Source organism: Nocardia sp. NPDC102475 (assembly GCF_055584605.1).
The window spans coordinates 1-55,749 of the sequence record NZ_JBVJLS010000023.1 but is presented as its reverse complement, the minus strand read 5'-3'; the positions used below and the strand labels follow the sequence as shown (position 1 = coordinate 55,749).

The 55,749-nt window shown below is 65.4% G+C and carries 56 protein-coding genes and 3 tRNA genes (1 of these 59 only partly in view); 25 read left to right on the top strand and 34 right to left on the bottom strand.

The annotated features are described in order from the left end of the window. Window positions 1–268, bottom strand: the 5' portion of a protein-coding gene (locus tag ACZ60G_RS33535) for an FAD-binding oxidoreductase (RefSeq protein ID WP_465815270.1). It extends 1,187 nt beyond the left edge of the window; the window shows 268 of its 1,455 coding nt (coding positions 1–268); the start codon lies at window positions 266–268; its stop codon lies beyond the left edge, outside the window. Between the two features lie 152 nt (window positions 269–420). Here ACZ60G_RS33535 and ACZ60G_RS33530 point away from each other — a divergent pair, with 152 nt between their 5' ends. Next, on the top strand, window positions 421–879 hold the full coding sequence (locus ACZ60G_RS33530) for a GtrA family protein (protein WP_465815269.1): 459 nt from the start codon (window positions 421–423) through the stop codon (window positions 877–879). A gap of 66 nt (window positions 880–945) precedes the next feature. On the opposite strand, the gene ACZ60G_RS33525 is transcribed toward ACZ60G_RS33530, so the two are convergent. The 3 genes from ACZ60G_RS33525 to ACZ60G_RS33515 form a co-directional block, all read right to left on the bottom strand. After that, window positions 946–1,563: a pyridoxamine 5'-phosphate oxidase family protein gene (locus ACZ60G_RS33525; RefSeq protein WP_465815268.1), complete on the bottom strand. Its 618-nt coding sequence runs from the start codon at window positions 1,561–1,563 to the stop codon at window positions 946–948. Between the two features lie 215 nt (window positions 1,564–1,778). After that, entirely contained in the window at window positions 1,779–4,028 is a 2,250-nt protein-coding gene (locus ACZ60G_RS33520) for a molybdopterin-dependent oxidoreductase (RefSeq protein ID WP_465815267.1), read from the bottom strand. 172 nt (window positions 4,029–4,200) lie between these two features. Next, on the bottom strand, window positions 4,201–4,680 hold the full coding sequence (locus ACZ60G_RS33515; RefSeq protein ID WP_465815266.1) for a hypothetical protein: 480 nt from the start codon (window positions 4,678–4,680) through the stop codon (window positions 4,201–4,203). 289 nt (window positions 4,681–4,969) lie between these two features. Here ACZ60G_RS33515 and ACZ60G_RS33510 point away from each other — a divergent pair, with 289 nt between their 5' ends. Continuing rightward, window positions 4,970–5,524, top strand: coding sequence for a DUF4282 domain-containing protein (locus ACZ60G_RS33510; protein WP_465815265.1), 555 nt, complete (start codon window positions 4,970–4,972; stop codon window positions 5,522–5,524). A 138-nt stretch (window positions 5,525–5,662) separates the two neighbouring features. After that, window positions 5,663–6,538: a helix-turn-helix domain-containing protein gene (locus ACZ60G_RS33505; protein WP_465815264.1), complete on the top strand. Its 876-nt coding sequence runs from the start codon at window positions 5,663–5,665 to the stop codon at window positions 6,536–6,538. 280 nt (window positions 6,539–6,818) lie between these two features. On the opposite strand, the gene ACZ60G_RS33500 is transcribed toward ACZ60G_RS33505, so the two are convergent. After that, complete coding sequence (locus ACZ60G_RS33500; protein ID WP_465815263.1) at window positions 6,819–7,241, bottom strand: MarR family winged helix-turn-helix transcriptional regulator; 423 nt, start codon at window positions 7,239–7,241, stop codon at window positions 6,819–6,821. Window positions 7,242–7,326: 85 nt separating this feature from the next. Between ACZ60G_RS33500 and ACZ60G_RS33495 the strand changes: the two genes are divergently transcribed. Then, entirely contained in the window at window positions 7,327–8,784 is a 1,458-nt protein-coding gene (locus ACZ60G_RS33495; protein ID WP_465815262.1) for an MFS transporter, read from the top strand. A gap of 68 nt (window positions 8,785–8,852) precedes the next feature. Here ACZ60G_RS33495 and ACZ60G_RS33490 read toward each other — a convergent pair whose 3' ends face one another. Beyond that, on the bottom strand, window positions 8,853–9,401 hold the full coding sequence (locus ACZ60G_RS33490) for a dTDP-4-dehydrorhamnose 3,5-epimerase family protein (protein ID WP_465815261.1): 549 nt from the start codon (window positions 9,399–9,401) through the stop codon (window positions 8,853–8,855). Window positions 9,402–9,404: 3 nt separating this feature from the next. After that, window positions 9,405–10,277 carry a glucose-1-phosphate thymidylyltransferase RfbA gene (gene rfbA, locus ACZ60G_RS33485; RefSeq protein ID WP_387295794.1) on the bottom strand — a complete coding sequence of 291 codons (873 nt, stop codon included), beginning with the start codon at window positions 10,275–10,277 and terminating at the stop codon, window positions 9,405–9,407. 221 nt (window positions 10,278–10,498) lie between these two features. Here rfbA and ACZ60G_RS33480 point away from each other — a divergent pair, with 221 nt between their 5' ends. Then, the gene (locus ACZ60G_RS33480; protein ID WP_465815260.1) at window positions 10,499–11,506 is read left to right on the top strand and encodes an alpha/beta hydrolase; all 1,008 of its coding nucleotides are present in this window, start codon (window positions 10,499–10,501) and stop codon (window positions 11,504–11,506) included. Window positions 11,507–11,795: 289 nt separating this feature from the next. Here ACZ60G_RS33480 and ACZ60G_RS33475 read toward each other — a convergent pair whose 3' ends face one another. Next, a complete protein-coding gene (locus ACZ60G_RS33475) occupies window positions 11,796–12,512 on the bottom strand; it encodes a DUF8020 domain-containing protein (protein WP_465815259.1) in 717 nt (238 codons plus the stop codon). A 305-nt stretch (window positions 12,513–12,817) separates the two neighbouring features. Here ACZ60G_RS33475 and rfbB point away from each other — a divergent pair, with 305 nt between their 5' ends. Beyond that, window positions 12,818–13,825, top strand: coding sequence for a dTDP-glucose 4,6-dehydratase (rfbB, locus tag ACZ60G_RS33470; protein WP_465815258.1), 1,008 nt, complete (start codon window positions 12,818–12,820; stop codon window positions 13,823–13,825). A 1-nt stretch (window position 13,826) separates the two neighbouring features. On the opposite strand, the gene ACZ60G_RS33465 is transcribed toward rfbB, so the two are convergent. Together ACZ60G_RS33465 and ACZ60G_RS33460 are read right to left on the bottom strand one after the other, a co-directional pair. Then, entirely contained in the window at window positions 13,827–15,413 is a 1,587-nt protein-coding gene (locus tag ACZ60G_RS33465; RefSeq protein ID WP_465815257.1) for a DUF2142 domain-containing protein, read from the bottom strand. Next, on the bottom strand, window positions 15,410–16,390 hold the full coding sequence (locus ACZ60G_RS33460; protein ID WP_465815256.1) for a glycosyltransferase: 981 nt from the start codon (window positions 16,388–16,390) through the stop codon (window positions 15,410–15,412). The genes ACZ60G_RS33465 and ACZ60G_RS33460 overlap by 4 nt, the downstream gene beginning before the upstream one ends. A gap of 108 nt (window positions 16,391–16,498) precedes the next feature. Here ACZ60G_RS33460 and ACZ60G_RS33455 point away from each other — a divergent pair, with 108 nt between their 5' ends. Together ACZ60G_RS33455 and ACZ60G_RS33450 are read left to right on the top strand one after the other, a co-directional pair. Continuing rightward, complete coding sequence (locus tag ACZ60G_RS33455) at window positions 16,499–17,035, top strand: GtrA family protein (protein WP_245720867.1); 537 nt, start codon at window positions 16,499–16,501, stop codon at window positions 17,033–17,035. Window positions 17,036–17,159: 124 nt separating this feature from the next. Next, window positions 17,160–19,055, top strand: coding sequence for a glycosyltransferase (locus tag ACZ60G_RS33450; protein WP_465815255.1), 1,896 nt, complete (start codon window positions 17,160–17,162; stop codon window positions 19,053–19,055). Between the two features lie 63 nt (window positions 19,056–19,118). Here ACZ60G_RS33450 and ACZ60G_RS33445 read toward each other — a convergent pair whose 3' ends face one another. The 8 genes from ACZ60G_RS33445 to ACZ60G_RS33410 form a co-directional block, all read right to left on the bottom strand. Further along, window positions 19,119–19,646, bottom strand: a complete 528-nt coding sequence (locus tag ACZ60G_RS33445) for an O-acetyl-ADP-ribose deacetylase (protein WP_465815254.1) — start codon at window positions 19,644–19,646, stop codon at window positions 19,119–19,121. Between the two features lie 61 nt (window positions 19,647–19,707). Continuing rightward, complete coding sequence (locus ACZ60G_RS33440) at window positions 19,708–20,559, bottom strand: SDR family oxidoreductase (RefSeq protein WP_465815253.1); 852 nt, start codon at window positions 20,557–20,559, stop codon at window positions 19,708–19,710. A 184-nt stretch (window positions 20,560–20,743) separates the two neighbouring features. After that, on the bottom strand, window positions 20,744–21,448 hold the full coding sequence (locus tag ACZ60G_RS33435; RefSeq protein WP_465815252.1) for a hypothetical protein: 705 nt from the start codon (window positions 21,446–21,448) through the stop codon (window positions 20,744–20,746). 55 nt (window positions 21,449–21,503) lie between these two features. Further along, window positions 21,504–22,625: a ribosome small subunit-dependent GTPase A gene (gene rsgA / locus ACZ60G_RS33430; RefSeq protein ID WP_465815251.1), complete on the bottom strand. Its 1,122-nt coding sequence runs from the start codon at window positions 22,623–22,625 to the stop codon at window positions 21,504–21,506. A gap of 202 nt (window positions 22,626–22,827) precedes the next feature. Further along, on the bottom strand, window positions 22,828–23,778 hold the full coding sequence (gene glfT1 / locus ACZ60G_RS33425; RefSeq protein WP_465815330.1) for a galactofuranosyltransferase GlfT1: 951 nt from the start codon (window positions 23,776–23,778) through the stop codon (window positions 22,828–22,830). 344 nt (window positions 23,779–24,122) lie between these two features. Continuing rightward, a complete protein-coding gene (gene wzt, locus ACZ60G_RS33420) occupies window positions 24,123–24,962 on the bottom strand; it encodes a galactan export ABC transporter ATP-binding subunit Wzt/RfbE (RefSeq protein WP_063039778.1) in 840 nt (279 codons plus the stop codon). A 13-nt stretch (window positions 24,963–24,975) separates the two neighbouring features. Next, entirely contained in the window at window positions 24,976–25,842 is an 867-nt protein-coding gene (gene wzm / locus ACZ60G_RS33415) for a galactan export ABC transporter permease subunit Wzm/RfbD (protein WP_465815329.1), read from the bottom strand. 320 nt (window positions 25,843–26,162) lie between these two features. Then, a complete protein-coding gene (locus ACZ60G_RS33410; RefSeq protein ID WP_465815250.1) occupies window positions 26,163–26,771 on the bottom strand; it encodes a bacterial proteasome activator family protein in 609 nt (202 codons plus the stop codon). Between the two features lie 229 nt (window positions 26,772–27,000). Here ACZ60G_RS33410 and ACZ60G_RS33405 point away from each other — a divergent pair, with 229 nt between their 5' ends. Then, window positions 27,001–28,203, top strand: coding sequence for a cysteine desulfurase-like protein (locus ACZ60G_RS33405; protein ID WP_063039776.1), 1,203 nt, complete (start codon window positions 27,001–27,003; stop codon window positions 28,201–28,203). Between the two features lie 19 nt (window positions 28,204–28,222). Here the strand turns inward: ACZ60G_RS33405 and ACZ60G_RS33400 are convergent, their stop codons facing one another. Further along, window positions 28,223–28,573, bottom strand: coding sequence for a hypothetical protein (locus ACZ60G_RS33400; RefSeq protein ID WP_465815249.1), 351 nt, complete (start codon window positions 28,571–28,573; stop codon window positions 28,223–28,225). Between the two features lie 354 nt (window positions 28,574–28,927). Here ACZ60G_RS33400 and ACZ60G_RS33395 point away from each other — a divergent pair, with 354 nt between their 5' ends. Beyond that, entirely contained in the window at window positions 28,928–29,980 is a 1,053-nt protein-coding gene (locus ACZ60G_RS33395; RefSeq protein WP_465815248.1) for a hypothetical protein, read from the top strand. A 41-nt stretch (window positions 29,981–30,021) separates the two neighbouring features. On the opposite strand, the gene ACZ60G_RS33390 is transcribed toward ACZ60G_RS33395, so the two are convergent. The 3 genes from ACZ60G_RS33390 to ACZ60G_RS33380 all read right to left on the bottom strand — a co-directional run bounded on the left by ACZ60G_RS33390 (window position 30,022) and on the right by ACZ60G_RS33380 (window position 31,929). Continuing rightward, window positions 30,022–30,106, bottom strand: a tRNA-Ser gene (locus ACZ60G_RS33390). Window positions 30,107–30,150: 44 nt separating this feature from the next. Further along, window positions 30,151–30,558 carry a MarR family winged helix-turn-helix transcriptional regulator gene (locus ACZ60G_RS33385; RefSeq protein ID WP_306306451.1) on the bottom strand — a complete coding sequence of 136 codons (408 nt, stop codon included), beginning with the start codon at window positions 30,556–30,558 and terminating at the stop codon, window positions 30,151–30,153. A gap of 195 nt (window positions 30,559–30,753) precedes the next feature. Beyond that, complete coding sequence (locus ACZ60G_RS33380; RefSeq protein WP_465815247.1) at window positions 30,754–31,929, bottom strand: lactate 2-monooxygenase; 1,176 nt, start codon at window positions 31,927–31,929, stop codon at window positions 30,754–30,756. Window positions 31,930–32,315: 386 nt separating this feature from the next. Between ACZ60G_RS33380 and ACZ60G_RS33375 the strand changes: the two genes are divergently transcribed. Next, entirely contained in the window at window positions 32,316–33,317 is a 1,002-nt protein-coding gene (locus ACZ60G_RS33375; protein WP_465815246.1) for an NAD(P)H-quinone oxidoreductase, read from the top strand. A 230-nt stretch (window positions 33,318–33,547) separates the two neighbouring features. Here ACZ60G_RS33375 and ACZ60G_RS33370 read toward each other — a convergent pair whose 3' ends face one another. Next, complete coding sequence (locus ACZ60G_RS33370; RefSeq protein ID WP_397043608.1) at window positions 33,548–33,766, bottom strand: hypothetical protein; 219 nt, start codon at window positions 33,764–33,766, stop codon at window positions 33,548–33,550. Continuing rightward, window positions 33,763–34,011: a hypothetical protein gene (locus tag ACZ60G_RS33365; RefSeq protein ID WP_465815245.1), complete on the bottom strand. Its 249-nt coding sequence runs from the start codon at window positions 34,009–34,011 to the stop codon at window positions 33,763–33,765. Before ACZ60G_RS33365 ends, ACZ60G_RS33370 begins: the two co-directional genes overlap by 4 nt. Window positions 34,012–34,968: 957 nt before the next feature. Here ACZ60G_RS33365 and ACZ60G_RS33360 point away from each other — a divergent pair. The 3 genes from ACZ60G_RS33360 to ACZ60G_RS33350 all read left to right on the top strand — a co-directional run bounded on the left by ACZ60G_RS33360 (window position 34,969) and on the right by ACZ60G_RS33350 (window position 37,086). Next, window positions 34,969–35,862, top strand: a complete 894-nt coding sequence (locus ACZ60G_RS33360) for a helix-turn-helix domain-containing protein (RefSeq protein WP_465815244.1) — start codon at window positions 34,969–34,971, stop codon at window positions 35,860–35,862. Next, window positions 35,859–36,065 (top strand): DUF397 domain-containing protein, encoded by a 207-nt coding sequence (locus ACZ60G_RS33355; RefSeq protein ID WP_465815243.1) that lies wholly within the window; start codon window positions 35,859–35,861, stop codon window positions 36,063–36,065. Before ACZ60G_RS33360 ends, ACZ60G_RS33355 begins: the two co-directional genes overlap by 4 nt. Window positions 36,066–36,249: 184 nt before the next feature. Next, complete coding sequence (locus ACZ60G_RS33350; protein WP_465815242.1) at window positions 36,250–37,086, top strand: hypothetical protein; 837 nt, start codon at window positions 36,250–36,252, stop codon at window positions 37,084–37,086. A 185-nt stretch (window positions 37,087–37,271) separates the two neighbouring features. Here the strand turns inward: ACZ60G_RS33350 and ACZ60G_RS33345 are convergent, their stop codons facing one another. After that, window positions 37,272–38,099 (bottom strand): alpha/beta fold hydrolase, encoded by an 828-nt coding sequence (locus ACZ60G_RS33345; protein ID WP_465815241.1) that lies wholly within the window; start codon window positions 38,097–38,099, stop codon window positions 37,272–37,274. 191 nt (window positions 38,100–38,290) lie between these two features. Between ACZ60G_RS33345 and ACZ60G_RS33340 the strand changes: the two genes are divergently transcribed. Then, the gene (locus ACZ60G_RS33340; protein ID WP_397043622.1) at window positions 38,291–39,247 is read left to right on the top strand and encodes a helix-turn-helix domain-containing protein; all 957 of its coding nucleotides are present in this window, start codon (window positions 38,291–38,293) and stop codon (window positions 39,245–39,247) included. Window positions 39,248–39,614: 367 nt separating this feature from the next. Here ACZ60G_RS33340 and ACZ60G_RS33335 read toward each other — a convergent pair. The 3 genes from ACZ60G_RS33335 to ACZ60G_RS33325 all read right to left on the bottom strand — a co-directional run bounded on the left by ACZ60G_RS33335 (window position 39,615) and on the right by ACZ60G_RS33325 (window position 40,649). Next, a tRNA-Arg gene (locus ACZ60G_RS33335) sits at window positions 39,615–39,687 on the bottom strand. 40 nt (window positions 39,688–39,727) lie between these two features. After that, a tRNA-Ser gene (locus ACZ60G_RS33330) sits at window positions 39,728–39,817 on the bottom strand. Window positions 39,818–39,908: 91 nt separating this feature from the next. Beyond that, entirely contained in the window at window positions 39,909–40,649 is a 741-nt protein-coding gene (locus ACZ60G_RS33325; RefSeq protein ID WP_465815240.1) for a dienelactone hydrolase family protein, read from the bottom strand. Between the two features lie 96 nt (window positions 40,650–40,745). Between ACZ60G_RS33325 and hisC the strand changes: the two genes are divergently transcribed. After that, window positions 40,746–41,828 carry a histidinol-phosphate transaminase gene (hisC, locus tag ACZ60G_RS33320; RefSeq protein WP_465815239.1) on the top strand — a complete coding sequence of 361 codons (1,083 nt, stop codon included), beginning with the start codon at window positions 40,746–40,748 and terminating at the stop codon, window positions 41,826–41,828. Here hisC and ACZ60G_RS33315 read toward each other — a convergent pair. Together ACZ60G_RS33315 and nicT are read right to left on the bottom strand one after the other, a co-directional pair. Further along, entirely contained in the window at window positions 41,825–42,889 is a 1,065-nt protein-coding gene (locus ACZ60G_RS33315) for an alpha/beta hydrolase (protein WP_465815238.1), read from the bottom strand. The genes hisC and ACZ60G_RS33315 overlap by 4 nt on opposite strands. Window positions 42,890–42,974: 85 nt before the next feature. Continuing rightward, on the bottom strand, window positions 42,975–44,081 hold the full coding sequence (gene nicT / locus ACZ60G_RS33310; RefSeq protein ID WP_465815237.1) for a Nickel transporter NicT: 1,107 nt from the start codon (window positions 44,079–44,081) through the stop codon (window positions 42,975–42,977). A 411-nt stretch (window positions 44,082–44,492) separates the two neighbouring features. On the opposite strand from nicT, the gene ACZ60G_RS33305 reads away from it, so the two are divergent. The 4 genes from ACZ60G_RS33305 (at window position 44,493) to ACZ60G_RS33290 (ending at window position 48,051) form a co-directional block, all read left to right on the top strand. Continuing rightward, a complete protein-coding gene (locus ACZ60G_RS33305; RefSeq protein WP_465815236.1) occupies window positions 44,493–45,623 on the top strand; it encodes a nitric oxide synthase oxygenase in 1,131 nt (376 codons plus the stop codon). Between the two features lie 46 nt (window positions 45,624–45,669). After that, window positions 45,670–45,993 carry a hypothetical protein gene (locus tag ACZ60G_RS33300; RefSeq protein ID WP_387295719.1) on the top strand — a complete coding sequence of 108 codons (324 nt, stop codon included), beginning with the start codon at window positions 45,670–45,672 and terminating at the stop codon, window positions 45,991–45,993. A gap of 2 nt (window positions 45,994–45,995) precedes the next feature. After that, entirely contained in the window at window positions 45,996–46,613 is a 618-nt protein-coding gene (locus ACZ60G_RS33295) for a carboxymuconolactone decarboxylase family protein (RefSeq protein WP_465815235.1), read from the top strand. Between the two features lie 385 nt (window positions 46,614–46,998). Beyond that, window positions 46,999–48,051 carry an NAD-dependent epimerase/dehydratase family protein gene (locus tag ACZ60G_RS33290; protein ID WP_465815328.1) on the top strand — a complete coding sequence of 351 codons (1,053 nt, stop codon included), beginning with the start codon at window positions 46,999–47,001 and terminating at the stop codon, window positions 48,049–48,051. Window position 48,052: 1 nt separating this feature from the next. Here the strand turns inward: ACZ60G_RS33290 and ACZ60G_RS33285 are convergent, their stop codons facing one another. The 3 genes from ACZ60G_RS33285 to ACZ60G_RS33275 are packed head-to-tail and all read right to left on the bottom strand — an operon-like array spanning window position 48,053 to window position 51,092. After that, the gene (locus tag ACZ60G_RS33285) at window positions 48,053–49,078 is read right to left on the bottom strand and encodes a sensor histidine kinase (protein ID WP_465815234.1); all 1,026 of its coding nucleotides are present in this window, start codon (window positions 49,076–49,078) and stop codon (window positions 48,053–48,055) included. Next, the gene (locus ACZ60G_RS33280) at window positions 49,071–49,766 is read right to left on the bottom strand and encodes a response regulator transcription factor (protein ID WP_465815233.1); all 696 of its coding nucleotides are present in this window, start codon (window positions 49,764–49,766) and stop codon (window positions 49,071–49,073) included. The genes ACZ60G_RS33285 and ACZ60G_RS33280 overlap by 8 nt, the downstream gene beginning before the upstream one ends. Before the next feature lie 3 nt (window positions 49,767–49,769). Next, window positions 49,770–51,092 carry a hypothetical protein gene (locus tag ACZ60G_RS33275; protein WP_465815232.1) on the bottom strand — a complete coding sequence of 441 codons (1,323 nt, stop codon included), beginning with the start codon at window positions 51,090–51,092 and terminating at the stop codon, window positions 49,770–49,772. Between the two features lie 124 nt (window positions 51,093–51,216). Between ACZ60G_RS33275 and ACZ60G_RS33270 the strand changes: the two genes are divergently transcribed. The 5 genes from ACZ60G_RS33270 to ACZ60G_RS33250 are packed head-to-tail and all read left to right on the top strand — an operon-like array spanning window position 51,217 to window position 54,863. Next, window positions 51,217–51,888, top strand: a complete 672-nt coding sequence (locus ACZ60G_RS33270; protein WP_465815231.1) for a glycosyltransferase family 2 protein — start codon at window positions 51,217–51,219, stop codon at window positions 51,886–51,888. Further along, the gene (locus ACZ60G_RS33265; RefSeq protein WP_465815230.1) at window positions 51,885–52,580 is read left to right on the top strand and encodes a TIGR04282 family arsenosugar biosynthesis glycosyltransferase; all 696 of its coding nucleotides are present in this window, start codon (window positions 51,885–51,887) and stop codon (window positions 52,578–52,580) included. Before ACZ60G_RS33270 ends, ACZ60G_RS33265 begins: the two co-directional genes overlap by 4 nt. Beyond that, a complete protein-coding gene (locus ACZ60G_RS33260) occupies window positions 52,577–53,233 on the top strand; it encodes a methyltransferase domain-containing protein (RefSeq protein ID WP_465815229.1) in 657 nt (218 codons plus the stop codon). Before ACZ60G_RS33265 ends, ACZ60G_RS33260 begins: the two co-directional genes overlap by 4 nt. Window positions 53,234–53,274: 41 nt before the next feature. Then, on the top strand, window positions 53,275–54,423 hold the full coding sequence (locus ACZ60G_RS33255; RefSeq protein ID WP_465815228.1) for a molybdopterin-dependent oxidoreductase: 1,149 nt from the start codon (window positions 53,275–53,277) through the stop codon (window positions 54,421–54,423). Then, window positions 54,420–54,863, top strand: coding sequence for a hypothetical protein (locus tag ACZ60G_RS33250; RefSeq protein WP_465815227.1), 444 nt, complete (start codon window positions 54,420–54,422; stop codon window positions 54,861–54,863). Before ACZ60G_RS33255 ends, ACZ60G_RS33250 begins: the two co-directional genes overlap by 4 nt. A gap of 54 nt (window positions 54,864–54,917) precedes the next feature. Here the strand turns inward: ACZ60G_RS33250 and ACZ60G_RS33245 are convergent, their stop codons facing one another. Further along, on the bottom strand, window positions 54,918–55,646 hold the full coding sequence (locus ACZ60G_RS33245) for a maleylpyruvate isomerase family mycothiol-dependent enzyme (RefSeq protein ID WP_465815226.1): 729 nt from the start codon (window positions 55,644–55,646) through the stop codon (window positions 54,918–54,920). Between the last annotated feature and the right edge of the window lie 103 nt (window positions 55,647–55,749).

Here is a 55,749-nt window from a genome sequence, read left to right as displayed (position 1 = left end):
TCTGCGCGTGATCGCCATAGGAGCGGCCGAGCCCGCGCGCGATGATGCCGCGACGCAGGTGAGCCGGCTTGGAGTCGTTGTCCTCGGCGACCATGGCGACGGCCTTGGCGATCAGTTCGGGATCGCTCGTCGAGAGCACTTCGGAAGATGTTGGTGCGGTGCGACCCCACCCGGTCAATGCCTTGGTCCGCGTCGGCAGCGCATAGGTGCCGTCGGCGACATTGCCGGTGTTACCGGTTGTGGTGGCGGTCGGAGCTTTCGTGGACATCGGCATAGAGGCTACATGCATGAGCCGATATGCGGTCGGCGTCGCCATACTCCCCAGTATGTGAGGTCCGACATCGGTTCCGTCGCGCCGGACAAGTGTCCAATCGGTGCTCGGTCCGCGTGCCGCGGGTCAGCGGCGTTACGCTCGTCGGCGTGCAAGCAGAACCCCAGCTGCCGCTCCCGGCCGAACTGCCGTTGGTCGACGAGCCGGGCGGAACCGATGTCGACCTCAAGACCCAGATCATCCGCTTCACCCTCACCGGTGGTCTATCGGCCATCGTCGACTACGGGATCTACAGCTTCCTGCTGAACCTGATCGGCCTTCCGGTCAGTGTCGCCAAATCGATCAGCTTCATCGCGGGCACCACCACCGCCTACCTGATCAATCGCCGCTGGACCTTCCAGGCACCCCCGAGCCGCGCCCGCTTCATCGCGGTGGTGATCCTCTACGCCGTCACCTTCGCCGTCCAGGTCGGCATCAACCAGGTGCTCTACGCCACCCTGCCGGGCGACTGGTGGCGCCAGCCGCTGGCCTTCGTCATCGCCCAGGGCACCGCGACGGTCATCAACTTCGTCGTCCAACGCCTGGTCATCTTCAAACTCGGTGTCTGATTTGCCGCGCCTGCGGCGCCGCGAACGTCGCTCGTAAGACTCGCTCCGTCTGGGTCGAGCATGCGGTCAGCGTGGAATAAGGGCGTCGGCCTGCGCCTTCGCCCCGAAGTAGTCGCCGCCCTTGGCGCGGATGTTGTCGGTGCCCCACTCCCGCTGCTCGCGCGCGGCGGGGACCAGATGGGGGATGTGTTTGCGGCAGTGGATGTAGGCCTCTTCCACATCGACCACCACCCAGTGCTGTGCGGCTCTTCCCTTGAGGTTCTCCGGTAGTTCCGGGACGTTGTGGCGCAGCGCGGTGTCGTCCACGATCCGTGCCGAACCATTGATGTGCAATCCGATCAGATCCTGGACGAAATCGATTAGCAGGATGCCTACGTGCGGGTTCTCCAGGATGTTGCCGAGGCTGGCGTGCACACCGTTGCCGCGGTATTCCGGGTAGGCAAGAGTGCGTTCGTCGATCACGTGCAGAAAGCCGGGCAGGCCCGCACGGAAGCTTGCGTCGCATTCGCCGTGTTTGTCCGCGGTGGCGATGAACGCCATATCCATCCTGGCGATGAATTCGATCATCGTCGGGTTCAGCTGATCGAGTACTTGATCTTGGTAGAAGCGTTCGGCGCGGTCCTGCGTACCGTACCTGTCCTGTAGTTCGTGCTCACCGTCACTGCCACAACGTGTACCGGGCATCGCGCCCCCTCTGGTAGCTGGAATCCGGCACACCGCAACGGGTTCGACGCTGAGCCCGCGACTAAACCGAAATCCTGTCCATTTTAGTCTGGCAACACAGCAAAATCCATGTTGAGAATGCACTGAATCTTTAGTTAGCGCAGGGGTTTCCAGAAAATAGCTACAATCCGACCGGCCGGAACTTTTACTGGCCGGCCGGTCGAATCGAGCGCAACTCAGGCAGGGGTCAAAGTCACCGGAACGCCATTGAAGATCGCATTTCCGGACGGCACATCCACCACCGAATCATCGGTCAGCACATTGGCATTCACCCCGGCATGCGCCCGGGCCACCGTCTGCGTGCTGTCGGTATGTCCCCAGCCGTGCGGCAAGCTGACCACCCCGGGCATGATCGCCTCGGTCGGCTCCAGCGGTACCGTCAGCGTCCCCGCGGCGGACTTCACCACGGCGGTATCGCCGAGTCCCAACCGCGCCACATCCGCCGGATTGATATGTAGCGTGCAGGTATTCGACCCGCTGACCAGCGTCGGGATATTGTGCATCCAACTGTTGTTGGATCGCAGTTGACGCCGCCCGATCAACACCATATCCGGCGCGGCATCGGCGAGCCGGGCCCGCATCCGCGCGACATCGTCGAGCAGCGGCTGCGGCGCCAACTCCACCTGCTTGGACGCCGTCCGCAGCACGCCGGGCAGGCGCGGCTGCAGAGGTCCGAGATCGACACCATGTGGATTGTCCAGCAGCACCTGCAGATTCAGCGTGCTGTATTGATCTGGGCGCTCCCGGGGCCCTTCGTGGTCACGCAGGCTACCGCCTCCGGGCCCGTCGCTCGCGCCGGCACTCCACTCGCCATAGGGGCCGAGCCGCAGCATCAGGTCGATGCGCTGCTCGGTGCTGTTGGACCCGATGAGCTCGGGCCGCCGCTCCGGTATGCCCGCCTTGTGCAGCATGCCCGCGATGATCAGTTCGTCGACGCCGTTCAGCGCCTCCGGTCCGGCGGGCTGCCCGGTGAGTGCGGCCCCGAGCCTGGCCAGGATCTCCGACTCCGAAGGCCGATCGCCGAGCGGGACCAGCGGCCGCGAGTACCGCGCGTAATTGCGAACCGCGAACTGCAGCAACGCGAAGTCGTAATGCGGCGACTGCGTCGAGCGCGGCGGCGGCAGGATCACATCCGCATGCCGGGTGGTCTCGTTCAGGTACCGGTCCACGCTGACCATGAAGTCCAATTGCGCGAACGCCGTATCCAACCGGACTCCGCTCGGCGCGGACAGCACCGGATTACCCGCGACGGTCACCAGCGCGCGCACCTGCCCCGCGCCGGGTGTGGTGATCTCATCGGCCAGGGTCGCCACCGGCAGTTCACCCATCGCCTCGGGCAGCCCGCGTACCCGGCTGGCCCAGCGCCCGGTGCGGAAGGGTTTGGTGCGCGGGATACCGCCCGCCGCCGCATTGGCGAACATGGCGCCGCCGGGTGAGTCGAGGTTGCCGGTCAGCACGTTGATCACCTCGACCAACCACTGTGTCAGCGTGCCGAATTCGGCTGTGCAGGTGCCGATTCGCGCATATACCGCCGCGGTCGGCGCGGCCGCCAACTCCTGCGCGATCCGGATAACCGTCTCGGCGGGAATTCCGGTCCGTTCCGAAACCACCTCCGGCGTGAAATCCGCGGCGGCCGCACGCACTTCGTCCAGCCCCGCGACATCCACGCGGATATCGGTCAGACCTTGTTCGAACAATGTGTGCACGATCCCGAACAACAGATAGGCATCGCTACCCGGCCGGATGAACAGATGCTCATCGGCCAGCTTCGCGGTCCGCGTTTCCCGCGGATCCACCACGACGAATTTCCCGCCGCGTTTGCGCAATGCCTTCAACCGGCCCGGGAAATCCGGTGCGGTGCACAGCGATCCGTTCGACTCCAGCGGATTCGCGCCCAGCATCAGCAGATAATCGGTGCGATCCAGATCCGGCACCGGCACGGTGAGCGGATCACCGAACATCAACCCGCTCGCCACCTGCTTGGGCATTTGATCGGCGGTACTCGCCGAAAACAGATTCTTGGTGCCGAGCGCCCGGATCAGCACCGGCACATACAGCGCCCCCGCCACGGTATGTGCGTTCGGATTGCCGAGATACAGCGCTGCCGACTGATTTCCGTGCTCGGCCACGATCGCCGGGAACCGTGCGGCGATGAGCTCGAATGCCTCGGTCCAGGATGCGGTGCGCCAGGTATCGGTGGCCCGGTCCCGGATCATCGGTTCGGTCAGCCGGTCCGGATCTTCGTCGAGATGTCCGAAGCTGGCCCCCTTGGGGCAGATGAACCCCTTGCTGAACGGATCCTGTCGATCCCCCCGAACCGAGGTCACATGGTCGTTCGAGTCGAGTGTGATCTCGAGTCCGCAGACCGCCTCGCACAGCGGGCAGGTCCGCAAAAGCGTCCGGGAGTCATCAGTGAGCTGGGCCATAGCCCCATCATCGCGCGCGATGGATCTCCGCGCACGAGGAACAAGAATGACCGGTAACTCCCCGCGAAATCAGTCGTCACGCCGGAACACGAAAGACCGGTATTCGCTCCTACGGATACCGGTCTTCAGTCGGTCAGGGCAGTGCGGACCCCGCCCGGATAGATACGCCTGCTCAGCAGGCGACGGTGCTGACGGTCGTGTGACGCGAGAGCGCCGAACGAACCGCCGCGCCGATCGCGACTACCGGCGGGATCCAGCGGGCCTCGCCGGGAGCCACGCCCCAGCAGGCCTCGCCGGTGGTGAGCTGGGTGGGGGGCAGCGGGATGCCGTCGCCGTCGGTGTAGACGGTGGCGCCCGCCTCGCGCAGTGCCTCCAGCGCCATCGCGGCCTTGCGCAGGCCGGTGACCAAGTGGATCTCGCGACGCTCGGCGCCGGGAATCTCGATAACCGGACCGGTCAGGTTGTTCGCGCGCAGGAACCGGCGAACCTCACCGGCCAGCTCACCGCTGATCTCGATACCCGACAGATCCTCATCCGTGATCAGGCAGATTCCGTTGGTCGTTTCAGCGATCGTCCACCCGCGCTGGATGTAGTCCTGCGCCGCGGCAGTCATCTCTGCCGCCGATGCGGAAGTCGGAAACGTGGTGCGCACTGTCTTTCTCCATTCCCCGATAGATCTGGGTCCTGCATACGTGGGTGGTATCGGGGCGGGGTGGGGTGGGCGTTACGGGTTGTACAAAAGATCTTGGTGACTGTCGGGTTCGTCTCACCCGGTAGTGATCGGCTATCACCGAGACACCTCTTTTGATGGGCCGTGCCGCCGTCCCATGCGGCCGTACCTGTCGGTGTGAATCCACTCCTATTGGCCGGGCGCCGGATTGGGGGAAGGATCGCCATATGGGTGAGCATCGCGTAGCGATTCGATGGGGGGTGGTGGTCGGGTGACGGGCGGGCGAGATGAGTCCAATCGTGACGGGGCGGCGGATTCGGCAGAGTTCGAAACCGAATCACGCTGGATCACTTGGAAAGAGACCGCGTCCAAGCGGTTCTCGCGCACCGCGGAGCCCGAACCCGCCGAACCCTTCGAAAGTCCACGGGCCTGGACCGCCGATGCGGCCCGCGGCCTGCTCGACGTGCAATTCCACCGCCCGGCGACCAGGACGTTGCTGCCGCTGGCCTACATGCTCGGCCTGGCCTTCGCGATCGGCATCCCTATCGCACTGACGGTGCTGATGTGGCATGTCTCCGCGGTGCTCGGCGTGCTGGCCGCCTTGATCGCGATACCGCTCGGCCTGACCATCGCGGCCGTCGTACGCCTGCTGCTCGAATTCCTGGAGAACGCGTCCAAGCTGGCCACCAAGGTCGAGCACATCGCCGATCTCGCCGACGATCTGTTCCAGGCGCTTTCCGATGTCGCCGAGCCGGTCAATCAGCTCTCCGAAGACGTTCGCGCCGTGCAGTTCTGGCGTTTCCGCAACCGCGGCGCACGTAAGTAGAACTGGGCTGAATTGCCGGATCATCGCCTGCGGGAACCTGTTCGTCGCTGTTGCGCCCTTGGCCTGTGTGCGACGCCGATCGTGACCTGTGTCGGATTTACTGTGAAACAATGCTGTTCGGATATCCGAGGGGGAAGCATGGGTTTACCGCAGGGCACAACCGGATCGACCATGCCGCGCAGGCAGCTCGGCCGACATCTGCGTGATCTGCGCAATCGGGCCAGGATGACCACTCGGATGGCGGCCCAGCAGCTCGAATGGTCCGAGGCCAAGATCTGGCGGATCGAAACCGGGCAGACCTCATTGCGCAGCCTGGACGTCGAGGCCATGTGCAAGATCTACGGTGCGCCAACCGATCTCGTCGAACCGTTGACCGCACTGGCCAAGGAGACCAAGGCCAGGGGTTGGTGGACCGGCTACAGCGATGTGATCGCCGAGGGTTTCGAGGTGTACATCGGTCTCGAGGAGGCCGCGCGAGCCCTGGCCACCTATGAGAACGAGCTGATCCCCGGACTGCTGCAGACCGAGGCATACACCCGCGCGCTGCTGAAGTCCGCGCGTCCGGAGGCGTCGGAGACCGAGATCGAACGCCGGGTGCAGCTGCGCATGGCCCGGCAGGCGTTGCTCACCCGCAAGGATTCGCCGCTGCAGCTGGATGTGGTGATCAGCGAATCGGTGCTGTGGCGGCGGGTCGGTGGTGCCGAGGTGACCGTCGAACAGCTCGCACACCTGCGGCGCATGTGCGACCTGCCGAATGTGCGAATCCAGTTGGTGCCCTCGGATTCCGGCTATCACGACGGCATGGATTCGGGCCCGTTCGTCCTGCTCGAATTCGCCGATACCGCGCAGGTGGAGCTGCGGGAGCCGCCGGTGGTCTACGTCGAGGCGTTCACCGGTCCGGTGTACCTGGACAAGGATCACGAAATCGGGCGCTACCGAACGGCTTTCGCGAACATCAAGTCGGTCGCCGCGGATGCGCGCACCGGCATCGAGGAAGCGCGCGGCTCTATCTGATTTGCCGCGCCTTCGGCGCGGCGTGTTCGCGGCCCCCTGGTGTCTCGCGTCCGAGTCGTCGAGACTCGCGCCTGCGGCGCATGCGCTTCGACGACTCGGACGCGAGACGGGCCGCGAACTCCTCGCTCGTAAGACTCGCTCCGTCGGGGCGGGAAGGCGTGGATGCTAGCTATCTAGCACTTCTGCCCACCCCAGGTCCGCTCGAGCACGGCGCTCGTAAGACTCGCTCCGTGGTGGTCGGCAGAGTCGATTTGTCCGGCACCGAATGTGTACGGGCCACTCAGCACTTCTGTCGATTACCCCAGGTTCGCTGGAGCACGTCGCGATGGGTCGGCAGCGCCGACTCGTAGACCTCGCGACCCTTCTCGGTCAGGCAGACGAAGATCGCGCGCCGATCCTCGGCGCACATACTGCGCGAAACCAGTCCGTCGCGCTCCAGCCGCGCCACCGCGCGGGAGAGGGCGCTCTGGCTCAGGTAGATGTCGTTGGCCAGATCGCTCATCCGATAGTCGCCGCAGGCCGCGTCGACCAGCCGGTCCAGCGTCTCGAACTCGCTGAGGCCGATATCGTGCTTGCCCTGCAGTTCCTTCTCGAGCGCACAGCTCACTGCGGCGTGCCGGTCGAGCAGCTCACGCCACTCGGCGACCAACCCGGTGGGCGCCACATCGCGCCCCGCTAATTGTGTTGTCGACGGCTTCGACATGGCCCTATCCTAGTGCTCCACACAGTCCGATGCAAGCGCATTAAATGTGTTGGCATTTAATGTCGACGCATGTAATGTTCCGCCCATGACTTCTGCAGCAACCCTTTCGGCCGCGACGGCGACCGATCCGATCAGATGGTCCACCCGTCTCTGGGGCATGCTGATCACCCTCTGCATTGTGTTGTTCCTCGACGGTCTCGACGTCTCGATGATCGGTGTGGCGCTGCCGTCCATCGGCACCGAACTGGATCTGTCGACTTCCACCCTGCAGTGGCTGGTCAGCGGCTATGTGCTGGGTTACGGCGGCCTGCTGCTGCTCGGCGGCCGCACCGCCGATCTGCTCGGGCGGCGCAAGGTCTTCCTGATCGCGCTCGCCGTCTTCGCGGTGGCTTCGCTGGCGGGCGGTCTGGTCACCTCGGGGCCGCTGCTGATTCTGACCCGTTTCATCAAGGGGCTGGCCGCGGCGTTCACCGCCCCGACCGGTCTGTCCATCATCACCACCAACTTCGCCGAGGGCCCGGCCCGCAATAAGGCGCTGTCCATCTACACCGTGTTCGGTGCGGGCGGATACTCCATGGGTCTGCTGTTCGGCGGTCTGATGACCGGCATCGGCTGGCGCTGGACCTTCCTGCTTCCGGTCCCGATCGCGCTCGCCGCGCTGGCCGCGGCCTGGGTGCTGGTGCCCAAGGACGAGGCCGCCGAGGAGGGCGGGCACGACATCCTCGGTGCGCTGCTGTCCACCGCGGGCATGCTGCTACTGGTCTACACCGTCGTCTCCGCGCCCGAGGTGGGCTGGGGCTCGGCGCGCACCATCGGTTCGTTCGTCGGTGCCGCGGTGCTCTTCGCCGGATTCGTCGCGGTGGAGAAGAAGGTGAAGTACCCGCTGGTGCGCCTCGGCATTCTGCGAAAGGTGACGCTGGTGCGGGCCAGCCTCGCGATCATCGCGGTGGCGGGTTCGTATTTCAGCTGGCAGTTCATCGTGACCCTGTACATGCAGGATTCACTGGGCTGGTCGCCACTGAAGCTGGCCATGGCGCTGCTGCCGGTCGGTCTGCTGGTCGTCGCGTCGGCGTTCTTCTCCGATAAGCTCGTCGACCGGTTCGGTACCGGGCCGATCATCGCGATCACCATGGTCGTGATGGCCATCGGCTACCTGCTGTTCCTGCGGCTGAACACCACCCCGTCCTATCTGACGATGATCCTGCCCGCCGTGCTGCTGATCGGCATCGGCTGGGTCGGCTTCCCCGCCATCAATATTCAGGCGACCAACGGCATCGATGACGATGAGCAGGGCCTGGCGGCCGGTGTGCTGCAGACCTCCATGCAGGTCGGCGCGGCCATCGTGCTCGCGGTGAATACCGCGATCATCTCTTCGGGTGACCGCGGCGCGAGCACTCCGTCCGCGATGCTCGACAACTTCCGGCCCGGACTGCAATTCGCGGCGGGCGTCGCCATTGTCGGCGCGCTCATCGCCCTGACGGCTTACCTGCCCAAGCGTGCCAAGGCGCGGGCGCAGGAGCCGGAATTGGAACTCGTCGGCTGAATCCCCTCCGCCGACGGTAAGCCGACGTCACCGCTCCCTCCTCATCGGGGGCGGTGGCGTTCGGCGTTTCATGAGAAGGGCGGAGCGGCAGCGTCTTTCGGGGATCGGATATAGGTCAGCGGGCGACCGTCCAGACCGACCCTCGGCCATTCGATGCCCAGCCGCGGATCGAAGGCATCCATATCCCTGTCGAATTCGGGCGTGTACTCGATCGAACAGAGATAGGTGACGGTGGAGTGATCCGCCAGCGACAGGATCGCATGGCCGAGACCCTCGGACAGGTACATCGAGCGCCGATCGACATCGTCGAGCACCACGCTGTCCCAGCGTCCGTAGGTGGGCGACCCGGGCCGCAGATCGACGACGACATCGAGGAACGCGCCGCGCACGCAGGTCACATATTTGGCCTGACCCGGCGGATCCTCGGTGTAGTGGATGCCGCGTAGCACCCCGGCCGCCGAGACCGAGCAGTTGACCTGGCGCAGATCGAACGGCCGACCGGTCACCTTCTCGAATTCCGAGGCCTTGAACGATTCGCAGAACATGCCGCGCTCGTCGCCGAATTGGCGCGGGGTGATCACCCATGCCCCCGGCACGGCGAGTTCACGGAACTCCATCGTTCACCAATCCCGTCCGCGCTCGAGCAGATCGAGCAGATACGTCCCGTAGCCGGAGCGAACCAGCGGTTCGGCCAGCGCGCACAGCTGTTCGTCGTCGATGAAGCCCTGCCGCCACGCGACCTCTTCCGGCACGGCGATTTTCAGGCCCTGCCGCTGTTCGATGGTGCGCACGTAGTTGGCGGCGTCCAGCAGCGAGTCGAAGGTGCCGGTATCCAACCAGGCGGTGCCGCGGGCGAGGACGTCCACGCGCAGCCGATCCTGTTCCAGATAGGCGCGATTGATATCGGTGATCTCGTATTCGCCGCGCGCCGAGGGCCGCAGCCCGCGCGCGATCTCCACGACATCGTTGTCATAGAAATACAGCCCGGGAATGGCGTAGTTGGACCGCGGCACCTTCGGCTTCTCCTCGATCGAAACCGCTCGGCCCTCGGTGAATTCGACGACACCGTAGGCGGTCGGATCCGAGACCCAATACGCGAAGACCGCGCCGCCGTCGATCGCGGCGAAGCGCTCTAGGCTGGTGCCCAGGCCTGGACCGTGGAAGATATTGTCGCCGAGGACCAATGCGGCGCTCTCGCCGCCGATGTGGTCGGCCCCGAGGACGAACGCCTTGGCGAGTCCGTCCGGTTCCGGTTGCACCACATAGCTGATCGAGATGCCGAACTGTGAGCCGTCGCCGAGTAGGCGGGCGAACGCGTCGGCGTCCTCCGGGGTGGTGATCACCAGGATGTCCCTGATGCCCGCCAGCATGAGCGTGGACAGCGGGTAGTAGACCATCGGCTTGTCGTAGACCGGGACCAGCTGCTTGCTCACCCCGCGCGTGATCGGGTGCAACCGGGATCCGGTGCCACCGGCCAAGATGATTCCGCGCATGGTCATCGAGTCTGCCAGGCGCATCCAGCTCGGCTTCGGCGAGGTTCCGACTCGCCTACGAATTGATCACGAACGTTTGGTGTTCCGGCGTGGCGGGCGATATATGTAGCGTAGATCACGCTATGGTGTTGTGAAACATCAGCGTGTGAGATGTCAGCGTCGACTCTCGCCTTGAGAACCGTTCGGTCGGATTCGGCGCGCCAGTGTGAGGTAGGTGCGCGATGGTAGGGATCAGCGGGAGTGAATTCGACGCAGGTGATCCGGGTCTGTTGATGAACCCGGACGGTCCGAGCGCATCGGCCCGATTGCTGCTGGCGACCTGCCTCGGTGCGGTGCGGCCGGTGCTGCGCATGTTTCCGGTCAGCCGCACGACCATCCCGATCGGTGCTCTCGCAATCGACGGTCTGGCGCGACTGCGGCCGCAGCCGCGCGGTGTCGATCGAGAACAGGTGACGCTGAACGGTTTTCGGATGGAGATCCTGCGTCCCTCGGGTGGCTCGCGCGCCCTGCGGCACGGCGCGGTGCTGTATATGCACGGTGGCGGCTTCGCCGTCTGCGGGCTCGGCACTCATCGCCCGATCGCGGCCAGCCTGGCCCGGCGCACCGGACTGCCGGTCGTCAATGTCGGCTATCGTCAGCTGCCCGGGAACAGTGTCTCCGCTGCGATCGAGGACTGCGTGACCGCCTACCGCTGGCTGCTGCGGCACGGCGCGGATCCGGCCAGGATCATGTTCGCGGGCGATTCGGCGGGCGGCTTCCTCGCCTTCGCCACCGCACTGCGCGCGATCGAGTCCGGGCTGCCGTCGCCGGGTGGGCTGATCGGGCTGAGTCCACTGCTCGATCTGGACTACGCCGCCAAGCGCGGCTATATGAATGTCGCGCGCGATCCCTATCTGCCGCTGTCCGCGCTGGAGGCGGTGGTGCGGATCGGCGCCGAGGTGGATGGGGTGCTGGATCCGCTGGTGTCGCCGGTAAACGGCGCCTTGGCGAGTCTGCCGCCGGTGCTGCTGATCACCGCCGAAGACGAGATGCTGCGCTACGACTGCGAGCTCATGGCCCGCAGGCTGACCGCGGCCGGTGTCCCGAACGCGCTGGAGATCTGGCGCGGTCAGGTGCATGCCTTCATGGCGATAGCCCCGAATCTGCCCGAGAGCAGGATGGCATTGGCCCGGGTCTCCCGGTTCGTGCGTGCCCGCCTCGAGCAGCCCCAACAGGCTCGGACGGCTTGACCTGGATCGGCCGGACGAGTCGCGAACCCCGCATCCGGACCTCGCCCTTCGGCGGCGGTCCGGGGCGGGGTTCTTTGCAACGCCGTTTGGTTGAACTTTATTTACTTTTTGTTCACGTCGGCGACGGTTGAAATTAGTTCGCCACCGGACAGATCACAGCCCTCGTTATGCGCAAACTCCGCCCGGCCATTTCGGCCGAGCGGCATTCAGCAAACGGAAACCCCGCCAGATCGATGACCGGGCGGGGTTTCCTGGGCTCGTTTTCAGTTGTGTGGAGCCGTTGTGCGACTTACTTCGCCGGCGCGGGCGGGTTGAACGGCGCGCTGGTGGTGGCGAAGTACTGGATCGCCGCACCGATCGCGACCGGAGCCGTGATGAAGATCTGACCGAGCAGGGTGCCCAGCGCACCGACGGCGAGGATGCCGGCGACGCAGCCGACGGCCGCGGCCGGGATGAACGCGCCGAACAGACCGACGATGGTGGCCGAGGCGACCGTGGCACCGGCGATACCGCCCAGGACGCAGCCGAGGGCGCCGCCGCCGAGGCCGCCGACCAGGGTGCCGATGGTGGCGCCCATGGCGATGGTGTCCTTCATGCGGTTGAAGGCGGCCAGCTCACGGTCGTATTGGCTCTTGAACGGAGCCTGGTCCTCGTAGGGCAGCGCGACCGGCTTGTAGGTGGCCTTCGCCATGTCGAGCTGCGGGGTGAGGGTGGCGGTGTGGTCGGCGACGTCCGCGGCGATCGGGAACTCGAAGTCGTCGACGCGGAAGGTCAGCGGGGTGCCCGCGACGGTGGTGCCGTTGGCGGCCTTGATCTTGAGGGCGTTGTCCTCGACAACCAGCGAGCCGGAGTCGATCGAGATGATCGACTGGGTGTCGGTGGCGTTCGCGGTGAAGTTGATCGGGGCGTCGGCGGATTCCGCCGGTGCCGCGTTGACGGTGCCTGCGGTGACGCCCATGGCGGCGATCAGCAGGGCCGAAGTCGCGGCGAATTTCCTCATCAGCATTTGTTTTGGACCTCGATGTGAAGCGTTCGGAGGGGACTAGACGATCGAAATCTAGACCAGCTAACGCATGGTGAACCGGTTGTGACCGTTAATTCAAATTTTGTTCACCATCGCGACTCGAGGTTTGGTGGGTTCTTGGAAATGTTCGCGCTGACCATGCTTTTTCACAAAGAACTGAATCACGCGTCTTTCTTCGAGATTGTCTAGTATGATGAACATCACAGATTGAAATCCTGGTCGCGCGGGTGAATACGGCCGAACGGATCCGACGCGAGCGGGACCAGCGGGCGACGTAAGGTCATGGGGTGCGATTGCTCGTAACCGGCGGGGCCGGATTCATCGGTGCGAATTTCGTCCAACAGACCGTGGCAGAGCGTCCCGACGCCACCGTGACCGTCCTTGACGCTTTGACCTACGCGGGAAATCGGGCCTCGCTCGAGCCGGTGGCCGACCGCATCGACTTCGTGCACGGTGACATCGCCGATCTGGATCTGGTCGACGAGCTCGTCTCCGGTGTCGACGCCGTGGTCCACTTCGCCGCCGAATCGCATAACGACAACTCCCTCGCCGAACCCTGGCCGTTCGTGCAGACCAATATCGTCGGTACCTACTCGCTGCTGCAAGCGGTACGCCGCCACGACGTGCGCTACCACCATGTCTCCACCGACGAGGTCTACGGCGATCTCACACCGGACGGACCCGCATTCGACGAGGACACCCCCTACAACCCGTCCAGCCCCTACTCGGCCACCAAGGCCTCGAGCGATCTGCTGGTGCGCGCCTGGACCCGCTCGTTCGGCGTCCGCGCGACGATCTCCAACTGCAGCAACAACTACGGGCCGTATCAGCACGTGGAGAAGTTCATCCCGCGCCAGATCACCAACCTCATCGACGGCGTGCGGCCGCGGCTCTACGGTGCAGGCCACCAGGTGCGCGACTGGATCCACGTCGACGACCACAACCGCGCGGTGTGGGACATCCTGGAACGCGGGCGAACCGGGCAGACCTATCTGATCGGCGCGGACGGTGAACTCGACAACAAGTCCGTGGTGCGGATGATCCTGCAGGCCTTCGACCGCGATCCGGACGATTTCGATCACGTCACCGACCGGGCGGGTCACGATCAGCGCTACGCCATCGATGCGACGCTGCTGCGCACCGAACTCGGTTGGACGCCACGCTATTCCGACTTCGCTGCCGGGCTCGCCGCGACCATCCGGTGGTACCGCGACAACGAATCCTGGTGGCGCCCAGCCAAAGCCACGACCGAGCGCGCCTACACCGCGGCGGGCGAAACGACCATCAACGCCTGAGTCAGCCCCAGACGATCGAGTAGTACTTCCACAGCGCGGCGATCAGCGCTACCAGTGTGGCCGCGATGACGGCGACGGCCGGACCCTTGGTCGGGGTCTGGCCGCGAACGTCGGTGAGCCGCAACGGCATCCAGCGCAGCAGCACCACCAGTGCGACGATCGCCAGCGGCACGAAGTATCGGCCCTGGACACCGTCGATAATGTAGTAGCCGACCGGCGTGAACGACATGTACAGCGTCACGTAGATCATCGCGACGCTCGCGAGCAGCGTCAGTGCGACGATCAGTGTGCGCCGGAAGGTGGCCGTCGCCGTATTCATCCGATCCGCGATGCTGATGCTGACCGCGAAGGCGAGCAGGCAGGCCAGTATCGACAATGCGGGGACATCGATGTAGGCGAAGCCGAGTTCACCGAAGAACTGGATGAGCCACCGCTGATCGCGCAGGGCGATGCTCTCGCCGAAGGTATTCACGAAATTCACCGGGTCGGTGAGGATTCCGTGCAACTGATCGCTCGGCCGCACCGAATTCCACTGGTGCTGTGGGCGCATCAGGCCCATACCGTCGGTAGTCGGTCCCGCAATCTTCATCCAGACCGCGAAAGCCAGCGCGCCCAGTCCCGCGAAACCCCATGGGATGAAACGCTTCCAACCGGCCGCACCGCCGAGGGCGAACCGGTTCGCCGGCACCAGTACCACGAGCATGGCGAGCAGCACGTAGGTCGGCTTGCTGACCGGCAGCAGCAGGGTCGCGCCCAGTAGCGCGGCCGTCTCGGTGCGACCGAGACCATCACCCAGGAACAGTGCCTTGACCAGCAAGGCCGAAACCAGGATGGCCAGCGCGTTGGTCATGGTGTCGGCGGTGACGGTGCCCGCCTGGAAGACCGCGATCGGCAGCACGGCGACGGTGAACGCCAGCCACTGCACCCGGTGTGCGCGCAGGGCACGCAGACCGAATCCGACCAGGGCGAGGTAGGTGGCCAGGCCCGCGAGGCGGGTCAGCAGCATCATCGCGCCGACATTCAGTCCGAACAGCTCGGCGACCCGAATGCCAATGGCCGCAGGAATATACGGGACCGGCGAGTAGGCGGCGGTATTGGTGAACCAGACCGGCTCTTCGGTCTTCGAAACCGCGGCGCCTTCCATCCGGGCATAGCTGCCGGGATCGGCCACCATCTGATCCGGCTCTTCCGGATTGGTGCTGTAGTCGTGCAGCGCGTAGCCCATCAGCTGGGTGATGCTGATCGGCACGTCGCCGCCATAGGAGATGCCGCGCTCGTCGTGGATCCGCTGCGGCAGGAAGCCGCCGTGCGCGACCTGGTAGGCACGGCCGAACTGGGTGATTTCGTCGTGGCCCCAGAACGGCGGGGTGATCCAGGCGAACAGTGCGCCGAAGACCGTGACGATGATGGTGAAGGCGACCGTCGCGGCGCCGAAGCGGCCCACGATCCGGCGTCCGAAATCACGTGCCGGATTCGGTTTGCTCGAATCAGGTTCGGCGGCAGCGGATTCGGCTGTCGCGACATCGTTGTCCGTGGTCTCGGGTTCCGAATTCGCGGCGGTTGCGGTTCGATCCGCCGAGGTGGTCAACGCTCTGCTCCACCGGTGTTTACGTCACCACCATGCGCGTCGTCCGCGCCGACGGCCGAGTACCGCAGGTAGACCAGCCGGGCGGCCTCGTGCCGGGAGCGCCGGATGCCGTCCAGGATCAGCCCCGCGGTCCAGGCCAGGCTGCCGAGCAGCAGCAAGGTGAATCCGAGGAACAGCGTCGGGAAGCGGGGCACCTCATGGGTGTTGTAGAACTCGACCACGATCGGAATGGTCAGGATGATCGAGACCAGCCAGCTCAGCGTGCCGAACAGCCCGTAGAACGCGACCGGCCGCTCATGTCTGGCCAGGCCGATGATCAGTGCCAGGATCTTGAATCCGTCGTGGTAGGTGCGCAGCTTGCTCTCACTGCCCGCGGGCCGATCACGGAAGCCGACCGGAACCGCGGTCTGCGGCACCCGCAGATGCAGGGAATGCACGGTCAGCTCGGTTTCGATCTCGAACTCGCGCGAGACGGCGGGGAAGCTCTTCACGAACCGGCGCGAGAACACCCGGAAGCCGCTGAGCATATCGTCGACGTTCTCGCCGAACACCTTTCCGACCACGCCGTTGAGCACCCTGTTGCCGGTCTCGTGGCCGGAGCGGTAGGCCGATGCGCCCTCGTCCTGTTTGCGGACGCCGAGCACATGGTCGTACGGACCGTCGAGCAGTGTCTTGATCATCAGCGGTGCGGCCGACGCCTCGTAGGTGTCGTCGCCGTCGATCATCAGATAGATATCGGCCTCGATATCGGCGAAGGCGCGGCGCACCACATTGCCCTTGCCCTTGGTGTGTTCGTGGCGCACGATCGCACCGGCGGCGCGGGCCCGTTCGGCGGTCGCGTCGGTGCTGCGGTTGTCGTAGACGTAGACGACGATTCCCGGCACGGCGGCCTGCAGGTCGGCGACGACCTTGGCGACCGAAGCCTCCTCGTTGTGGCATGGCACCACTGCGGCAATTCGGAGCTCGGTGGAGTCCACCCGGTCAATCCTCGATGTCGGCGGTGAATGGGGAACACCGGGAGGGTACAGGGCGGTACCTATTGGTGCTCACTCGGTTCACCGAGCCTACTGGGGTACCGTCGCCGGGTGTCTTACCCAGAGCAGCCCGTGTCATTCTCCGAACGGTCCGGCTCACCGCAATCGACGCCCGTTGACGAGCCGCTGACCGCGAAGGTGATCGCCGCACTGCGGCGCGGCGGCGCTTTCCTGGTGGTCGGCGCGATCGGTTTCCTCGTGGACGCGGGCACCTACAACCTGCTGGTGTTCTGGGGCGGCGAGGGCGTGCTGTACCACGCGCCGCTGCCCGCCAAGATCATCGCGATCGCGGTGGCCACGGTGGTGACCTACTTCGGCAACAAGTGGTGGACCTTCGGGCACAAGAAATCCGATAATCCCGGGCGCGAGTACCTCTTGTATGCCATATTCAATGTCGTCGCTATCGGCCTGCAACTAGGTTGTCTCGGGTTCTCCCGGTACGTGCTCGACCTGTCTTCACCGCTGTCGGACAACATTTCCGGCACGCTCATCGGCCAGATCGTCGCGGTGGTATTTCGCTACTGGGCCTACGACAAATTCGTATTCGTCGGTTCTTCGGACAGTTCGGCTAATGACAAGCAACCATAACTAGCAGGACCGCCCCGGTTCCTGGACAGGCAGTCGCCGAGCCTGATTGATATCCTCGCACCCGCCGCGAAGGCATCCAGGGGCGTGTCTGTCCCGTCGGCACCGAAACGATTTCGAGGACTTCATGGATCAGTCGGCTACCCAGGCCGTTACCGAGACAACTGACCAACCTTCGACCGCGCCCGCCTCGCTGCGCGTCGACCATCAGGCGCCCGATCGGCTGGTGCTGCAGCGCGGCATCTTCACCGGTCCGTCGGCGAAGGTGAGTGACGAGCTCTACGCCGTCGTCAAGGGTCGCGCACATCGGGAACGCCTGGAGCTGAGACTGGAGAAGGGCGCGTCCGCGCATACCAACACCTACTTCGGGCGCTTCGCGGCCAGCTACTGGCAGCGCTGGACCACGGTCACCGAGGTGTGGGTGAGCATGGTGCTCGATGTGACCAAGAAGGCCCGCGTCCGGGTGGTCGCCTCCGATATCGCCGGGCACCGCCGGATCATCGAGACCGCCGAGATCACCACCAGCGGCCCGCTGACCCTGACCGCACCGCTGGACCAGTACGTCGACGGTGGCGCGCTGTGGCTCGAATTCGATGCCATCGGCGGCGAACTCGGCATTTCCGCGCAGACCTGGTCCGCCACGGCACCCGACCACATGCGCCCGGTCGCCATCGCGATCTGCACGTTCAACCGGGCCGCGGACTGCGCCGAGACGGTGGCCGCGCTGGCCTCCGACGCCCCGATTCTGGAGGCCATCGACGCGGTCTATGTGGTGGATCAGGGCACCGATCTGGTGGAGAACCAGGCGCGCTTCCAGGAGACGCTGCCGATCTTCGGTGACAAACTGCGCTACATCCGGCAGCCGAATCTCGGTGGTGCGGGCGGCTTTACCCGTGGCCTGTACGAGGTGTCCGCGGTCAACGAGCACGCCGACGTCATCCTGATGGACGACGACATCCTCTGCGAACCGGAAACGGTGTTGCGGCTCAACGCCTTCGCCAATATGACCGTGGAACCGACCCTGGTCGGTGCGCAGATGTTGTTCCTGCTCAACCCGGATTACCTGAATGTCGGCGCCGAGGAAGTGCACCTGCACGAACTTAAGCACGGCCAGAAGGTGTCGAAGGCATTGCGCAACACCAGCATGCTGAAGAAGAACCAGGAGCGCCGCGTCGACGCCGGCTACAACGCCTGGTGGACCTGCCTCATCCCGGCCGAGGTGGTCGCCGAGATCGGGCTGCCGGTGCCGATCTTCTTCCAATGGGACGATGTCGAATACGGCATCCGGGCCCGCGAGCACGGGTTCGTCACGGTGACGCTGCCGAACGCCGCGGTATGGCACGCGGACTTCTACTGGAAGGACTACGACGACTGGGCGCGCTACTTCAGCACGCGCAACTCGTTGATCGTCGGTTCGCTGCACACCGATCTCGACGGCAAAGCCATTACCCGCCAGCTGTTCCGGAGTCTGGCCGAACATCTGGTCGCCATGCAGTACGGCCTGGTGCACACCACCCTGCAGGGCATCGAGGACTTCCTGCAGGGGCCGAAGGTCCTGCGCGACGGTGGAATCGCCGCGCTGGCCGCCGCTCGAACCAGTCGCGGCGATTACGCCGAGACCATCAAGCATCCCGCCGCGACCCCGCCGGTGCGCTCGGCCGATATCAATTTGCGTCGGGCCGGTGGCGAACCGAGCCAGGTCACGGCGGTGCTGATCAAGCGGGCCATCGCCCAGTGGACCGGGCGCACCCAGCACGGGCTGATCGGCATCACCCGCGAGGACGCGCACTGGTGGCACGTTTCGCTGTTCGACCACGTCGTGGTCACCGACGCCTCGCAGTCCGGTGTCCGGGTCCGGCAGCGCGATAAGGCGCGCGCTCGCGCCCTGCTCATCCGCACCATCCGCGTCCTGCGCCGCCTGCGCCGCGAACTGCCCAACCTCACCCGGCAGTACCGCGCGGCGATGCCGGAGCTGACCAGCCGCGAGAACTGGGAGCGCCTCTACGGCATCGAGCCGAACTGAGCCGGTGCCGCCGCGCACGAAATGATCGCGCGGCGTGCCGAATGGCGCACGCGCCGACCGGGCTCAGCGAAGTACGGATTCGAATGCGGTGTACGCACGCTCGTCGAAGAGGACGAAGCGAACTTCCGTCACGTTCGTTGCCGCTTCGCGCACCGTCTCGATGGCGATCCGTGCGCCGTCGTCGATCGGCCAGCGGTAGATGCCGGTGGAGATGGCCGGGAACGCGACGGTGCGCGCGCCCAATTCGTCTGCCACCCGCAGTGATTCGCGGTAGCACGAGACGAGCTGGGCGGAGCGGTCCTCGCTCGCCGACCAGACCGGCCCGACGGTGTGGATAACCCAGTGCGCGGACAGCCGCCCCGCGGTGGTGGCGACGGCCTGACCTGTCGGCAGCCCCTTGCCGTACTGCGATGCGCGTAATTTCCGGCAGGCATCGAGGATTTCGGGCCCGCCTGCCCGATGGATGGCGCCGTCGACACCGCCGCCGCCGAGCAGCGAAGAATTGGCCGCATTGACGATCGCGTCGACCGCCTGCTGGGTGATGTCACCGCGGACCAGCGTGATCTCGGCCGGGTTCGGTTGTCCAGTCACGCCATCGACGGTAGCGGGTTGGCGCGGGGTTCCTCGGAGCCACGCGCCCACCCTCGGCCGATCAGAGGAACAGGTCGGTGGTCAGTTCGGCATCGCCGGGGACGACGCGGTACTTGTCCAGGTCGGTGATGCCATGTGCGGCGAGTACTTCGTCATCGAGGAAGAAGTTGCCGCTGGTCTCCTTCGACGGTGAGGTGAGGACCAGGTAGGCGGCGTCGGCGTAGATATCGGGGGTGCGGGAGGTGGCGATCATTTCCTCGCCGCCGAGCAGATTCTTGACCGCGGCCGTGGCGATGGTGGTGCGCGGCCACAGCGAGTTGACGGCGATGCCGTCGCCCTTGAGTTCCTCGGCCAAACCCAGTGTGGTGAGCGACATTCCGTACTTGGCGATGGTGTAGCCGAGCGCCATGCCGGCCCACTTCGGGTCCAGGTTGAGCGGCGGGGACAGGGTGAGGATGTGCGGGTTGCGGCCCGCCGCGGCCGATTCGCGCAGCGCGGGAATGCTGAGCTTGGCGAGCAGGAAGCTGCCGCGGCAGTTGATGTCCTGCATCAGGTCGTACTTCTTCATGGAGATGGCGTCGGTGGGAGACAGGTCGATCGCCGAGGCGTTGTTGACGACGATGTCGATGCCGCCGAACCGCTCGACGGTCTGGCGCACGGCCTCGGCGACCGACTCATCGATGCGCACATCGCCGACGAACGGCAGTACGGTTCCGCCCGCCGCCTCGAGTTCCGCGGCCGCGGTATGGATGGTGCCCGGCAGCTTCGGATGCGGCTGGTCGGTCTTCGCGATCAGGGTGATATTCGCGCCGTCGGCGGCGGCTCGCTTGGCGATCTCCAGACCTATGCCACGGCTGCCGCCCGACATGATCATCGTCGCGCCCGCGAGCGGCTTCGATCCCGGTTCCGTCATGACCTGCTCCTGTCGTCCAGGCCGCGGGTGGGTGCGCCCGCGGCCGTGCCGACCCGTTCGAGCGACCGGCGAGCAGTCGCCGACGGGTGTTGTGCACGTCAAGGGTAACCCAGGCCACTATGCAACCAGTTGCATAGGGTGGGCGAAGAAAGGGCGCCGGAGCCCCGACGCCCTTTCGGCGCTGTCAGATGCTGGATGCGCCGGCGATCAACACGATGTTCAACAGGATCATCAATGCCACGATGCCCCAGCTGATGTAGATGAAGATGGCACCCGGCGTCTTCTGCGGAACCGGGCCGATCGCACCGTTGAGGAAGATGACCGCGGGCGGCTTGTAGTAGAACCGTGCGCCCTGACCTTCCTGAATCGCGGCCGTCGCATTCGCCGGGCCCATATCGAACAGCCAGGGCGTGGTCACCTTCACGTGGTACTGCCCCGGGCCGACCGGAATATGGTTCTGACCCCACCGCGTATTCGGCACCCGCTGACCGTTGATCAGGATCTTCGGCTTGGTGATCGCCAACAGGAAGGCGAACCACTCATACGAGGCCTCGACGGTGATGCCCGGCGGGGCCGGTGCCTGCTGCGGAACCGGCTGTCCGTAGGGCGCCTGGCCGTACGGCTGCTGCCCATAGGGCTGAGCAGGCTGACCGTATGGCTGCTGCGGTACGGGCTGGCCGTACTGTGGCTGCGGAATATGCGGCTGACTGCCGTACGGCGGTTGCGGCACCTGCGGTTGACTGATCGGTGGCTGCCCCGCGGGCGGCGCGTATTGCGGTGGCGCACCGTAGGGATTCGGCGCGCCCTGCGGCGCCGGCTGACCATATGCGGGCTGTCCGGGCCATTGCCCGGGCTGGCCCTGAGGCGGATACCCGCCGGGGTAACTCATCTGCACCCTCCCGTTCGCGTTTTGTGCGTGCCGACCCTACCGTGATTCCGCAAAATCAGCGGCGCGAGCTTCTCTCCTGGTAGAACTGCCGCTGCTGCTTGTGGATATCGCGCCACACCTTGGCGCGTTCGGCTTGCAGCCGCTTATCCGATCGCGCTGCCATCCAGGCGTTTTCCCGTTCGAGTTTGCGGTAGCTGTCGAAGCGCCGCTGGGTGAGCGCGCCGCTGCCGATGGCTTCCTGTACGGCACAGCCGGGTTCGCCGTTGTGCGCGCAGTCGTCGAATCGGCAGTGCGCCGCGATGGATTCGATATCGCTGAAGGTTTTCTCGATGCCTTCCGCGGCATCCCATAGTCCGATGCCGCGCAGTCCGGGTGTATCGATCAGCGTGCCGCCGCCGGGCAGCGGCCGCAGCTCCCGATGCACCGTGGTGTGCCTGCCCTTCTTGTCCACCGCGCGAACGGCGTTGGTGGCGAAGACTTCCTGGCCGAGCAGGGCATTGGCGAGCGTCGATTTCCCGACGCCGGACGGACCGATCAGCGCGACGGTGCCGTCGAGCATCGCGGTGAGCACATCGAGTCCGGATCCGGTATCCGCACTGACCGCGAGGGCGACCGCGCCGGGCGCGACGGCCTGCACTTCGCCGAGCGGAATATCCAGCGCCGCATCCGCTTTGGTGAGCACCACGATCGGCTGTGCGCTGCTCTCCCAGGCCAGCGCGAGCATGCGCTCGATCCGACCGAGGTCGATATCACCGTCGGCCGCACTGCAGATCAGCACGGTATCGACATTCGCGGCGAGCACCTGGCCCTGTGCGCGCCGGTTCGCGGCCGAGCGCATGATCGCGCCGCGGCGTGGCAGTAGCTGTCGCACATTCAGTTCGGCATCGATGCTCACCCAGTCTCCGGTGCACAGGCCGCTGATCTCGGAGTCGGCACCCCGCCTGAGCGGGTCAGGCCGGGAGGAGGCAGCTTGCGTAACCATGGACGGCCCCCGCTCAGGCCAAATCAAACGCTGGCAACGGGCGCGCGTTAGTCCGGTCGGTGTCGCGACATCGCATTCGCTGCGATCCATGCGGATCACCCGCGCGGGGACGCACCCATCGTCGATGAGTGAGTCGTATTCATTGGCAACGGCTTCGGTCCAGCCGTAAGGGACGAGGAGGTCGTGGTCGACCATGATGGAGGGAATCCTTCGTCGGGCGCCGAGCCCGAACCGGACTCAGCGAGAGGTATCTGAGGCGGAAATTCGTGCGACAGCGTGCGTTTGCGCAGCTGATCCGGGCACGACAATCCGAACGGTCCGTGTCACGATTTCCACCTCCTCACTCTCGTCTCGACGTTGCTCGCCAACTTTGGCATGGCGCGCAGACCCGCGCAATCTATTTTTCGTCGGTGGGCTTCTGGTCCGGGCTCGGCTTGCCGAACTGCTCGTTGCGGCCCAGGCTGCGCAGGTGGAACCATTCGCGCAGACCGGCCGGATCGCGGCGGGTGACGAGGAAGAACCAGGAGAACCGGATCCATTCCTGGGGTAGCAGTTTGCGCATACCGGGCTGGGACATCAGGTAGCCGCGGTTGCGGTAGGTGAAGTAGCGCTTGACCGGGTCGTCCGGATACTGGGTGTGCATCCGGCCGCCGAGGATCGGCTTGAATTCGGCGGCGCCGTTGGGATGCAGGTAGGCCGTCTGTAGACAGGTGCCGAACGGCAGACCGGAGCGGACCAGCCTGCGATGCACCTCGACCTCGTCGCCGCGCACGAATAGCCGCAGGTCCGGAACGCCGATCAGATCGACCGCCTTGGCAGAGATCAGCGCGCCGTTGAAGAGCGAGGCGATGCCGGGCAGGAAGTCTTCATCGCCTAGCTCGGAACGTAGCCGCCGCCAGACCACACCGCGGCGCAGCGGGAAGGCGAGCCGGTCCGGTTCATCGATATCGCAGACCACCGGAGATACCTCGACCAGACCGTGTCGGCCCGCGCAATCCAGCAGCGTGGCAAGGACTTCCGAGCCGTCGGGGCGGCCGTCGTCGTCGGCCAGCCACACCCAGTCCGCGCCGAGGGTCAGCGCGTGCAGCATGCCGAGCGCGAAACCGCCCGCGCCGCCGAGATTGTGCGCCGAACCGAGGTAGGTGGCCTCGACCGGCTGCTGGGCGACCAGCTCCGCGACCTCGGGTTCATTGGCGTTGTCGACCACGATCAGGTGGTCCACCGGGCGGGTCTGGGAGACAAGCACTTTCAGCGATTCGGCGAGCAGCTCGCGGCGCTTGTGGGTGACGACGACGGCGACGATTTTGGCGTCGGGGCCGGTGCCCGCCGGGGTGCGCGCGGCTTCGATCTGTGTGGGTGAGGGTTCGTCGGAGTCGTCGTCCAGGTCGTCTGGGAGCTGCGTTGCCTGGTCGTCCGCAGGCTGAGGCGTGGATTGCGGTGTTGCGTCGTCTGCGGGCAGCGGGGTTGCGTCTGCGGGCTGCGACGCCGAGTCGTCCGAGGCCTGCGCTGCGGGGTCGTCCGCACGCTGCTGCCCCGGGGCATTCGGAGCTTGCGCTGCCGCGTCTGCGGGCTGAGGTGTTGCGTCGTGCGGCACGGCGTGGGCGCTCGAGGTCGGTGCATCGGAATCCGGCACGGAGTCGATCGGGCCCTCGCGCCCTGCGTCGATCGGGGCGTTCTGCCCGGTCGGCTCACTCATGCCTGATTCCGCTCCAATTCTCGCTCGGTTCCCATTTTCCGCTCCGCTTCCATTTCGCGCAGCACGGTGGCGACATGATTGCCCGCGTCCGGGCCCTCATAGGCGCGCACCACTTCTTCGATACCGCCGCGCAAACGGATCTGCCCGTGGTCGATCCACATGGCGGTATCACAGAGCTGGGCGAGAAATTCGTTGGAATGGCTGGCGAACACCAGGATGCCCGAGCGGGCCACCAGTGATTGCAACCGGATCCGAGCCTTCTTCATGAATTCGGCATCCACCGCGCCGATACCCTCGTCGAGCAGCAGGATCTCCGGATCGATGGAGGTCACCACGCCCATCGCCAAGCGCACCCGCATACCGGTGGAATAGGTGCGCAACGGCATCGACAGATATTCGCCGAGTTCGGTGAATTCGGCGATCTCATCGATCTTCGACAGCATCTGCTTGCGCGTCTGTCCGAGGAAAAGCCCACGGATGATGATGTTCTCGAAGCCGGAGATCTCCGGATCCATACCGACGCCGAGGTCGAATACCGGCGCCACCCGGCCGCGGATGCGAGCACTGCCGCGCGAGGGTTCGTAGATTCCCGAAAGCAACCGCAGCAGTGTCGATTTGCCCGCGCCGTTATGTCCGACCAGGCCGACCCGGTCGCCCTCTTTCAGCGAAAGGGTGATGTCGCGCAGCGCCTCGACCACCACGACATCGGACTGATTGCGGCCGATCGCACCGCCCGCCTTGCCGAGAAAAGCCTTTTTCAGCGACCGCGATTTGGCGTCGAAGATCGGGAACTCGACCCACGCCTGGCGGGTTTCGATACTCACATGGTCGGTCATCGGGCCCGATCTCCTATACCCAGTACGGCACGCGCGAACGGTACTGCTTCATGGCGAAGATCGCCACGATCCAGCCGACTACGGTAATGGTCCCGACGATCACCCAGTGATACAGATGCTGATCATCACCGAGCAGCGGCGCGCGGATGATCTCCAGGTAATGGAAGGTCGGCACGATTTCGGCCAGCTTCGCGCGCTCGCTCACCTGACCACCCTGTTCTTCCAGGCTTTTCGTATTCCACATGACCGGCGTCAGCACGAACAGCATCAGCGTGAGACTGCCGAGGATCGGCGCGATATCGCGGTAGCGGGTGCTGAAGATGCCGAACACGATCGAGACCCACATCGAGTTGAGGAACAACAGCCCGAGCGCGGGGATCGCGAAAATGGCGGTCCAGTGCAGTTTTTCCCAGACGCCGAATGCGAACAGCACCACCAGATAAATCAGCATGTTGTGCGCGAAGAACAGCAACTGCCGCCAAACCAGGCGATAGACGTGCACGCTCAGCGCCGACGGCAGCTGTTTGATCAGCCCCTCATTGGCGATGAAGACCTCCGAGCCCTCGAGGATGCTGGCCTGGATCACATTCCAGACGATGATGCCGACGGCCACATACGGCAGATACGACTTGATCGACTGGCCGAGCAGCGCCGAGTACAGAATGCCGATCGCGGCGGCTTGCACACCGGTCGCGATGGTGATCCAGAACGGGCCGAGCACCGAGCGTCGATAGCGCTGTTTGATGTCCTGCCAGCCGAGCGACAGCCAGAGCTCGCGCTGCGCGAAGCCGCCGCGGAAGTCCTTGAACGCGCGACCGAAGGTCTGCGAGTCCGAGACGATCGCACTCGCCGGCGCGGGCGTTTCCGCGTCGGAGCTCACCGGATGCTCCGGCGCGGTGTTCTCTTCAGGAGGCACGGAGGTCTCATCGGAACTCTCGTCGGTACGCGCTTGGCTGGTATCTGAACGCACTGAACCCTCTTCAGGACGATCCGAGCTCTCATCGGGACGCGCCGTATTCACATCGGAGACCGAGTCGGGGCGGGCGGCAGCGGACGGCACGGTGCTCGACACTACCCTCGCGATTCCCCGCGGCGTGAGCGGCAGGGCCCGGAGGCGCTAGCGGAGCGTAACCACATAGGGCCCCGCGATCGCCGCAAATCAGACACCGCCTACCCGGCTCGCACTCGACTCGGATCTACTCAGAGATATTGTCCGGAGCCGCCGATCGGCGGGTTCGACTGGCCCCCGCGCGGGTCGGTCGCGTGGATGCCGGGCGGCAGCGCACCCTGACGCATCTGTTCCAGCTGCGCGCGCGCCGCCATCTGCTGGGCGAACAGCGCCGTCTGGATGCCGTGGAAAAGACCTTCCAACCAGCCGACGAGCTGGGCCTGAGCGATGCGAAGTTCGGCATCCGACGGCACCACGTCATCGGTGAACGGCAGCGTGAGCCGCTCCAGTTCCTCGCGCAATTCTGGTGCCAGACCCTGTTCGAGTTCGCGCACCGAGGATTTGTGGATCTCGCGCAGCCGGGTCCGGCTGGCATCGTCCAGCGGAGCCGCGCGGACCTCCTCCAGCAATTGTTTGATCATGGTCCCGATGCGCATGACCTTTGCGGGCTGCTCGACCATATCGGCGAGCGATTCCTCGACGTCGTCCTTATTGTCCGCATTGTCGGATTTCTGATTGCCGTCGGTAACGACCTGCGCGGTGAAGGGCATGTCCGAGCCGGACTCGACCGGAATAGCCAGCGGCCTGCCGTCGGGTCCGATCACGACAATGGATTCGGGTGCTCCATCCGATTGCGTCATGGTCCCCATCATGTCGCGTCCGCCGCGAACGCGCTAAGTCGGTCGCCCTTCGATCAGGTCACCGGGTCGGCGCCGCGGCGCAGAGGTGGCGTCTATTCTGTTCGGGTCGTGTGGTTCGGATTTGCTGAAAGTCGGTTGCCATGCTGAGTCCCAGTTCACTGCACCCCTGCCTGCCGGTGAGGGGGAACGCGGTTACCCAGCCTCGCCCGCTGCCCTTAGAGTGGCCAACATGACTTACGACGTCGCGAGGGTTCGGGGCCTGATACCGTCCCTCGGCGACGGCTGGATCCACCTCGACCCGCAGGGCGGAATGCTGGTCCCGGATTCGGTATCTCGTGCTGTATCAACAGGTTTCCGCACTTCTTCGTTTTCCCATATCGGCCGCAATGGCGCCGCCGTTCGCAGTGCCGCGATTCTGGACGCGGCGCGCGAGGCCGTCGCGGATCTGGTCGGCGCTGATCCGGCGGGCGTCGTGCTCGGACCGGACCGTGCGGTTTTGCTGGCCTGGCTGGCGGAGTCGCTGAGTTCGCGGCTCGGCCTCGGCACCGGGATAGTGCTGTCGCGATTGGATGACGAGGCGAACGTCGCGCCGTGGTTGCGGATCGCGAATCGCTACGGCGCGCATGTGCGCTGGGCCGAGGTCGAGATCGAGACCTGTGAGATGCCGTCGTGGCAGTTCGAGGAATTGATCGGCCCGACCGCCCGGCTGGTCGCGCTGACCGCGGCATCGCCGATCGTCGGTTCGGCGCCCGGGGTGCGAATCGCGGCGGATCGGGTGCACGAGGTGGGTGGTCTGCTCGTCGCCGATTGCATCGGCGCCGCGCCCTATGCCCTCATCGATATCGACGAACTGAATGCCGATGTGGTCGCGTTGAGCGCGCCCGCGTGGGGTGGTCCGCAGATCGGCGCGCTGGTTTTCCGCGATCCGGCCTTCCTGGACCGTATTCCGTCGATGTCGTTGAACCCCTATGCAAAAGGCGCCGAACGCCTGGAGGTCGGCGGCCACCAATACGCCCTGCTCGCCGGCTTGACCACTTCCATCGACTTCCTCGCCGGCCTGGACGAGCGCGCTCGCGGCACCCGCCGCGAGCGCCTGGAAATCTCCATCACCTCGCTGCAGGACTACCACGACCAACTCTTCGAGCACCTGATGGACGTGCTCGACAAAATCTCCAACCTGACCGTCATCGGCCGCGCCTCCACCCGCATCCCCACCGTCAGCTTCACCATGGCAGGCATGCAAGCCGAGAAGGTAGCCGCCAAACTCGCCGACGCCCGCATCGGCACCTTGAGCGGCGTCCACGGCGGCAGCCGGTTGTTGGATGCCCTCGGCGTCAACGACGAAGGTGGCGCCGTAACCGTCGGGTTGGCCCCGTACACAACGAAATTCGAGATCGATCAGTTGGGTCGCGCGCTGGCCGCCCTGGAGTGAGTCCGGGCGCTGCCGGTCGTCAGTATCGCTTCGGCTGCCCCCACTGATTGCTCGGTCGCTCCGGCATCGCGTCGCCGCCCTCGCGTGGCGCGACCGCGTCGGCCGGCGCGATGAAGTCCAGATAGATCCACTGCCCGTTGGTCTCGACCGGCACCTCGATACTGGCCACCCAGCGCCCGTCCACGAGCCGATGCCAGGCCCGCTGCCTGGCCGCCATCCGACCGGACAAGACCAGGCCGTACTTCTTCACCCGCGCCGATACCTCGCGGGTCGGCGATCCACCCGGCGGAAGCACACGATCGATGTCGACGTAGATCGGCAGGAGCGGTGAGTACGGCCGCCAGACGTCTCGATGTCGATTATCGAACATACATTCGAGTATGGCATCGATGATATGTCACGCAACTGTCCGGGGCACATCGATCCGAGGCGAAGAGCTCAGCTGGACGCCACGCCGCGCGGATAGGCCGGCTCACTCGCCTGTTGGGCGGTCGTCATAACGTTCAGCGTTGCCGAGTTCTCGGCGGCGATTGCGGAGAGCATTGCGGTTCCCAGCACCGGGAGGGCGTCCGAGAGAGTTGAGCACCTCCGCCGATTTTGTGAGTTTACTTGCGAGACAAGGTATCTCGCGTCGTACACGACTCGGGTCGAAGCTGGGTGGCGGGAGTCGCGCCGAGCTCGTCGGCGCTATAGTCCCCGCACATCTGTACGGAGAGGAAACCCGATGGCTCTTTCACTGCCCGTGACGTATCTGGTTGGAAGCGCCAACGCGCCGACACGACAGATCGCGATGGAGAAATTCGGCACGATGTGGGAGTACCTGCCGTCGTTTCCGGAGGGTGACACGGCTTTTCCCGGTTGGATCATGCCGAGGCTGCGCAGTACCTTCGCGCTTCCTGGAATGCGGAAGGTGAAGGACGGAAACATCGAGTTGGCGTATCCGGGGATGCCTGGTTACGAGTACACCGGCGAGCGTGAGCTCGAGATTCCGCCGGTGCTGCTCGGGTATTTCGACCAAGCCGAGGCGGCCAAGCCGATTCTGGAGCGCATGATCGAGGAACGCGGCAGCAGCAAGAGCTACCAGGCGTGCATTGTCGATCCGTACGATCATGCGTACTTCGCCCTGGGTGAGGCCGGACTCGAGCAGCATTACGAGTCTTTTCGGAAACCGGCGCTGGAAGAGATCTTCGCTATTCACCGGCTGTTCGATGGCGATGTGGTGTTCCAACTCGAGAGTCCCGGGCGCATGTTGACGATCGAGGTGATCGAGTCGGCGCAAGAGCGGGCCGCGAAAGCCGTTGAGCTGGCTTCGGATCTCGCCGCATTCGTGCGCCGGATGCCGGAGGGTGCCCGTGTCACGATCCATCTGTGCCGTGGCGACTGGGAGCACAGCACGTGGCTGAAGCAGATCAACGGGTTCGAGCCGGTTGTGCTCTTGGTCAACGCCATCGTGGCGGCATGGCCCGAGGGCAGGACGCTGCAGGGCATTCATATTCCGCTGGCGGCGGCCGACGTACTGCCGTTCGCCGACGTGGACAACCCCGATATCTATCAGCCGTTGGAACAGCTGACCACCGACGCGACTATCTACGCAGGCATCGTGCACGAGAAGGCGAGTCCGGACCATGTCCGCTTGGCCTTGACGCAAGCGCGGAAGTATTACCCTCGTCCATTCGGCGGGCTGAGCACATCGTGCGGTATGGCTCGGATGACCGAAGCGGAGATGGACCACGCACTGCGCTTGCTGACGGAATTGATGGTCACGACGACCGGTTGATCCCGCGCTTCGGGCAGGGGGCGGATCGTCGAAAAGTGTTGCGGAGACGGAGGGATTTGAACCCCCGGTCGCTCTCGCGACGCTCGCTTTCAAGGCGAGTGCATTCGGCCGCTCTGCCACGTCTCCAGGCCAACGAGATTACCCGTTGCCGTGCGCCGTCTGCCGAGGGGTTAGTCGGAGTTGCCTATCTCGTGGTCGACGCGGGCGAAGACCTCGCCGACTATCTCGAGTTGTTCGGGGCCGAGTAGGTCGATGAAGTTGCGGCGGACCGCCTCGACGTGACCGGGTGCGGCGGCCTCCAGCCGCCGCATACCTTCCTCGGTGAGTTCGGCGAGTACACCGCGGCCGTCCTCGAGGCAAGTATTGCGGCGGACCATCCGCTGGGTCTCCAAGCGGCGGATCTGATGGGTGAGCCGACTACGCGAGGACAGCACACCGTCGGCCAGCTCGCTCATGCGCAATGAACGGTCGGGGGCCTCGGAGAGCAGGACGAGGATTCGGTATTCGGCGAGGGTGAGATCGGAGTCGCGTTGCAGTTGACGGTTCAGTGCCGTCGCCAAGCGCTGGTTACCGTCCATATAGGCCCGCCAGGCACGCTGCTGCGACGACGAGAGCCATTGCGGCTCTACGGGCGCGTGACTGCTCGGTTCTGGAATCACGAGTTCCATTCTATGCGCGCCTGAACTGCACAAACGCACAGCCCAGGGGTCCAGCGAAAGACCTGGACACACGATTAATCAAATCCTGAATTATGGCCCGATGACCGGGCGGGGTCAGCGGATTGCCGCGATCAACGAACGGTCGAGCTCGGTTGGATTCGCGCATCCGGACAGGCCCATAACGGAGTCGAAGTCCGCGAGCAGGACGCGCAGCGCGTGCCGCACACCCGCTCGGCCCGCGATGCCGAGACCGTATGCCCATGGGCGGCCGTAGAGCACCGCCTTCGCACCGAGTGCCAGCGCGGTGAGCATGTCCGAACCGGTGCGGATGCCGGAGTCGAACAGGATGTCCGCGCGGTCGCCGATGGTGGCGACCACAGCGGGGAGGGCATCGAGTGCGGCGATGGCACCGTCGACCTGGCGGCCGCCATGGTTGCTGACGACCACCGCGTCGGCACCCGCGTCGACGACTTGACGGGCGTCGTCCGGATGCAGGATGCCCTTGACGGCGATCGGCAGATCGGTCCACTCGCGGAGGTGGGCGAGGTCGGCGGGGCGCAGCGCGTGGTTGCCGAACAGTCCGCTCCAGGTGAGGATCGCGGCTCGCATCGCGTCCGCGCTCTCTTCGGGTGGCGCGGAAAGCTTCGCGCGGAAGACCGGATCCGATAGATAGTTGGCAATGCCTCTGCCGTGCAGGAACGGCAGATGTGCGAGCTCGAGATCGCGGGGCCGCCAGCCGAGGCTCGGGGTGTCGACGGTGACGACAATGGCCGACGCACCCGCCCGTTCCGCGCGCTCGACGAAGGATCTGGCCAGCTCGTTATCGGCGGGCCAGTACAGCTGATACCACCAGCTGCCAGCCGCCGCGCCGACATCCTCGATGGTGGACGAGGCCGCCGTCGAGAGCACGGTACCGACGCCGAGTTCCTTCGTAACCTCCGCGACGATCACCTCACCACCCTCGTGCAGCAGCTCCAGCACCCCGACCGGCGCGGTCAGCACCGGCGCGGCCAGTCGCGTCCCGAGCACCTCCACCGACAGATCGCGCGCACCCGGCCCCGAGGTGCCGCGCAGCATCCGCGGCACAATCCGGTGGTGGTCGAATGCGGACCGATTGGCCGCCGCCGTCCGCTCCCCGGACGCACTCCCCGCGACATACGCGAAGGCTTCCTCGCTCAGCACCTCACGCGCGCGGTCTTCCAAACCCGCAGCCGTCAACGGTAATTCGGGCACCGCGCCACCGAGTCCACCCAGGTAGATCTCGTTCTGGAAGTCGACAAAGCTGCTCACGCCGGGAACGCTAGTCTCCCGCCCTCATCCCCGCAGGCCGCTCGCCATATTGCTGCCGCCGACGCCAACCGTCCCGGCGGGACCGACGTCCGGCACTCGAATGAGCCGCACACTCAGGCGGTGCCGGACTTCTGCTGCGTGCCCGTTCTCCGGCGGCGGTTCTGCGGTGTTATTGCGGCACCGCGCGCTGTGGAGTCATCAGGGCTGAACCTGGGCGCTGCCCGGTGGCGCCCGCGCGTGCGGCACTTGGGTGAGTCGCATACCCAGTACACGGTGTGTGTGCTCGCCATATTGCTGGCGCCGTCCCAGCGGGACCGACGTGCGGCACTTGGGTGAGTCGCATACCCAGTGCACGGTGTGTGTGCTCGCGAGGGCAGGATGGGGCGGTGCGCGCTATCAAGTTGAACGGGTTCGGGGGACCCGAGGTGATGGAGTGGGGCGAGGCGGCGGATCCGGTGCCGGGGCATGGGGAGGTGCTGATCGACGTTGCCGCGGCGGGGGTTAATCGCGCGGATCTGCTGCAGCGACGGGGGTTCTATCCGCCGCCGCCCGGGGCCAGTGAGGTCATGGGGTTGGAATGTTCAGGGGTCATCGCCGAAGTCGGTGATGGGGTGCGGGATTGGCATGTCGGCGATCGGGTTTGTGCGCTGCTGTCCGGCGGCGGGTATGCGGAAAAGGTCGTGGTTGCCGCGACGCAGGTGCTGCCGGTGCCCGACGGGCTCGACCTGGGTGCGGCCGCCGCGCTGCCCGAGGCGGCTGCGACGGTGTGGTCGAACCTCGCGATGACCGCCGGGCTGGACGCCGGGCAGTTGGTGTTGATCCATGGCGGCGGCAGCGGAATCGGCACGCACGCCATCCAAGTCGCGGTGAGCCGAGGTGCGCGAGTAGCGGTGACAGCGGGCTCGGCGGAGAAGCTGAAGCGGTGCCGCGAATTGGGCGCGAGCGTCCTGATCAATTACCGCGAGGACGATTTCGTCGCCGCGATCCGCGCCGAGAACGGTGCGGGCGGTCCCGGCGCCGACATCATCCTCGACATCATGGGCGCCGCCTACCTGTCACGAAACGTCGAGGCGCTGGCACCGCACGGCCGCCTCGTAGTGATCGGCATGCAGGGCGGCGTCACCGCCGAGCTGAATCTCGGTGCGCTGCTGTCCAAATGGGGCACCATCCACGCCAACAACGTCCGCAACCGCCCCACCACGGGCCCCAACAGCAAGGCGACCATCATCGCCGAACTGAACCGCCACATCTGGCCACTCCTCGCGGACGGCACCATCGCCCCGGTCGTCCACGCCGAACTCCCGATCACCGAAGCCGCAGAGGCCCACCGCCTCCTGGACTCCTCCGAGACCTTCGGCAAGGTGGTCCTGAACGTCCGCGACGCCTGACACGATGGCGCGAGAGCAGCGGTAGCTCCGCTGAGCAACAGCTCTGCCCCGCACTGACGATCCATTCACCGGCAGTGCGACTTCGAGATCTTGCCAAAGGATTTCGAGCGGAAACGGATCGGTGAGCGAGAGGGCCACCGGACCGAGGTTGGGCGTCCGGTGTCGCACAACTAGTGGGCACCTCGCACAAGCTCTACCTTGTGCGAGGTCGGCAATGGCTCTGCGACGGCTCAGGGTTCCAGATACAACCGCTCATTGGGGAGGCGCGGGTAGCCGCTGGCGTCACCCAGGTCCATTGTTACCGCATCGGCGTAGTGCCGCGCTTGATGTTCCTGTACGAAAGTCAGTGCCGCGGTGAGGCATGCGATGAAGTCGAATCGTGCACCGTGCAGGAATACGCTCAGGTGCACATCCGGTTCGCCTGGTTTCGGAGATGCCTTCGCGTTCATGGCTTCTCGCGATCTACGACGCTGATCGGCAAGACGACGGTTGCGTCCTCTTCGGTCGTGTCGTCGTAGTCGGTGCACCAACCGGCTTCATCTACCTCGGTGATCCCGTTGAGGGTGTGGCAGAGCGTGACGCTATCGATCGGTGCGAGCCTCAATTTCTCCGGCGTGTGCTCATGAAATACCTGGAGCAATGCTGCCACCGCTGGTGCTATCTCCGTCTTTGGTTGTCGTTCAACTTCATTCATGGAGCATGACTCCGATGGCGTTGAGCGCGTGGTCAGCACGGTCGTCGACGACCCGTATACCGGCCCAGGGGCACGGTTGCGGATTCGGCATGATCGGCGAGTGGTCCGCTATTCGGCCATCGACAACTGGCACCATGCCCGCGCAGAATCGCGAAGGGCACGCCACCTGAGCCAACTCCCCGGTACTGGCCCTGAACAGCGCCGCGCCGCACCGCACATCGACACCTTGATCCATGGCCCACATGTGCACTCAGGCATTTGTCGCCCTCCGCTGCATCGGCTGACCTGAGCAAGCGCGGATCGCGTCGACTATGACTAGACCGGAGGGCCGGAAGGTGCATCGTGGCGGCTCCACCCAGCGCCGGAACTCCACACAGTGATCTGTTGGCGAGGGAAGCGCGACTGTCCCACCTGTCCGCACCACGGAGACGTTGAGCCGGAACATCTCCGCGAAAAGTCGCACGTCATCAGGAATATCCGGCCTGACAAGGTAGGTCCAGCGAGCGGACCTGGGATGCGACAAGATCGGACCGATATCCGAATCATGTTGCTGCATGCGGAACTTGACTGCTTGCCCGAGATGGGCGGGCATGATCAACGCCCATACGTGGTCGGCCTTCATGATGATTCGCCCGAGGTGAGGCGGGTCGAGGGTCGCGGGAAGATCGCAAACCCGCCTGTCGAAGTAGCAGCGTGAAACCGGGCTGTCGCCAAAAGCTATGTGGTCCATCGATTTAGACCTCTGCTCGCGTTGGGTGGCTTAGTTGCGCCCGGCCCTGACAACTACTGCAGGGTGGGAGAGTTCTATCCGAGCGCACATCCAGTTCAGCATCGCGACCAGGCATTGGGAACGTTCCTAGGCATACTTTCGGCAACGAGCACACAAGATTCCGCAGCGACGGCAAGATTGGTTCCCAGACGAACGTGAGCCGTTAGCAACGCTATGGAGCCGACACGATGACCTCAGATGCAGTGACGACAGGTTCGACCCTCCCGCGCCGGATACTCGCCCGCTTGCTCCGGGATCGGCGAGAAAAGGCGGGGATAGGTGTCGAGGCAGCCCGGAAGGCCATTGGCGTATCGAAGCAGACATTCTGGCGCATGGAGACAGGGCAACCGACGCGCATCAATCCGTTGTTCATCATCCATCTGGCACAGATGTACGGCGTCGGGGATGAGACAGCGGATGTACTCCTCGGGCTGACCGAAGAATCTCAGGCAAAGGGGTGGTGGCATGCCTATGGCGACGCCATACCGAAACACTTCGATCTCTACGTCGGACTGGAGGACGCCGCCAAACGGTTCAGCTCCTACCACACGACTCTGATTCCCGGCTTGTTGCAGACCCCCGAGTACCGACGGGAACTGCACTGGACCGAGTTTCCCGGCATGCCATCCGATGAGGTCGAGCGCCGGATCGAACTCCACCGCAGACGGCAGGAACGACTCCACAGCAAGGCCAAGCCGCTCGAGATGCGCGTCCTGCTCGATGAGTCCGTCTTGCGTCGCGTCCAGGGCTCGCCGGAGGTCATGTCCGCCCAGCTCACACACTTGGTCGAAGCGAGTCGACTTCCGAACGTCTCGGTGCGTGTGGTGCCCCTCTCGGCTGGAAGGCATAAGGGGGTGTTCACCGGTTCGTTCGTTCTTCTCGAATTTCCTCGGCATCCAACGGCGAAGCTGACCGAACCTCCCGTCGTTTACATCCAGGGATTCACGGGTGCGCTCTACCTGGAGAAGACAGACGAGGTCGACGAGTATCGGGACGCCTATGCTGGCATTCAGCGTGTGGCACTGGATGAGGACGCGAGCCGCGGACTGATTCAGCAGATTGCAGAGGAGTTGGCTCGGTGAAGGTCGATCTGTCGGGGGCGCGGTGGTTCAAGAGCAGCCACAGTTCGGCTAGCCAGGAGTGTGTAGAGGTCGCGTTCCTCGATAAGGGAATGGTCGGTGTTCGCGACTCGAAGAACACGGCTGGCCCTGCGCTGGTCTTCACCCCCGGCGAGTGGGAAGCGTTCACCGCTGGCGTAGTCGACGGCGAATTCAACCGCTCGTAGTTCCGCTGAGCGACAGCCCCGCCCCTCTTCGAGGATGGCGGGGCTCGTGCGTATAGGGGTACCCACACCAGGCGTCCTGCCCACAATCCCGTTTGCGTCGCACATTAGAGCGTGATCGTTGAGCGGGTCGGCTCTGCCTGCGGAAGTGCGCACGAATTGGGCTGTGTCAGTCCAGAATTGACGGATGACTGAGCTCGCGTTGACGGCGGATCGGCGGGACGAACTGGCGGCGTTGCTTGGTGATGAGGAGCGGCTTCGCGACGAGTACCCGAAGGTGGCGGAGTACTTGGACACGGCTCCGATGTTGGCGGGGACCGGCGATGACCGGGCCGACGCTGCGTTCGATCTGCGGTTCGTGCACTACATGACCGGTGGCCGGTCGGTCAGCGCGAATCCGTATTGGGAGATCGTCGCGCCGTCGGTGTTCGAGTACGAGGGCCGTCGCGTGGTGAACGGTGGTCGAGCGAAGGGCAGTGCGCGTCTGGGGTTCGCCCAGACAATCTTGCAGGCCGTCTACGCATACGCCATCCCGTCTCCGGAGACGGTTGAGTGGGTGGCTCAGTTCTGCGATTGCCGCAAGGTAGTCGAACTGGGCGCCGGGCGCGGGTATTGGGCGGCCCAGCTGACCGAGGTGAGAGTGGGCGTCGACGCGTACGACTCCGAACCGCCGGACAAGACGGAGAACGTGTCGTTTCTCGGTGCGGCCGGTCAGTCGGATGTATGGCATCGGGTCGGAAATCTCGATGAGTTCGCGGCACGTCCGAGCGGCGGCTCGGATGATGTGCTGTTCCTCTGCTGGCCTCCGGGCTGGGGCAACACGATGGCGTCCAACGCGCTTGCCGCGTTCGAGGCCGACGGTGGCGAACGGCTGGTCTACATCGGAGAGCCGAAAGGTGGAAAGACCGCCGATGCCGCGTTCTTCGATGGCCTCACCGCGCGCTGGCACCTGAAATCCGAAGATGCGCAGTTCGTTTCGTGGTGGAACTTGGCCGACCGCGCACAGGGTTGGGTTCGTCGCTGATGTCCGCCTGACCTGACCGTCGGTGGCGCATGCATCTGGCGTTCAGGCGGTATCCGAATCAGATCGGCGTGGTCACTCGCCAACGTGAAGCGCGACCGGCCACAGATTTCCGAAACCTGCTCTACTCCACCCTCCCCGGCGAATAGTGGCGCCGGCCCCTGGCCTTCGCGAGCCGACGGCCCGGACTAATTGCTCGTCGCGGCGCGGTTGGCCAGGAAGGTTTCGACCAGACGGTTGACTTCGTCGGGGACTTCCGCGGCCGTGAGGTGTGCGGCCCCGTCGATGACCACGAGCTCCGAGCCCGGGATGGCGTCCGCCATGGCCTGGAGTTCGGGCAGGGGGAAGGTGCGGTCCTCGCGACCTCCGACGATCAGCGTGGGGCAGGTAATCGAGGCGAAGAGGTCTCGTTGGTCCGGGCGATCGATCACCACGGAGTGCACGGCATTGATGATCGATACCGGATCATTGCCACGAGCGATGTCGACGACCTTTCGGACGACCTGCGGGCGCGCGCTTACGGTCGTCGGACCGAGAAACGCGCGAACCACCGATTTGGTGAGTGGCGGGCGAATCCCGCCGAGAATCCGGATCACCATCAATAGCATCCGGTACTGCATCTGCTGAACGGTAGGAGCCGGCGATGCCGTGCCGTTCATCAGCACGGCGGTTTCGACGCGCTCAGGGAATGTGGCTGCGAGGGTGCCGCCGATCATGGCGCCCCACGAGTTCCCGATGAAATGCGTTCGCCGTATCCCGAGCTGATCGAGGATGTCGACCACGCAGCCCGCGCACTCCTCGAAGGTGAAGCGCTGTTCGAGACGACTGGACCTCCCGTGGCCGGGCGGATCCACCGCGATGGTCAGGTGATTCCGCGCGAAGTAATCGACCTGGGCGTCCCAGAGGGCAGCGTCCATCAGAAGGCTCGGCCACATCACGATCGGATCGCCGCTGCCGGTTATGACGGCATGCACCAGCCCCAGCCGAGTCGATACGTGAGTATGCGTGCGCTTCATCTGTGCCTCCGTGCGGGTGGTTCCGAGCCTGCGCAGCCGCGTCGGACGTTGGTGCCCGTGCCGAACGGGCCCCGCCGACGGCTGAGCAACGCACCGGTGCGATGGGCTGTGAGCTGTACGATCGGCTAACGCTAAGACGCGGACCGATGCGCGCTCGACCTGAAATGTGCACGGGTCTGACGGAAACGCGCATGTCGGTCGGGAGGTTGCTCGTGTCGGTCGCCAAGCCATACCTGGTGGAACGGGTCGATACCGGCATGGTCGCGCCCGGTGATTCGGCCGACCTCTGGGCTGAGCATGTCTGTCGTAACCAGGGCACGTTGCAGTTTCGTTTCGCCAGCCGGTCGGCGTTCCGTGGAACTACGGCCGTGCAGCGATACGCGGGCTATCAGCTGATCGATTTCTGGTCGGACAGTGTCGTCTACGCCAGGACGCGCGCGGATATCCGCCAGGACCACGACGATAGTCTGCGCGTGATGATCCCGATGTCCGGCGCGTTGCGCGTACGACAGGACGACACCACCGCCCAGGTGCTTCCGGGGCACGGCGCGGTGGTCACCAAGACGCGTCCCGTGGATTTCGGTCAACCCCAGGCTGCCCGCGGGTGGGTGATGAATGTCCCCGCGGGCACTCTGCCGCTCGAGCTCGGCGCGGGACCTGCGCTGGTCGACTTGCGAAAGGGCCTGGGCTCGGTCGTCGTCGGCATGATCACCGAACTCGGTGAGCAACGTGATGCCCTCGACGGGCCCGAGTTCGCCTCGGCCTGTGACACGATCGTCGATCTGCTCCGCCTCTGCTTGCGCCACCGAAACGAGATGCCGACCGTGCTGGCCACGGTGGACACCGCGGTTCGTGACCACGTCCGCCGGCACGCCGACGACCCGAACCTGACACCGGCCGCGATCGCGCGAAGCCTCGGCTGGTCACTGCGGCAGATCCAACTGGCCTTGCACCACACCGGCACCACACCGAGCGAACTGATCCGCGGCGAGCGGCTCGACCGCGCGCACCGCGGCCTCCGCGAAGCCCGATCCACCCGCACCGTCGCCGACATCGCCTACGCCAGCGGTTTCCGCTCCCTCAGCGCCTTCGGCTCCGCCTTCAAGGCGCGGTTCGGGGTCACTCCGCAGGAAGTGCGACCGCGCTGACGGCGTCGACGCTCGGTGATTTTCGAGAGGCTACGTTGCGAGGGTATCTGCGAGAGATGAGTTCTTCGAACTCGTCGCGCGCTGGGAGCTGAAATCCGAAGATGCGCAGTTCGTTTCGTGGTGGAACCTGGCTGTCCATGCCAGCTGACGGGCACACGGCCGCCAAGGTTGATGGGCACTCATGTCGACAAATACGAGTGCGCCCGAGGGGATTCGACCCCAGCCGGGGGCGAAGCCCTCCGGCCGGCCAGGGGGTCCGGGGGCAAAGCCCTCCGGGGTGGGGGTGTGGGGGTTCCACCCCCACAAAACATGACGAAATGAGCAATGGCTCACGCTCTCCGTGAGCATGAGCCATCCGCGAATGAAGTGCGCCCGAAGGGATTCGAACCCCTAACCTTCTGATCCGTAGTCAGATGCTCTATCCGTTGAGCTACGGGCGCATGCCTGTGTTCAGTTGTACAGTCCCGGCGAACCGGGGTGTGGCGGAGGCGAGAGGATTTGAACCTCCGGTCCCCGTGAAGGGACAACTCATTAGCAGTGAGTCCCATTCGGCCGCTCTGGCACGCCTCCTGGAGCCTTCTCTTCGAGGGCACCGGTCCTTTCGAACCGCCGAACAGGAAGGTTACAGTAGCCGACGTCCAGATCGCAAAACGCCAGGTAATCACCGAAGATTGCTGTCGAACCAGTCGAAAATCCGGGTCTGGGAATCGACGAGATCGAAGTCTTCGTCGCCGCCTTGTCGGTCGGCGCGGTGGTGCAGGCCCGGATAGGTCACCACGAGGCTGGCGACCGCGGCGCGGGCGGTGGCGTCCCGGAGTTGATCCACGTGGGTGGGCGGGGTGTCCGGGTCGTCGGCGCCGAAGAGTCCGAGCCATGGCGCTTGCAGATCGGGGGCCGCGCGGATGAGGGCATCGGCCTCGTCGGTGAGCGGTTCGATGATGCCGGCCGCGGCGACACTGACCGCGGCGCCGACGGGGCGATTGGTCGCTACCAGGAAGGCCGCGGTGCCCGCGTGGTCGAAGCCGAGCACGCCGATGCAGTCCGGGAAGACGCCGCGGCGGGTGAGCCAGTCGAAGCAGGCGTCGAAATCGTCGAAGAGTTCGTCGCCGAAAACCTCCTGCGCAGGCTCGCCGTCTATGCGATGGAACAGATTGGGCGCTACCACCGTCCAGCCCTCGGTCGCCAGGGCCTTCATGAGTTCCAGCAATGTCCCGGTGAACTCCCGGTCCTCGTGCAGCACCACGATGCCGCCGCGCGCATTGCCCTCCGGCTCGGCCACCGTGATGGGCACCTGGGCGCTGGCGGTCCGAAGCCGATCATCGGTCGATGGTTGTGGGTCCGAACCGGAAATGATGTCGTCGCGACTACGTAGCGGCGCAATATCGTCGTAAATGCCCGACATGAAACAAGGGTAGGTGGATCTGCTGATCTTCGCGAGAAATTGCACGTGAGCGGCCCTGGCGCCCAGATTTTCGAGGACCCGGCATATGGTTGAACGGTGACAGCGCACATCCGGCCGGACCTCGATTCGATCCCGGCGTACGTCCCCGGCCGCAACCATCCCGGCGCGGTCAAGCTCGCCAGCAACGAGACCACCTTTGGTCCGCTCCCCTCCGCCGCGAAGGCCATTGCCGAGGCCGCGGAATTGGCGAACCGCTACCCGGATAATCAGGTCACCGAGCTGCGTGCGGCAATCGCGGACTTCCTCGGCGTCTCCTCGGCGAACGTCGCGGTCGGCTGTGGCAGCGTCGCGTTGTGTCAGGAGCTGGTGCAGATCACCTGTGACGCACCGACCGACGAGGTGCTGTTCGCGTGGCGCTCCTTCGAGGCGTATCCGATCGTCACCCAGGTCGGCAATGCGACCGCCGTGCAGGTGCCGCTTACGCGAGAGTACGTGCACGATCTGGATGCGATGGCCGCCGCGGTCACCGAGCGCACCAAGCTGATCTTCGTCTGCAATCCGAACAACCCGACCGGCACCGCGGTCGGCGAGGCCGAGTTGGTCCGCTTCCTGGACGCGATCCCGGAGCATGTGCTGATCGTGCTCGACGAGGCCTATTTCGAATACATGCGGCTCACCCCCGAGCAGCGCCCGAACGGTGTCGAGCTCGGCCGCAATCGGCCCAATGTCGTTGTGCTGCGGACCTTCTCCAAGGCGTACGGTCTGGCGGGGCTGCGTGCGGGTTATGCGGTCGGCGATCCGGCGGTGATCACCGCGCTGTTGAAGGTGCACATCCCGTTCAGCGTGAACCGGGTCGCGCAGGCGGCCGCGATCGCCTCGCTGGAGGCGCGGCACGAGCTGCTCGACCGCACCGACAATCTCGTCGTCGAACGCGATCGGGTGCGCGACGCACTGCTCGCCGCGGGCTACCAGGTGCCGCCGAGCGAGTCGAACTTCCTGTGGCTGCCGCTGGGTGAGCGCAGCGCCGAATACGGTGAGGTGAGCGCGGAGGCGGGGGTGCTGCTGCGGCCGTACGGCATCGATGGTGTGCGGGTGACCACCGGTGACCCGCACGAGAACGAGCAGTTCCTGCGGTTCGCGACCGATCCGGATGTGTTGGCGCGCTTCGGAATCGGCTAAACGCCCAACGCCCGCGAGATCGTCGGCCAGGACAGGCCCAACTCGTCGGCCCAGTACGGCCACGAATGCGTGCCGGTCGCCCGGAAGTTCGCGGTCACCGGAATCCCGAGCGCGGCGAGCCGATCGGCCAGCCTGCGGGTGCACATATTGGTCGCGGCCTCGAGCGGACCGCCGAATCCGATGGTGCTGACCAGATCCGGGTTGTTCGGGGTGTCGTATTTACCGGGCAGTCCGCTGCCGACCGACAGGTAGATCGCCTTGCCGCGCAACGCTTCCGCGTGCAGCAGCACGTCGTGGTCGAGCCAGGCGGAATCGTGCTGATCGCCGAACATATTGTCCGGTCCGCCACGGTAGGTCGCGACCACCGCGCGGGCCTGCGCCTGTCCGAGATCGGTGCCCATGGAGAAGCAGCCGCTGTGCGCGGCCACCGCTGTGTACAGCTTCGGCTGCCGGAAGGCCAGCATCATCGCGGCCTCGGCGCCCATGGAGACGCCCATGACGGCATTGCGGCCGTTGCCGTTGAACTTCGCATCGATCAGCGGCGGCAGTTCCTTCGTCAGGAAGGTCTCCCACATATTGGTGCCGAGCACCGGGTCCGGGCGCTGCCAGTCGGTGTAGAAGCTGGCCGGTCCGCCGACCGTCAGCACCACGTTCACGTCTTTGTCTTCGAAGAATTTGTCCGCGTGCCCGAGTTCGGTCCAGTTGTTGCTCTCCGCCTCGGCACTGCGTCCGTCGAGCATGTAGACGGTCGGCCGCGGATGGTTCTGCTCGCGCGGCAGCAACACCTGCACCTCGACGGCGCGACTCATCGCGGGTGAATTCACCCACACCCGCAGCCACCGATCGTTGATGGGCACGATCCGATCGATCGAAGCCTGCTTGACACCGGGGACGGTCGGCTCCGCGGGGGAGGGACCATCCGCCGAGCCGGTATTCGGGCGGGGCTGGTCGCCGGGCGCTGCTAGCACCGGGGGTGGACCGAACATCGCCGCACCGGCAATCAGTGCGACGCCAACTATGGCGCTGGAGACCCAACGCCGCACCTCGCGCCGAGACAGCATGGCGCCCATCCTGCCAGAAATGCGAAAGTAGGTGCGCAAGCGAGAAACATGCCGGTTGGTATGTGGCATGAGGTACTCGGACTGGCTATTTCGTGGCAAGGTCACCCTGCCAGCGGCGTTCCACTCCGGCGAAGCGCCATATCGCCGCCGCGATCACCCAGGTCGCCACGAACAGACCCACCACGATGTAGCCGAGATCACCCAGATCCAGATTCCCGATCCATGCGACGATTCCGGATTCGACTTCGAGCCGTTCGGCGAAGATCGACACGATCTCCTGTCCACCGATCAGCAGTGCGACCGCCACCGACAGTCCGGTGATCACCAGGTTGTAGTAGATCTTGCGGACCGGTTCGGCGAAGGCCCAGTCGTAGGCGTAGCTCATGAATGAGCCGTCGAGCGAATCGAACAGCGCCATACCCGCCGAAAACAGCACGGGCAGCACAAGAATCGAATACCAGGGCAGTCCCGTCGCGGCCGCGCCGCCCGCGATCACCAGCAGACCGACCTCGGTCACGGTGTCGAAGCCGAGTCCGAACAACAGCCCGACCGGAAACATCTGCCACGGCTTCTCGACCAGCCGCACCACCGGCGCGAGCACCCGGTTCAACAGGCCCCGGCTGTCCAACTCGCGCTCGAGCTGCGCCTCGTCGAAGTCGCCCTGCCGCATTCGTCGGAAGACGCGCCAAATGCCGAGTAGCGAGGCCAGATTCAGCAGACCGATGACGATCAGGAAGGTGCCCGAGATGCCGGTGCCCCACAGCCCGGTCCACCGCTGCAGCCCCGAATCCTGGTTCTCCAGATTCGCCGCCAGTGCCCGCACCCCGAACGCCAGCAGCGCGACCAGGATGAACACCACGCTGGAATGGCCGAGCGCGAACCAGAAACCGACCGTCTGCACCCGGTGCTTGCCGTTCTCCGCCACCAACTTTCGGGTGGTGTTATCGATCGCGGCAATGTGGTCGGCGTCGAAGGCGTGCCGCATGCCGAGGGTGTAGGCGGTGACGCCGAGACCGACTCCGAAGACCGCGCCCTGCACCACGTGATGTCCCGGCACCACGAATAACAGCAGAGTCCCCCAGCCGATGACATGCAGCGCCAGAACGGTCACCGCCATACCGACAACGCTGCGCACGAGCCAATCCTCACTGCTGGACGAACCGTTCGTATAACGGTACTGCGAGCGCAACATACAGGTCGGTCGGGTTCGGGCCGATCGGCAAACAGTTGCCGGTGTCCGGCAGATTCCGAACAGGCATTACGTCGAATTCGGGCACACGGCCAGCACACCGGTCTTAGGCTGCTGTGCGGGCGTTTTCAGGCGTCGATTGGGACGAGCATGATCGTGGACAGCAAACGGCAGCGGCCAGGTCATGATGTTGTGCGCGCGATCGGCAACCAGACAACCTGCGCGGCTCCGCTGCCGAAACCGTCTGCCGTATCCCGGTTCCCCGCAACGTGGAGGCTACCGCGCGGACCTCCGGTGTAGCCCGGTGTCAGCTGCGCTCCGCGCGCGAAATTCTCTGCTCGATCAATGCCTGTCTGTTTAGCCGCAGTACCTGATGCCCGACCGGAGAAAACCGTGAATCAAGCGTTACCCGTCATGTCGCTCGAAAGCTCCGCTGACACAAAACCTTTCGGCCTCGATCTGAAAAGGCGAATGCGGGAGTGCGATGAGTTCTTCCGATTGCCCGAACTCGCGCATCTATCCGCGAACCGCCGCCGCACCGCATTGGAGCAACTCCAACAAACCGGCAGCTACGTGCAGACCGCCGAGGAGATCCTGATCGGCGCCAAGCTCGCGTGGCGCAACCACGCTCGCTGCGTGGGGCGAAAACACTGGCGATCACTGAAATTGCTCGACGCACGGCGGGTGCGCTCGGCCCGCGACCTGGCCGAGGTCTGCTGGCAGCACCTGCATATGGCGACCAACGGCGGCGCCATCCAATCGATGATCACCGTCGGACCACCGCGCCAGGCCGACGGCCGCGAATTCCGCATCGTCAGTCCGCAACTCATCCGCTACGCCGGTTACCGCAACGGCGACGGCACCGTGACCGGTGACCCGGCCAATATCGCGATCACCGAATTCGCCATGAAGCTCGGCTGGCGCGGCAGCGGCACGCCCTTCGACATCCTGCCGGTGCTCATCAGCACTCCGGACGAGCCGATCCGCTGGTTCGACATCCCGCCCGAACTGGCCCGCGAGGTCGAACTCGAACATCCCGAATTCGACTGGTTCGCCGGACTCGGCCTGAAATGGCATGTGCTGCCCGCGGTTTCGAATATGAACCTGGAGATCGGCGGCATCACCTACCCGTTCGCACCGTTCAACGGTTGGTATATGGGAGCTGAAATCGGCGCACGCAATCTCAGTGACACCACCCGGTACAACATGTTGCCGCTCATTGCCGAAATGATGTGCCTGGATACCAGATACGAGCGTTCACTGTGGCGCGATCAGGCCCTGGTCGAATTGAATCGCGCCGTGCTGTACAGCTTTCGGAAGTCGGGGGTGTACATCGTCGACCACCACACGGTCGCCAAGCAGTTCTGCGACCACGTCGATCGGGAGCAGGCCGCGGGCCGCAAATGCCCGACCGACTGGAGCTGGGTCAATCCGCCGATTTCGTCGGGCGTGACCCCGACCTTCCACCGCTACTACGACGAACCCGAGCCGGACCTGCGCCCGAATTTCGTGCGTCGGGACTTCGGCGAGGAAGGCGAAATCTGATCTTCGTTCGGCAGCGGTAGTGCGATTGATGGGCAAGAATGGGGCCATGGCACGGCGTTCCATGGGCTCGAAATGGGAAGAATTCGGCGCGCATCTCGAAGGTGCGCCGGGACGGCTGCCGGTCGAGGTGCGGCGGTCGATTCGGGCGCGGTCCTCGGGTGAAGAAGGTGCGGCCGGGGTCCCCGATGATCTCGCCGATTTCGTCGAGTTGGTCGCCGAACGTTCGTATCGGCTCACCGAGAAGAACATCACGACGCTGGCCGAGGCGGGACGCAGCGACGACGAGATCTTCGAGGCGGCCGTGGTCGCGGCGTACGGCGCCGCCGACCGACGGCTGCGCGCTGCCCGCCGCTCCTGGGAGGGGCGCTGAAAATGTGGCTCGACGCAGTCGAATCCGGCCAAGAACTCCCGGCCCGAATCATGTTCGCGACCATGCAGCGGTTGGGTCGCACCGAGGTTCCCGCGGTCATGAAGGTCATCTGCTACCGGCACCGGTATTTCGGCACCCCGCTTTCCGACCTCATCCAGGACGCCATGCGCGGACCGTCCTGCTGGACCGTCGCCGAACGCGAAATCTTCGCAACCAGGGCCTCCCAGTCCAATGAATGCCCCTTCTGCGACTCCGCCCACCGGGGCATCGCGGGCGCATATATCGCCGCGGAGCTGGTCGATGAAGCCCTGGCCGACGGCGAAAACTCGCCCCTGCGCCCCGAAGCTCGCGCCATGCTCGAATTCGTCGGCAAAATGGTCCGCGATCCCGATGGCCTCACTCCCGGCGACGCCGATAAAGTCCGTGCGGCCGGCGTCACCGCCGAGGCTTTCGACGAAGCCGTCTGGGTGGCAACCCTTTTCAATGTCATCAACCGATTAATGAACACTGTAGGCGCCGAGGCGCTCGGAGCCGGCGAAGCCCAAATCGGCGCCCGCTTCATCAAAGCCTTCGGCTACCGAACCCCGCCTCCCGTCCGCTACCTTTCCCGCGGCGCTTGAACTCTGCTGCTCGCGAAGGTGCCCTCGGGAACCGACGGAGTCAGTCTCCTAGTACCCCGTCCAGATAGGTTGCCGCGCCATCAGGACCGGCTCGCTCGCCGAGCGCAGTCGAAACGCTGCACGGCACGCCCCGCGGCGCCGCCATATGACTGCGCTCGACGGATCTCGACTACCTCAGGAGCTAGGAATCCGGTAGCTGCGGCATCCGCCGGTCAGCGCATCGACGGTCACTTCGGCAGCCGCCTGGGATCGTGACGAAAGTCTGACGACGTGGCCTGGTTGCGGCGAATTTTGGCCGCTTGGCATCACAATCAGGGCATGACCTCGGTAAACGATGGAGTGGGTTGCGGGCGGGTTGGGCACCAGGACTCGGGGTGGTGGTGAAATGCGGGTATTGCTGACCGGGGCGGCGGGCTTTATCGGGACGCGTGTGCATCAGGAGTTGGTGGGTGTGGGGCACGAGGTGGTGGCGATTGATGTGATGCTGCCCGCGGCGCACGGGTTTGGTGCGGTTGTTCCAGAGGACGTCCGGTTGGTCGACGTGCGGGATGCGGATGCGCTGGATTCGGTATTGCGGGGGATCGATGTGGTTTGTCATCAGGCCGCGGTGGTGGGTGCGGGGGTGAGTGCGCAGGATGCGCCCGCTTATGCGAGTCATAACGACTTGGGGACCGCGGTTTTATTGGCGGCGATGGACCGGGCCGGGTGTCGCCGGTTGGTGCTGGCTTCATCGATGGTGGTCTATGGGGAGGGGCGGTATCGCGGGGCTCGGACCGTTGAGGTCGGGGTGCGCAGGCGCGGGGATCTCGAGAGCGGGATGTTCGAGCATCGGGATCCGGATTCGGATGAGGTGTTGGGTTGGGAGGCGGTGCCGGAGAATGCGCCGTTGCGGCCGCGGAGTCTTTATGCGGCGGCGAAAGTGGCGCAGGAGCATTACGCGTCCGCGTGGGCGGCGGTCACCGAATCCGGGGTCACCGCATTGCGCTATCACAATGTCTATGGCCCCGATATGCCAAGGGATACACCATATTCCGGAGTCGCCGCGATCTTCCGATCGGCGCTGGAGGCAGGTGCGCCGCCGCAGGTTTTCGAAGACGGCAGGCAGGCGCGGGATTTCGTGCATGTCAGTGATATCGCCGCGGCGAATCTCGCGGCGGTCGAATATGCGCACACCGGTTTCGTTCCGCTCAATATCGCCTCGGGACGTCCGATCACCATCGGCGCGGTAGCCACCACGTTGGCCGCGGCGCGCGGTGGTCCCGAACCGGTGATCACCGGACGCTATCGACCCGGCGACGTGCGGCATATCGTCGCGAGCCCCGAACAGGCGCAACGCGTTCTGGGATTCACCGCGCGGGTGGATCCGCACGACGGCCTTGCCGAATTCGCCTTCGCACCGCTGCGGGCGGTTGCCGGGGCGGGTGCGCCGGTCGCGTAGTTCAGTTTTCGCTGAGTGGTAGCCGAACTTCGAATCGGCAGCCCTGCTCTCGGTTCTCGGCGCTGATATCGCCGTGGTGGGCTTCGACCAGACCCGCGGCGATCGCGAGACCCATACCGCTTCCGGAGGACACGCCGTCGGAGGCGACGGGCGAGCGAGCGGCGGTGCCGCGGTAGGCGACCTCGAATATTCGTGGCAGGTCGGCCTCGGAGATGCCCGGACCGGTGTCGTCGACGCGCGCCCAAGCCTGGCCGTTGGACGTGCCTGCGGATATCGCTACCTGGCCGCCGGGTGGGGTGTGCGCGATCGCGTTGGAGACCAGATTGGTCAGCACGCGGCCCAGGGCTCGATCGCTCGCCGCGACAACGATTTCGGAGTCGGGCTGTTCCGCGCGCAGCAGGACTTCGGCGCGTTCGGCATTCGGTCGGTTGGCGGCCAATACCTCATCGATCAACTCGCGCAGATCGACCGGCTCCAATTCCAAACGCAACGCGCCCGCGTTGATCTTCGACATTTCGAACAGATCGTCGACCATGACCGACAGCCGATCGGTCTCGCGCACAATCTGTTCCGCGTAACGGGCCACATCGTCGGTGCCGGTGACTACGCCGTCGGAAAGTCCCTCGGCCATCGCGCGGATACCGGCCAGCGGGGTCCGCAGGTCGTGGCTCACCCACGCGACGAGTTCGCGGCGCGAGCGCTCCGCCATCCGCTCCTGTTCGCGGATCTGCTTCTCCCAGACGGTCTTGCGAGCCTGTTCTCGCCCGAGCAGCAGGGCGGCGGGCACGGTGACCGCCGCGACGACCGCGAGCACGACCGCCGTGCGCTCGAGTTCATCGGTGAACATCAACCCGCTGACCCCGATAATGCCCGCGAGCGTGGACAGCGTCGGGATCAGCACCAGCACGGCCATGCTCGCGGTCATGGAGCGATTGCTGGTGGCGCGCAGGATCGCCGCGCCGATGGCGACGATCGGAAGCGAGCAGGCCAGTACGTAGCCGATCAATTGCAGTGTGTTCTCAGGCACTGGATTCTCCATTCCGGCCCCAGATGTAGCCGCGGCCCCATACCGTCTCGATCCGATGCCGGTCACCGAGTTTCGCCCGCAGCCGCTTGATATGCACGGTGACCGTGGACAGGTCGCCGAAATCCCAGCCCCACACCTTGGCCAGCAGTTCCTCCCGGCTGAACACCTGGTGCGGGTGGCGCAGCAGGAAGACGAGCAGATCGTATTCGCGCGCGGTCAGGTCGACCGGCCTGCCGTCCACCAGCACCGCCTGCGAATCCGGCCGCACCTCGACCGTGCCGTCGCGCAGTAGTTCTGTGCTCGGCTGCCGCGTCGCCTGCGAACGCCGCAGCACCGAGGCGACCCGCAATGCGAGCTCGCGGGCGCTGAACGGTTTGGTGACGTAGTCGTCGGCACCCGCCTCCAGGCCGAGCACGCGATCGTCCTCGTCGCCGAGTGCGGTGAGCAGGATGATCGGGGTGTCCGGGCGTGGGCCGGAACGCACCGCGCGGCAGATTTCGATGCCGTCGGGGGCGGGCATCATCACATCGAGGACGGCCAGTTCGACGGGGTCGCCGGTGGGTTCGGTGAGTTGTGCCATGGTCGAGGCGCCGTCCGAGGTTTCCACGACGGTCAGTCCGTCGCGTTCGAGATAGCGCCGCACCACATCACGGACCAGCGGGTCGTCGTCGGCGATCAGAATGCTCATGGATTACCAATTCGTCAGGATCGTGTGGGCGAGTACGAGCGTGCCGAGCGCTTGCAGGAATAGCCAGACTCGGGCGGTGGACTGCGGCAGAAACGCGGTCGCGGCGAGCAGCCAGACGTCGAACGGCAGCCAGATGCGCTCGGTCTCCGCCTTGCTGAGGCCACTGAGGTCTGCCACCAATATCGCGCACAATCCCGCCGCTACCAAGAGCCCGGTCGCATCGAGCGGTCTGCGCAGCGCGCGTGGTAATCCGGCGGCGGTGGCCAGGCCGACCGCACAGACGGTGGCGGCGAGATTCGCCCACACCCAGTACGCGTACGGACGCTCGGTGGCGATGCCCTGGTAGTACCGCTCGACCACCAGGTGATAGCCATCCAGCCACCAGAAACCGGCCAGCGTGAAGGCAACCACGACGATCAGCGCGCCGAATACGGCAGGTAGCAGCGGACGGACGGTTCGGCCCGCGACCAGGACCGCGACGGCGGGTAGAGCCATCACCACGAGGCCGTAGCTGAGATAGATGCCGAGCCCGAAAAGCACACCGGAAGCGACCGCGACCCACGGCCGCCGGATCGCGATCGCCAGCAGCGCTACCGCCCATGCCGTGACACCCGCGAACATGGCGTCCGCCGAAACCGCGATCCATATCGCGGCGGGCGCTATTGTCAAGAACGGCAATGCCTTTCGGGCTCGATCCTCGGCACCGAGCGCGCGCAGCGTGACCGCGACCGCGACGATCGCACTGGACCCGATCAGCAGACACGCCAGTCCCGCCCAACCGCTGCCGCGCAGGCCGATGCGATCGAGCAGGACGAAGAACAGCAGCGCGCCAGGTGGATGCCCGGAGACGTGGGTCGTCCAGGAGTCCGGTTGGAAATCCAGGATGCGGCCGGAGAATCCGCGCAGCATGGCCGGGATATCGCGGACGCCGGGGACTTCGTACAGATATTCGTGGCCGTCGGCGAGTCGTCCGGTGAATCCGCGTTGCCAGCCGTCGATCATGGCCAAGGCGAAGGCCCAGGCCAGAGCAGTCACCCAAGACGTCGCGAGCAGCCTTCGCCAGGGCAGCGACGCGGCCATCGCGGGACCGAAACCGATGACCAGTATCGCGATCGCGATGGCCGGTACCGAACCCCAGCCGACATGCGGCAACCAGTTGCCGAAGATGGGGGCCGAACCGGCGTAGAGCTTGCTCCGCCATTGTTCGCTGGCAATTCGCGGTACCAGGAATGCTGTCAGGGTGAGTGCGGCGGCAATGCCTGCTCCCAGATACTCGCCACGTATCCGGCCGCGTGGCCGTGTCGCAGCCTCCGTCACGTCATGCACGACCCTCACCATAGGGCCGCCGTGCCTGAAAAACCGGTGCTCGAGCGGTTCTGAATGCGGACGTCACTGTTTCGTCACCAGTTTTGCGGCCTTGATTCGGCAGGGCTGGCCTAGCGTCGAGAAGGTGACCGAGACCCTCCACAACCCGGGCGGCGTGACCGTTGTCATCCCGTGCCGAGACGAAGCTGAGGCGTTGCCAGGTGTGCTCGCGGCCATCCCGGCCGGGTTCCATGCGCTGGTCGTGGACAATGGCTCGACCGATGCGACGGCCGAGGTGGCCCGCCGGTGCGGCGCCGCTGTCGTATCCGAGGCGAGCCCCGGGTACGGGGCTGCCGTGCAAGCCGGGATCGCCTCGGCCAGAACGGATTTGGTGGCCGTTCTGGATGGCGACGGCTCGATGGATCCGAGGGAGTTGCCGCCGCTGGTCGAACTGGTGCGTGCCGGTGCCGATTTGGCGGTCGGACGGCGTAAGCCGGTGCGTCGCGGTGTGTGGCCGTGGCATGCGCGGCTCGGCAATCGAGTCATCGCCGGGCGCTTGCGTCGCCGATACGGGCTACCCGTGCACGATATCGGTGCCATGCGGGTGGCCCGCCGGGCCGCTCTGCTTTCCCTCGGACCGCTGCACACCCGCTCCGGATATCCGCTGCAACTGCTGATCGGCGCCGCAGGGGCGGGGTGGCGTGTGGTCGAGCGCGATATCGCGTATCGGCCACGGGCGGGTGGAGTTTCGAAGGTATCCGGATCGTGGCCCGGCACCGTGCGCGCCACTCGCGACTTCCTGGCGGTGCTGCGATGAATTACTTTCGACCCTCGCCCGTGGCCGCGACACTGCTCGTGCTGGCCAAGGCCCCGATTGCTGGTCTCGCTAAAACACGTCTGACACCGCCGCTTTCGCCTCCTGATGCGGCCCGAGTCGCTGCGGCATCGCTGCTGGACACCTTGGAGTCGATGTCGCGGAGTCCGGTCGCGCACCATGTCGTCGCGTTCACCGGAGAGCTCGCGGATGCCGAGTGTGCGGATGAAGTGGCAAGGGCGCTGACTGATTTCGAGGTCATCCCGCAGCGTGGTGCGTCTTTCGGCGAACGCTTGGCCAACGCGCACGCCGATGCCGCGCGGTACGGGCTGCCGGTTTTGCAGATCGGCATGGACACACCGCAGATCGGCCCGGAGGTGCTGACTTGGGCCGCCCGCGAGCTGGTATTGCGCGGCGACGCACTGCTCGGTCTCGCCGACGACGGCGGCTGGTGGGCACTCGGGCTGCCGACACCCCAGGCAGCGCGCACACTCGTCGACGTTCCCATGTCGACCGATCAAACCGGCGAGCTCACCCTGGAAGCCATGCGGAGCTGTGGACTTCGCATGCGCTCGCTGCCGCGCTACAACGATGTCGACACCTTCGCCGACGCACTCGAGGTGGCGCGCGAATCCGACGGGCGGTTCGCGCGCTTGATCCATCAGCTGCACCACACCCTGCTGGCACCCCGATGAGCGACATCTTCGATCTCGCGCTGGCGGGGGAGGACTGCTGGGTGCGCGATACGGACGGACGACGCCATCCCCTGCGCACCCGGCGCTGGCTGGGCTTCGATGCCGCCGACCGTCCGGCCGATGCCGCGCTGACCTGCTGTTGCGATGGACCGACGCTCGATCTGGGCTGCGGTCCGGGGCGGCTGGTCACGGCACTGCTGCAGCGCGGAGTCATCGCGTTGGGTGTCGATATCTCGCCGATGGCCGTGGCTACCACCAGATTTCGTGGCGCGCCCGCATTGCGGCGCGACCTGTTCGGACCGCTGCCCGGCTCCGGCCGTTGGTCCTACGCGATCCTGGCGGACGGCAATATCGGGATCGGTGGCGATCCGGTCCGCTTGCTGACCCGCGCGGGCGAACTCCTCGCACGCAATGGCATCGCAGTGGTCGAATTCGCCCGTCCCGGTGCCGGTGTGGTGTCTAATCCGATTCGGCTGGAGACGAGAGACCGAGTGGGGGAATGGTTTCCGTGGGCGCGGGTGGGGATCGATCGCGCGGAAGAGTTGGCCGCGGCGGCCGGGTTCCGCATGGTGACGGCGATGGAGGTGTCCGGTCGGCATATCGCCTGGTTGCGATCGGGCAGGCCCGCTTCGAGTAGTCGGTGGGCGTTGTGATGAAGCGCGGCAGCTGGATGGAATCGCAAGCGCGATTTCGTATGAAATTCCCGAATATCGCGCGCCCACCGGTGACATCCGCACGCGGGCCCGCGGTCGCGAGTCGCGTGGGGATCGCTCTGGGCAGCGCGATATTGCTGTGCTTCTGCACCGGTTTGCTCAGCCACTGGATTCAGCATCCACCGAGCTGGTTCTGGTGGCCCGCCCATCCTGTCTGGCTGTATCGGGTAACCCAGGGCGCGCATGTGATCTCGGGTGTCGCGGCGATCCCACTGCTGCTGGTGAAGCTGTGGGCGGTGTATCCCAGACTGTTCCACCGCCCGATCATCGGTTCGCTATTGCGAATCGTCGAACGCGGCTCCATCGCGATCCTGGTCGGCGCGACGATCTTCCAGCTGTCGACCGGGCTCCTCAATATCGCCCAGTACTACCCGTGGAAGTTCTTCTTCCCCACCGCGCACTACGCCATGGCCTACGTCGCCGTCGGCGCATTGGCCGTGCATTTGGCGGTCAAACTTCCCGTCATCCGGGACGCGCTGCAACATCGGCTGGTCGAATCCCCGACCGAGCCGCCTGCCGGCACCAGTACGCGGCCGCACATCTCGCGACGTGCGGTGCTGACAGGTGCTGGTGTCGCTGCCGTCGCAGCGGGGTTGGCCGTCGCCGGGCAGACGATTCCGTTCCTGCGCTGGGCTGCCGTGCTCGCGCCGCGCAGTGGGCACGGGCCACAGGGCGTTCCGGTCAACCGATCGGCCGCGGCAGCCGGGGTCGGTGACCTGGCCCGAGATCCCGAGTACCGGTTGACGGTCACCATCGGCGCTCAGAAGCGCCAATTCACCAGGGACGAACTGCTTTCCCTGCCGCAGACGCGGGCCGGCTTGCCGATTGCCTGCGTCGAAGGCTGGAGCGCGGGCGCCGACTGGTCCGGGGTGCGCCTGCTGGATTTGCTGGCGGCGGTCGGCGACTATGCCGGTGGCGATATCCGCTTCCGCTCGCTGGAGCAAACCGGCATCTACGGGAGTTCGATTCTCCCGCAACGTCATGCGGTCGACGACAGCACCCTGGTCGCCCTGACCATCAATGGCGAAACCCTCGATCTCGACCATGGCTACCCGTGCCGTCTCATCGCACCCAACCGACCCGGCGTCCTGCAAACGAAATGGCTGTCCGAAATCGAGGTGCTGTCATGATCGCCGCCCGCATACTGCTCCTGCTCGTCGGCAGTTGGCTCGGCTGGTACGGCATCAGCGCGTTATTCGACCTACCCCCAACAGATCTCGACTCGGTCGCGATCTGGTTCGCGGGGGGAATCCTGCTGCACGATGCGGTCTTCGCCCCGATCTGCGCCGCACTCGGACTCACCGCTCGCCACCTGCTGCCACCCACCTGGTGGGCCGTCACCGCCTGCGGTGCCGTCTGCTCGGTCGCGCTGGTACTGATCGCCCTCCCGGTCCTCGACCGTGGCGAGGGCATGCCGAGCAATCCCACCGTCCTGGACCGCAACTATCCCGTCGGACTGGCAGTCACGTTGATCCTTGTATGGTCGCTGGTTTTCCTCGCTCACGCTGTGGCCGGCCGGGCCGGCCGGGGCCGCGCACACAACGAGATACCGGGCCTCCGGTCGCCGTGACAGACGAAGCTCGGCCGCCGATCCGCAACGTAGCGAGGTGCTCTCCTCGCGCCGCTATTTCCACGAGGGAAGCGTCGGCAACGCGCCACTGAGCTCGACACCATCGGAACGACCCAGCAGCCACGCGAGCAAGGCAGAAGCGGGCCCGCGGACGGTGTGGTCAGGAGAACCACTCCCAACAGTCGCGGTGAAGTCCGTATCAGTGCTGCGCACCTCGAACGCAACTGAAGGATCAGCCCCAGCAGCAATCCCCTTGGTCAAATCGGCAGCAGCCCGCGGAAGCAGCCGAGCAACGAAATCCTTTGGCCAGTCACCAGGTTGGTATTCGGCCGCCAAATCGACATGATGGATCTCCACCTCTTGCAGCCGCATCCAAATGACCTCGGTCGCCGGAATAGGCCGTCCCTGCCTGGTCCGGACGGTCGCCGTCCATGCCTCATCGGGAGCGGTCTGCGCGAGCGCCAGCCAGCGATTCGCCGCCGCTTCGTTATCGGCCAACTGCTCGGCAAGTGGCCGCGGCGCACCCGCCTCGATATCGGCATCCCGGATGAACATGCTGGCGTACTGCGGTGTTTCGATCCCGGTCCGCGCCCAGAGCAGCAGATTGACCAGACTGTCGGCATTGCGCGCGAGGTGCGCGAGCAGATGTCCCCGCGTCCACCCGGGCAGCAGCGAGGGCAGGGTCACGTCATCGTCGAGCCCGCGGATGGTGTCGAGCAGACGGTTCGTCGCCGCGGCGACGGTTTCGAGCTGAACGGTGGTCTCCGGCGCGTCGCTGGTCACCGAACCGACCTTAGTGAGTGTCTGAGATCTCGGCTATCGGGTGCGGGCCAGTCGTCGTGACATGGTCATGATCATCGCGATGTGGACCATGGCTTCGTGGTGT

Excerpts from the sequence above, each read along its gene's own strand:
- ACZ60G_RS33525 (WP_465815268.1), bottom strand. The coding sequence starts at position 1,563 with ATGCCCGGTACACGTTGTGGCAGTGACGGTGAGCACGAACTACAGGAC.
- ACZ60G_RS33520 (WP_465815267.1), bottom strand. The coding sequence starts at position 4,028 with ATGGCCCAGCTCACTGATGACTCCCGGACGCTTTTGCGGACCTGCCCG.
- ACZ60G_RS33505 (WP_465815264.1), top strand. The coding sequence starts at position 5,663 with ATGGGTTTACCGCAGGGCACAACCGGATCGACCATGCCGCGCAGGCAG.
- ACZ60G_RS33500 (WP_465815263.1), bottom strand. The coding sequence starts at position 7,241 with ATGTCGAAGCCGTCGACAACACAATTAGCGGGGCGCGATGTGGCGCCC.
- ACZ60G_RS33495 (WP_465815262.1), top strand. The coding sequence starts at position 7,327 with ATGACTTCTGCAGCAACCCTTTCGGCCGCGACGGCGACCGATCCGATC.
- ACZ60G_RS33490 (WP_465815261.1), bottom strand. The coding sequence starts at position 9,401 with ATGGAGTTCCGTGAACTCGCCGTGCCGGGGGCATGGGTGATCACCCCG.
- rfbA (WP_387295794.1), bottom strand. The coding sequence starts at position 10,277 with ATGCGCGGAATCATCTTGGCCGGTGGCACCGGATCCCGGTTGCACCCG.
- ACZ60G_RS33480 (WP_465815260.1), top strand. The coding sequence starts at position 10,499 with ATGGTAGGGATCAGCGGGAGTGAATTCGACGCAGGTGATCCGGGTCTG.
- ACZ60G_RS33475 (WP_465815259.1), bottom strand. The coding sequence starts at position 12,512 with ATGCTGATGAGGAAATTCGCCGCGACTTCGGCCCTGCTGATCGCCGCC.
- ACZ60G_RS33450 (WP_465815255.1), top strand. The coding sequence starts at position 17,160 with ATGGATCAGTCGGCTACCCAGGCCGTTACCGAGACAACTGACCAACCT.
- ACZ60G_RS33440 (WP_465815253.1), bottom strand. The coding sequence starts at position 20,559 with ATGACGGAACCGGGATCGAAGCCGCTCGCGGGCGCGACGATGATCATG.
- ACZ60G_RS33435 (WP_465815252.1), bottom strand. The coding sequence starts at position 21,448 with ATGAGTTACCCCGGCGGGTATCCGCCTCAGGGCCAGCCCGGGCAATGG.
- rsgA (WP_465815251.1), bottom strand. The coding sequence starts at position 22,625 with ATGGTCGACCACGACCTCCTCGTCCCTTACGGCTGGACCGAAGCCGTT.
- wzt (WP_063039778.1), bottom strand. The coding sequence starts at position 24,962 with ATGACCGACCATGTGAGTATCGAAACCCGCCAGGCGTGGGTCGAGTTC.
- ACZ60G_RS33410 (WP_465815250.1), bottom strand. The coding sequence starts at position 26,771 with ATGACGCAATCGGATGGAGCACCCGAATCCATTGTCGTGATCGGACCC.
- ACZ60G_RS33405 (WP_063039776.1), top strand. The coding sequence starts at position 27,001 with ATGACTTACGACGTCGCGAGGGTTCGGGGCCTGATACCGTCCCTCGGC.
- ACZ60G_RS33400 (WP_465815249.1), bottom strand. The coding sequence starts at position 28,573 with ATGTTCGATAATCGACATCGAGACGTCTGGCGGCCGTACTCACCGCTC.
- ACZ60G_RS33395 (WP_465815248.1), top strand. The coding sequence starts at position 28,928 with ATGGCTCTTTCACTGCCCGTGACGTATCTGGTTGGAAGCGCCAACGCG.
- ACZ60G_RS33385 (WP_306306451.1), bottom strand. The coding sequence starts at position 30,558 with ATGGACGGTAACCAGCGCTTGGCGACGGCACTGAACCGTCAACTGCAA.
- ACZ60G_RS33370 (WP_397043608.1), bottom strand. The coding sequence starts at position 33,766 with ATGAACGCGAAGGCATCTCCGAAACCAGGCGAACCGGATGTGCACCTG.
- ACZ60G_RS33365 (WP_465815245.1), bottom strand. The coding sequence starts at position 34,011 with ATGAATGAAGTTGAACGACAACCAAAGACGGAGATAGCACCAGCGGTG.
- ACZ60G_RS33360 (WP_465815244.1), top strand. The coding sequence starts at position 34,969 with ATGACCTCAGATGCAGTGACGACAGGTTCGACCCTCCCGCGCCGGATA.
- ACZ60G_RS33350 (WP_465815242.1), top strand. The coding sequence starts at position 36,250 with ATGACTGAGCTCGCGTTGACGGCGGATCGGCGGGACGAACTGGCGGCG.
- ACZ60G_RS33345 (WP_465815241.1), bottom strand. The coding sequence starts at position 38,099 with ATGAAGCGCACGCATACTCACGTATCGACTCGGCTGGGGCTGGTGCAT.
- ACZ60G_RS33340 (WP_397043622.1), top strand. The coding sequence starts at position 38,291 with ATGTCGGTCGGGAGGTTGCTCGTGTCGGTCGCCAAGCCATACCTGGTG.
- ACZ60G_RS33325 (WP_465815240.1), bottom strand. The coding sequence starts at position 40,649 with ATGTCGGGCATTTACGACGATATTGCGCCGCTACGTAGTCGCGACGAC.
- ACZ60G_RS33315 (WP_465815238.1), bottom strand. The coding sequence starts at position 42,889 with ATGCTGTCTCGGCGCGAGGTGCGGCGTTGGGTCTCCAGCGCCATAGTT.
- nicT (WP_465815237.1), bottom strand. The coding sequence starts at position 44,081 with ATGTTGCGCTCGCAGTACCGTTATACGAACGGTTCGTCCAGCAGTGAG.
- ACZ60G_RS33305 (WP_465815236.1), top strand. The coding sequence starts at position 44,493 with ATGTCGCTCGAAAGCTCCGCTGACACAAAACCTTTCGGCCTCGATCTG.
- ACZ60G_RS33300 (WP_387295719.1), top strand. The coding sequence starts at position 45,670 with ATGGCACGGCGTTCCATGGGCTCGAAATGGGAAGAATTCGGCGCGCAT.
- ACZ60G_RS33295 (WP_465815235.1), top strand. The coding sequence starts at position 45,996 with ATGTGGCTCGACGCAGTCGAATCCGGCCAAGAACTCCCGGCCCGAATC.
- ACZ60G_RS33290 (WP_465815328.1), top strand. The coding sequence starts at position 46,999 with ATGCGGGTATTGCTGACCGGGGCGGCGGGCTTTATCGGGACGCGTGTG.
- ACZ60G_RS33280 (WP_465815233.1), bottom strand. The coding sequence starts at position 49,766 with ATGAGCATTCTGATCGCCGACGACGACCCGCTGGTCCGTGATGTGGTG.
- ACZ60G_RS33265 (WP_465815230.1), top strand. The coding sequence starts at position 51,885 with ATGAATTACTTTCGACCCTCGCCCGTGGCCGCGACACTGCTCGTGCTG.
- ACZ60G_RS33260 (WP_465815229.1), top strand. The coding sequence starts at position 52,577 with ATGAGCGACATCTTCGATCTCGCGCTGGCGGGGGAGGACTGCTGGGTG.
- ACZ60G_RS33255 (WP_465815228.1), top strand. The coding sequence starts at position 53,275 with ATGAAATTCCCGAATATCGCGCGCCCACCGGTGACATCCGCACGCGGG.
- ACZ60G_RS33250 (WP_465815227.1), top strand. The coding sequence starts at position 54,420 with ATGATCGCCGCCCGCATACTGCTCCTGCTCGTCGGCAGTTGGCTCGGC.